At 72.9% G+C, this 56,001-nt stretch carries 49 protein-coding genes and 3 pseudogenes (2 of these 52 cut by a window edge); 26 read left to right on the top strand and 26 right to left on the bottom strand.

The annotated features are described in order from the left end of the window. Positions 1–1,099, top strand: partial view of a PAS domain-containing protein gene (locus AB0946_RS12385; RefSeq protein WP_366760512.1) — the 3' portion only. 314 nt of this gene lie to the left of the window's left edge; 1,099 of the gene's 1,413 nt are visible here — the last part of the coding sequence; its start codon lies off the left edge, out of view; it ends in the stop codon at positions 1,097–1,099. A gap of 16 nt (positions 1,100–1,115) precedes the next feature. On the opposite strand, the gene AB0946_RS12380 is transcribed toward AB0946_RS12385, so the two are convergent. Then, positions 1,116–1,871, bottom strand: coding sequence for an SIS domain-containing protein (locus AB0946_RS12380; protein WP_366760510.1), 756 nt, complete (start codon positions 1,869–1,871; stop codon positions 1,116–1,118). 251 nt (positions 1,872–2,122) lie between these two features. Here AB0946_RS12380 and AB0946_RS12375 point away from each other — a divergent pair, with 251 nt between their 5' ends. Both AB0946_RS12375 and AB0946_RS12370 read left to right on the top strand, forming a co-directional pair. Further along, entirely contained in the window at positions 2,123–2,815 is a 693-nt protein-coding gene (locus tag AB0946_RS12375; protein WP_014673345.1) for a metal-dependent transcriptional regulator, read from the top strand. 270 nt (positions 2,816–3,085) lie between these two features. Beyond that, the gene (locus tag AB0946_RS12370) at positions 3,086–3,976 is read left to right on the top strand and encodes an alpha/beta hydrolase (protein WP_366760509.1); all 891 of its coding nucleotides are present in this window, start codon (positions 3,086–3,088) and stop codon (positions 3,974–3,976) included. Positions 3,977–4,060: 84 nt separating this feature from the next. Here AB0946_RS12370 and AB0946_RS12365 read toward each other — a convergent pair whose 3' ends face one another. Next, complete coding sequence (locus tag AB0946_RS12365) at positions 4,061–4,726, bottom strand: bifunctional DNA primase/polymerase (protein WP_366760508.1); 666 nt, start codon at positions 4,724–4,726, stop codon at positions 4,061–4,063. Between the two features lie 283 nt (positions 4,727–5,009). Between AB0946_RS12365 and AB0946_RS12360 the strand changes: the two genes are divergently transcribed. Together AB0946_RS12360 and AB0946_RS12355 are read left to right on the top strand one after the other, a co-directional pair. Continuing rightward, positions 5,010–6,395, top strand: a complete 1,386-nt coding sequence (locus AB0946_RS12360) for a transcriptional regulator (RefSeq protein ID WP_366760507.1) — start codon at positions 5,010–5,012, stop codon at positions 6,393–6,395. 200 nt (positions 6,396–6,595) lie between these two features. Then, a complete protein-coding gene (locus AB0946_RS12355; protein WP_366760506.1) occupies positions 6,596–8,266 on the top strand; it encodes a hypothetical protein in 1,671 nt (556 codons plus the stop codon). 10 nt (positions 8,267–8,276) lie between these two features. On the opposite strand, the gene AB0946_RS12350 is transcribed toward AB0946_RS12355, so the two are convergent. Continuing rightward, a complete protein-coding gene (locus AB0946_RS12350; RefSeq protein ID WP_366760505.1) occupies positions 8,277–9,602 on the bottom strand; it encodes an ABC transporter substrate-binding protein in 1,326 nt (441 codons plus the stop codon). Positions 9,603–9,719: 117 nt separating this feature from the next. Here AB0946_RS12350 and AB0946_RS12345 point away from each other — a divergent pair, with 117 nt between their 5' ends. Next, entirely contained in the window at positions 9,720–10,217 is a 498-nt protein-coding gene (locus tag AB0946_RS12345) for a hypothetical protein (RefSeq protein WP_366760504.1), read from the top strand. A 61-nt stretch (positions 10,218–10,278) separates the two neighbouring features. Continuing rightward, complete coding sequence (purU, locus tag AB0946_RS12340) at positions 10,279–11,163, top strand: formyltetrahydrofolate deformylase (protein WP_366760503.1); 885 nt, start codon at positions 10,279–10,281, stop codon at positions 11,161–11,163. A 60-nt stretch (positions 11,164–11,223) separates the two neighbouring features. Here the strand turns inward: purU and AB0946_RS12335 are convergent. Together AB0946_RS12335 and AB0946_RS12330 are read right to left on the bottom strand one after the other, a co-directional pair. Then, positions 11,224–12,469: pseudogene (locus AB0946_RS12335) on the bottom strand (zf-HC2 domain-containing protein). 218 nt (positions 12,470–12,687) lie between these two features. Then, on the bottom strand, positions 12,688–13,245 hold the full coding sequence (locus tag AB0946_RS12330; protein ID WP_366760502.1) for a sigma-70 family RNA polymerase sigma factor: 558 nt from the start codon (positions 13,243–13,245) through the stop codon (positions 12,688–12,690). A 339-nt stretch (positions 13,246–13,584) separates the two neighbouring features. Here AB0946_RS12330 and AB0946_RS12325 point away from each other — a divergent pair, with 339 nt between their 5' ends. The 3 genes from AB0946_RS12325 (at position 13,585) to AB0946_RS12315 (ending at position 16,156) form a co-directional block, all read left to right on the top strand. Then, positions 13,585–13,959: an STAS domain-containing protein gene (locus tag AB0946_RS12325; RefSeq protein ID WP_366749819.1), complete on the top strand. Its 375-nt coding sequence runs from the start codon at positions 13,585–13,587 to the stop codon at positions 13,957–13,959. A 179-nt stretch (positions 13,960–14,138) separates the two neighbouring features. After that, a complete protein-coding gene (locus tag AB0946_RS12320; protein ID WP_366760501.1) occupies positions 14,139–14,651 on the top strand; it encodes an EF-hand domain-containing protein in 513 nt (170 codons plus the stop codon). A gap of 1,031 nt (positions 14,652–15,682) precedes the next feature. Beyond that, positions 15,683–16,156: an ATP-binding protein gene (locus AB0946_RS12315; RefSeq protein ID WP_366760701.1), complete on the top strand. Its 474-nt coding sequence runs from the start codon at positions 15,683–15,685 to the stop codon at positions 16,154–16,156. Positions 16,157–16,429: 273 nt separating this feature from the next. Here AB0946_RS12315 and AB0946_RS12310 read toward each other — a convergent pair. Continuing rightward, positions 16,430–16,555: pseudogene (locus AB0946_RS12310) on the bottom strand (cyclase family protein); the annotation flags it as partial. 179 nt (positions 16,556–16,734) lie between these two features. Between AB0946_RS12310 and AB0946_RS12305 the strand changes: the two are divergent. Beyond that, positions 16,735–18,015 carry an MFS transporter gene (locus tag AB0946_RS12305; RefSeq protein WP_366760500.1) on the top strand — a complete coding sequence of 427 codons (1,281 nt, stop codon included), beginning with the start codon at positions 16,735–16,737 and terminating at the stop codon, positions 18,013–18,015. On the opposite strand, the gene AB0946_RS12300 is transcribed toward AB0946_RS12305, so the two are convergent. Continuing rightward, the gene (locus AB0946_RS12300; protein WP_366760499.1) at positions 17,920–18,948 is read right to left on the bottom strand and encodes a helix-turn-helix domain-containing protein; all 1,029 of its coding nucleotides are present in this window, start codon (positions 18,946–18,948) and stop codon (positions 17,920–17,922) included. The genes AB0946_RS12305 and AB0946_RS12300 overlap by 96 nt on opposite strands. Positions 18,949–19,019: 71 nt before the next feature. Between AB0946_RS12300 and AB0946_RS12295 the strand changes: the two genes are divergently transcribed. Beyond that, positions 19,020–20,327, top strand: coding sequence for an MFS transporter (locus AB0946_RS12295; protein WP_366760498.1), 1,308 nt, complete (start codon positions 19,020–19,022; stop codon positions 20,325–20,327). Between the two features lie 108 nt (positions 20,328–20,435). Here AB0946_RS12295 and AB0946_RS12290 read toward each other — a convergent pair whose 3' ends face one another. The 3 genes from AB0946_RS12290 to AB0946_RS12280 form a co-directional block, all read right to left on the bottom strand. Then, complete coding sequence (locus AB0946_RS12290) at positions 20,436–21,614, bottom strand: NAD(P)/FAD-dependent oxidoreductase (protein WP_366760496.1); 1,179 nt, start codon at positions 21,612–21,614, stop codon at positions 20,436–20,438. A gap of 222 nt (positions 21,615–21,836) precedes the next feature. Further along, positions 21,837–22,505 carry a pyridoxal 5'-phosphate synthase gene (locus tag AB0946_RS12285; RefSeq protein ID WP_366760495.1) on the bottom strand — a complete coding sequence of 223 codons (669 nt, stop codon included), beginning with the start codon at positions 22,503–22,505 and terminating at the stop codon, positions 21,837–21,839. A gap of 241 nt (positions 22,506–22,746) precedes the next feature. Then, positions 22,747–23,364, bottom strand: a complete 618-nt coding sequence (locus AB0946_RS12280; RefSeq protein ID WP_366760494.1) for a LysE family translocator — start codon at positions 23,362–23,364, stop codon at positions 22,747–22,749. Positions 23,365–23,446: 82 nt separating this feature from the next. Here AB0946_RS12280 and AB0946_RS12275 point away from each other — a divergent pair, with 82 nt between their 5' ends. Beyond that, positions 23,447–23,899 (top strand): Lrp/AsnC family transcriptional regulator, encoded by a 453-nt coding sequence (locus AB0946_RS12275; RefSeq protein WP_132785335.1) that lies wholly within the window; start codon positions 23,447–23,449, stop codon positions 23,897–23,899. Between the two features lie 74 nt (positions 23,900–23,973). Here AB0946_RS12275 and AB0946_RS12270 read toward each other — a convergent pair whose 3' ends face one another. Further along, positions 23,974–24,609, bottom strand: a complete 636-nt coding sequence (locus AB0946_RS12270) for a TetR family transcriptional regulator (protein ID WP_366760700.1) — start codon at positions 24,607–24,609, stop codon at positions 23,974–23,976. Positions 24,610–24,743: 134 nt separating this feature from the next. Here AB0946_RS12270 and AB0946_RS12265 point away from each other — a divergent pair, with 134 nt between their 5' ends. The 3 genes from AB0946_RS12265 (at position 24,744) to AB0946_RS12255 (ending at position 28,726) form a co-directional block, all read left to right on the top strand. Continuing rightward, on the top strand, positions 24,744–25,478 hold the full coding sequence (locus AB0946_RS12265) for a VOC family protein (protein ID WP_366760493.1): 735 nt from the start codon (positions 24,744–24,746) through the stop codon (positions 25,476–25,478). A 178-nt stretch (positions 25,479–25,656) separates the two neighbouring features. Continuing rightward, complete coding sequence (locus tag AB0946_RS12260) at positions 25,657–28,020, top strand: PQQ-binding-like beta-propeller repeat protein (protein WP_366760492.1); 2,364 nt, start codon at positions 25,657–25,659, stop codon at positions 28,018–28,020. Positions 28,021–28,183: 163 nt separating this feature from the next. Then, the gene (locus AB0946_RS12255; protein WP_366760491.1) at positions 28,184–28,726 is read left to right on the top strand and encodes a hypothetical protein; all 543 of its coding nucleotides are present in this window, start codon (positions 28,184–28,186) and stop codon (positions 28,724–28,726) included. 576 nt (positions 28,727–29,302) lie between these two features. Here AB0946_RS12255 and AB0946_RS12250 read toward each other — a convergent pair. The 3 genes from AB0946_RS12250 to AB0946_RS12240 all read right to left on the bottom strand — a co-directional run bounded on the left by AB0946_RS12250 (position 29,303) and on the right by AB0946_RS12240 (position 31,332). Continuing rightward, complete coding sequence (locus AB0946_RS12250; protein WP_366760490.1) at positions 29,303–29,719, bottom strand: hypothetical protein; 417 nt, start codon at positions 29,717–29,719, stop codon at positions 29,303–29,305. 577 nt (positions 29,720–30,296) lie between these two features. Next, positions 30,297–30,500 (bottom strand): DUF397 domain-containing protein, encoded by a 204-nt coding sequence (locus AB0946_RS12245; protein WP_030642867.1) that lies wholly within the window; start codon positions 30,498–30,500, stop codon positions 30,297–30,299. After that, on the bottom strand, positions 30,481–31,332 hold the full coding sequence (locus AB0946_RS12240) for a helix-turn-helix transcriptional regulator (protein WP_366760489.1): 852 nt from the start codon (positions 31,330–31,332) through the stop codon (positions 30,481–30,483). The genes AB0946_RS12245 and AB0946_RS12240 overlap by 20 nt, the downstream gene beginning before the upstream one ends. A gap of 120 nt (positions 31,333–31,452) precedes the next feature. On the opposite strand from AB0946_RS12240, the gene AB0946_RS12235 reads away from it, so the two are divergent. Next, positions 31,453–32,067 carry an ATP-binding protein gene (locus AB0946_RS12235; RefSeq protein WP_366760488.1) on the top strand — a complete coding sequence of 205 codons (615 nt, stop codon included), beginning with the start codon at positions 31,453–31,455 and terminating at the stop codon, positions 32,065–32,067. A 70-nt stretch (positions 32,068–32,137) separates the two neighbouring features. Here the strand turns inward: AB0946_RS12235 and AB0946_RS12230 are convergent, their stop codons facing one another. The 5 genes from AB0946_RS12230 to AB0946_RS12210 form a co-directional block, all read right to left on the bottom strand. Then, entirely contained in the window at positions 32,138–32,293 is a 156-nt protein-coding gene (locus AB0946_RS12230; RefSeq protein WP_366760487.1) for a hypothetical protein, read from the bottom strand. A gap of 177 nt (positions 32,294–32,470) precedes the next feature. Continuing rightward, the gene (locus tag AB0946_RS12225) at positions 32,471–32,662 is read right to left on the bottom strand and encodes a hypothetical protein (protein ID WP_366760486.1); all 192 of its coding nucleotides are present in this window, start codon (positions 32,660–32,662) and stop codon (positions 32,471–32,473) included. Between the two features lie 213 nt (positions 32,663–32,875). Then, a complete protein-coding gene (locus tag AB0946_RS12220) occupies positions 32,876–35,839 on the bottom strand; it encodes a BTAD domain-containing putative transcriptional regulator (RefSeq protein WP_366760485.1) in 2,964 nt (987 codons plus the stop codon). 165 nt (positions 35,840–36,004) lie between these two features. Next, positions 36,005–36,400 (bottom strand): nitroreductase/quinone reductase family protein, encoded by a 396-nt coding sequence (locus tag AB0946_RS12215; protein WP_366760484.1) that lies wholly within the window; start codon positions 36,398–36,400, stop codon positions 36,005–36,007. Between the two features lie 89 nt (positions 36,401–36,489). Further along, entirely contained in the window at positions 36,490–37,878 is a 1,389-nt protein-coding gene (locus AB0946_RS12210; RefSeq protein WP_366760483.1) for a CehA/McbA family metallohydrolase, read from the bottom strand. 92 nt (positions 37,879–37,970) lie between these two features. Here AB0946_RS12210 and AB0946_RS12205 point away from each other — a divergent pair, with 92 nt between their 5' ends. The 3 genes from AB0946_RS12205 to AB0946_RS12195 all read left to right on the top strand — a co-directional run bounded on the left by AB0946_RS12205 (position 37,971) and on the right by AB0946_RS12195 (position 42,105). Continuing rightward, positions 37,971–38,837, top strand: a complete 867-nt coding sequence (locus AB0946_RS12205; protein WP_366760482.1) for an LLM class F420-dependent oxidoreductase — start codon at positions 37,971–37,973, stop codon at positions 38,835–38,837. Between the two features lie 25 nt (positions 38,838–38,862). Further along, on the top strand, positions 38,863–41,448 hold the full coding sequence (locus tag AB0946_RS12200; protein WP_366760481.1) for a bifunctional FO biosynthesis protein CofGH: 2,586 nt from the start codon (positions 38,863–38,865) through the stop codon (positions 41,446–41,448). Between the two features lie 84 nt (positions 41,449–41,532). Continuing rightward, positions 41,533–42,105, top strand: a complete 573-nt coding sequence (locus AB0946_RS12195; RefSeq protein ID WP_366760480.1) for a hypothetical protein — start codon at positions 41,533–41,535, stop codon at positions 42,103–42,105. On the opposite strand, the gene AB0946_RS12190 is transcribed toward AB0946_RS12195, so the two are convergent. After that, positions 42,098–42,604, bottom strand: coding sequence for a DUF2165 domain-containing protein (locus AB0946_RS12190; protein WP_030642847.1), 507 nt, complete (start codon positions 42,602–42,604; stop codon positions 42,098–42,100). The two genes, AB0946_RS12195 and AB0946_RS12190, sit on opposite strands and share 8 nt — an antisense overlap. 138 nt (positions 42,605–42,742) lie before the next feature. Here AB0946_RS12190 and AB0946_RS12185 point away from each other — a divergent pair, with 138 nt between their 5' ends. Beyond that, positions 42,743–43,858 carry an ADP-ribosylglycohydrolase family protein gene (locus tag AB0946_RS12185; RefSeq protein WP_132785321.1) on the top strand — a complete coding sequence of 372 codons (1,116 nt, stop codon included), beginning with the start codon at positions 42,743–42,745 and terminating at the stop codon, positions 43,856–43,858. A 22-nt stretch (positions 43,859–43,880) separates the two neighbouring features. Here the strand turns inward: AB0946_RS12185 and AB0946_RS12180 are convergent, their stop codons facing one another. The 4 genes and pseudogenes from AB0946_RS12180 to AB0946_RS12165 form a co-directional block, all read right to left on the bottom strand. Then, entirely contained in the window at positions 43,881–45,440 is a 1,560-nt protein-coding gene (locus AB0946_RS12180; RefSeq protein ID WP_366760479.1) for a sodium:solute symporter family protein, read from the bottom strand. A gap of 127 nt (positions 45,441–45,567) precedes the next feature. Next, positions 45,568–45,657 (bottom strand): annotated as a pseudogene (locus AB0946_RS12175) (short-chain dehydrogenase); the annotation flags it as partial. Positions 45,658–45,754: 97 nt separating this feature from the next. Next, a complete protein-coding gene (locus AB0946_RS12170; protein WP_366760478.1) occupies positions 45,755–47,575 on the bottom strand; it encodes an MFS transporter in 1,821 nt (606 codons plus the stop codon). Positions 47,576–47,820: 245 nt separating this feature from the next. After that, positions 47,821–50,316: a D-alanyl-D-alanine carboxypeptidase gene (locus AB0946_RS12165; RefSeq protein ID WP_366760477.1), complete on the bottom strand. Its 2,496-nt coding sequence runs from the start codon at positions 50,314–50,316 to the stop codon at positions 47,821–47,823. Positions 50,317–50,497: 181 nt separating this feature from the next. Between AB0946_RS12165 and AB0946_RS12160 the strand changes: the two genes are divergently transcribed. The 3 genes from AB0946_RS12160 (at position 50,498) to AB0946_RS12150 (ending at position 52,700) form a co-directional block, all read left to right on the top strand. Next, entirely contained in the window at positions 50,498–51,253 is a 756-nt protein-coding gene (locus AB0946_RS12160; protein WP_366760476.1) for a GPP34 family phosphoprotein, read from the top strand. A gap of 208 nt (positions 51,254–51,461) precedes the next feature. Further along, a complete protein-coding gene (locus AB0946_RS12155) occupies positions 51,462–52,319 on the top strand; it encodes a helix-turn-helix transcriptional regulator (RefSeq protein WP_030642838.1) in 858 nt (285 codons plus the stop codon). A gap of 189 nt (positions 52,320–52,508) precedes the next feature. Next, positions 52,509–52,700, top strand: coding sequence for a DUF397 domain-containing protein (locus tag AB0946_RS12150; protein ID WP_171155353.1), 192 nt, complete (start codon positions 52,509–52,511; stop codon positions 52,698–52,700). A gap of 132 nt (positions 52,701–52,832) precedes the next feature. Here the strand turns inward: AB0946_RS12150 and AB0946_RS12145 are convergent, their stop codons facing one another. Next, positions 52,833–53,339: a glutathione peroxidase gene (locus AB0946_RS12145; protein ID WP_366760475.1), complete on the bottom strand. Its 507-nt coding sequence runs from the start codon at positions 53,337–53,339 to the stop codon at positions 52,833–52,835. 89 nt (positions 53,340–53,428) lie between these two features. Further along, complete coding sequence (locus AB0946_RS12140) at positions 53,429–54,418, bottom strand: helix-turn-helix domain-containing protein (RefSeq protein ID WP_366760474.1); 990 nt, start codon at positions 54,416–54,418, stop codon at positions 53,429–53,431. 79 nt (positions 54,419–54,497) lie between these two features. On the opposite strand from AB0946_RS12140, the gene AB0946_RS12135 reads away from it, so the two are divergent. Together AB0946_RS12135 and AB0946_RS12130 are read left to right on the top strand one after the other, a co-directional pair. After that, complete coding sequence (locus AB0946_RS12135) at positions 54,498–55,700, top strand: MFS transporter (protein WP_366760473.1); 1,203 nt, start codon at positions 54,498–54,500, stop codon at positions 55,698–55,700. 202 nt (positions 55,701–55,902) lie between these two features. Further along, positions 55,903–56,001, top strand: the 5' end (the start) of a protein-coding gene (locus AB0946_RS12130) for an NADH:flavin oxidoreductase/NADH oxidase (RefSeq protein ID WP_366760471.1). Its footprint extends 972 nt past the window's final position; 99 of the gene's 1,071 nt are visible here — the first part of the coding sequence; the start codon lies at positions 55,903–55,905; its stop codon lies beyond the right edge, outside the window.

The following is a 56,001-nucleotide window of genomic DNA, read 5'->3' as shown; positions in this document are numbered from 1 at the left end:
CACCAAGGGCGGCGGGCGGGTGCTCGTGCGGACGCAGTCGGCCGCCGTCCGCGGACCCGACGGCAAGCCCGCGGGGGTGTACTGCGCGTTCAGCGAGGTGCACGCCCAGATCGACCTGGAGCGGTCGATCGCGCTGAGCGAGGCGCTGTTCGAGGACGCGTCCTGGGGGGTCGTCCTGGTCGACGCCGACCTGCGGCCCGCCGTGGTCAACGCGCACGCGGCGCGCGCGCTGGGAACGGGACGCACGTCCGTGCTGGGACGTCCGCTCGGCGAGCTGCTCGCACAGGGCGTGGAGGAGCTGGAGGCCGCGCTGACCCACGTCCTCGCCGAGGGCGCGCCGCCGGCCCCCGCCGAGATGTGGGTGACCGTCCGCGCCCCGGAGGGCGAGAAGCGGCGCTGCTGGCGCAGCGGGTTCCTGCGGCTGTCCTCGCCGCTCGCCGAGGAGCCGGTGCCGCTCGGCGTGGGATGGCTGTTCGAGGACGTCACCGAGGCCAAGCAGGGGGAGCAGGAGGCGGCCCTGCTGCGGTTCCGGACGAACCAGCTGCACCGGGCGGCCCGGGCGGCGGCCGAGTGCGAGGACCCGGCGGAGGCGGCCACCGTCCACCTGGACTTCGCCCTCGCCGGCTTCGCCGACCACGCCCTCGTCGACCGGGTGGCGGACCGCCCGCGCGCGCAGGACGCCGACGGCCCCGGCCCGGTCCGGCTGGTCCGGCTCGCGGCCACGCCCGCCGGGGCACCGGGCCCGAGCCTGCTCACGGGCGCGGCCGGGCTTCCGCTGCGCTACCCGGAGGACCACCCGGCGCTGAAGTGCGTGGAGCGCGGCGGCACCGTGCGCGCGGACGCCGGACCGGTCTCCGCGCAGCGGGCGCGGGAGTGGGCGTCGCAGCGCCAGTGGCCCGGCGACGCGGTGCACGCCCTGTGCGCGGTGCTGCGCAGCCGGGGCCGGACGCTGGGCGTCGTGACGTTCCTGCGCGGGTCCGGCCGCAGCCGCTTCGAGCGCTCCGACACGGCGTACGCCGAGGACGTGGCCGTCAGGATCGCGGCGGCCCTGGACCTGGCGGAAACACTGCGCGACCGGCCGGAGGAACGCACCCCCTGACGGCCGCGGGGCGCTGTCAGTTCCGGTAGAAGATCCGGTCGCCGTACTCCGTCATCACCCGGGCGTTCCACTCGTGTCCGCCGTCGACGTTGCCGGAGCGCAGCAGCGGGGGTTCGACGCCACGGTCGGCGAGGGTGGCGGCGGCGGTCGCCACGACGGCCTGCATCAGGGCGCTGGTGACGACCGTGGACGCGGGGGCGAAGGGCGCCGGGATGGTGTCCAGGGTGAGTTCCGCGTCCCCGACGGCGATCTTCGAGTCGAGGACGACGTCGCAGTGGTCCTTGAGGAAGGTGCCGGAGGAGTGCCGGGACGTCGTCTGCGAGGCGTACGCCACCGAGGTGACGCCGATGACCTTCACGCCGAGGGAGCGGGCGGTGAGGGCCATCTCCACGGGCAGCGCGTTGCGGCCGGACAGGGAGACGATCACGAGGGCGTCACCGGCGCGGAGCGGCGAGGTCCCGAGGACGGCGCTCGCCAGGCCGTCGACGCGTTCGAGGGCGGAGCCGAGGGTGGCCGGGGTGACGTCGACACCGACGACGCCGGGGACGGCGAGCAGGTTCATCAGGGCCAGGCCGCCCGCGCGGTAGACGACGTCCTGGGCGGCCAGGGAGGAGTGCCCGGCGCCGAAGGCGAACAGGCGGCCACCGGCGGCGACGGTGTCGGCGAGCAGGGTGCCGGCCGCGGTGATCGCCCCGGCCTCCTCGTCGCGGACCCGGTGCAGCAGGCCGATGGCGGCGTCGAAGAACAGGTCGGCAGGCGTGCCGTCGCTCATGCGGTGCCCCTTCGCAGCGTCTGTGTCGCGGATCACCGTGCGGTCTGGACCAGTGCGGTGTCAATACGGCCGGGCGGACCACCCCGAAGGCAGCGCGGACTGCGCCCGCACCCGGCCCCGGCAGCGCCCCGCACCCCCGACTCGGCCCCCCGTTTTCCCGGTGCGGCCCGCTTGTCAGTGGGATCCGGCAGAATTGGTGCCAGGGCCAGCGCACGCGGCCGGCCGCCGGCAGAGGTAATCGAGGGGCACGTATGTCCGGACTGATCGACACCACGGAGATGTATCTCCGCACCATCCTCGAACTCGAAGAGGAAGGCGTCGTCCCCATGCGCGCCCGCATCGCGGAGCGGCTGGACCAGAGCGGGCCGACGGTGAGCCAGACGGTCGCGCGGATGGAGCGCGACGGCCTGGTCTCCGTGGCCAGCGACCGGCACCTGGAGCTGACGGACGAGGGCCGCCGGCTGGCGACCCGTGTGATGCGCAAGCACCGTCTGGCCGAGTGTCTGCTCGTCGACGTGATCGGCCTGGAGTGGGAGCAGGTGCACGCGGAGGCGTGCCGCTGGGAGCACGTGATGAGCGAGGCCGTCGAGCGCCGTGTGCTGGAGCTGCTGCGGCACCCCACCGAGTCGCCGTACGGCAACCCCATCCCGGGCCTGGAGGAGCTGGGCGAGAAGGACGGCGCGGACCCGTTCCTGGACGAGAGCATGGTGTCGCTGGCCGACCTGGACCCGGGCTCGGACGGCAAGACGGTCGTCGTCCGCCGTATCGGCGAGCCGATCCAGACGGACGCGCAGCTGATGTACACGCTGCGGCGCGCGGGTGTGCAGCCCGGTTCCGTGGTGAGCGTGACGGAGTCGCCCGGCGGCGTGCTGGTGGGCAGCGGGGGCGAGGCGGCCGAGCTGGAGGCGGACACCGCCTCCCACGTGTTCGTCGCCAAGCGCTGAGACGGAGAGGGCCCCGGCGCTTGCGCGCCGGGGCCTGTCCTCCCCTGTGCTGACCCGGAGCCCCGAGCTCTCAGGGTCATCCCCTCGGACCGGCTTTTCCCCGAGCGGTCCGCCTCCCGCCAGAAACATCCCCTCGGCTGAGACGATCATTCCCTGAGAGGTGTCACTCAAATGAGGGGTGTTGTTCGCGGAGACGCAATTTTCGAATAGGTATTCGATAGCCTGAAACAGCTGGACGACGAGGACGGCGGAGCTGGGGGGCCAGGTCAGATGGCACGGCGTATCGATGTGACGGGAGCGGGCGGGGTGCGCCTGGCCGCCTGGGAGTTCGCCGACCCTCCGAAACAGGTGGCGGATCCGGACGCCGAGGGGGACGCGGACCCGGGCGCTCCGGGCGTGCTCTTACTCCACGGTCTGATGGGCCGCGCCTCCCACTGGGCGCCCACCGCCCGCTGGCTCGCCGGCCGCCACCGCGCCGTGGCGCTCGACCAGCGCGGCCACGGCCAGAGCGAGAAGCCCCCGCGGGCCGCGTACACCCGTGAGGCCTACGTCGAGGACGCGGAGGCCGCCGTGGAGCAGCTCGGCCTCGCCCCCGTCCTCCTCATCGGCCACGCCATGGGCGCGCTGACCGCCTGGCAGCTCGCCGCCAAGCGCCCCGATCTGGTGCGCGGCCTGATCATCTGTGACATGCGGGCCTCCGCCCTCGGCGGGGCCTCGCAGCGCGAGTGGGCCGACTGGTTCCGCTCCTGGCCCGTCCCCTTCGCCAGCCTGGCCGACGTCCGCAAGTGGTTCGGCGAGGACGACCCCTGGGTGGAGCGCCCGAACCCCGCGCGCGGGTCCTTCTACGCCGAGGTGATGCACGAGTGCGAGGACGGCTGGCGGCCCGTCTTCGACCCCGAACAGATGCTCAGCTCCCGCGAGACGTGGGTCCACGACGCCCACTGGGAGGAACTGGCCCAGGTGCGGTGCCCGACGCTGGTGGTGCGCGGCGTGGACGGCGAGCTGGGGCGGGCGGAGGCCCAGGAGATGGTGCGGGTGCTGCCGCGCGGGCAGTACGCGGAGGTCCCGGACGCGGGGCACCTGGCCCACTACGACCTGCCGGTGGCTTGGCGGGCCGCCGTGTCACCGTTCCTCGATGGCTTGCCCGGACTGAGCGCCTGAGCGTCTGCCGGGTCCGTGTGTCACCGGCCACGACGAACCGTTGGCCGCCATGCCACCGCACCCGGCAGACGAGTGGGCGAACCGCTAACGATCCCTCCCGCACGCATAGGCCAACGGCGAGATCAGCTCCTCCGCGTCCGGCAGCCACCGGTTCGCCGGCGTCGGCCGGCGGGCCCACTGCACGGCCCCCCGGGACCCGAACCGCGTGGGCGGCGCCGCCACGTACGCGCCCTCGCCCAGGGGCGTCAGGTCCAGTGACGCCGGCGACCAGCCGAGCTTCCGTACCAGCTCCGGCACCTTCGCGGTCGCACCGGGCAGGACGAAGAACTGCATGCGCCGGTCCGGCGTCAGCGTGACCGGTCCGAGCGTCAGCTCCATCCGCTCCATCCGGGCGAGCGCCAGGAACCCCGCGCTCTCCGGGACGGCCAGCGCGTCGAAGGTCCGTCCCGTCGGCAGCAGGATCGCCGCGGCCGGCTGCTTCTGCCACATCCGGCGCACGGCGGTCGCACTGCCGGTCGCGTGGGTCGCCCAGTCGGGGCGCGCGGGGTGCGCACCCGGCGCAGGGCAGGAGGTGTCGCCGCACGAGCAGCGCTGCCTGCCGTCGACGGCTTCCAGCCAGGTGCCCGGGAACACGTCCCAGTGCCGCTCCTCGGCGTAGCGTACGGCGGTCTCCAGCAGCGATTCCCCGCGCTGCTGCGGGATGTGACCGGCCATCTGAGTGTCTTGGGCGCCCGCGATCGTCTCTTCCACGTTCCACTCAACTCCCGTGCCCACCTGGAGTTACGGCTGTGCCGCGCGCGGGGGAGGAGCACCGGTCCGGCAGTCGGGGCGCATGGGTGCATGGCCGGGGGCGCGCGGGAGGGGGCGGGGCGTGAGATGGGTAGCCAGGGAGGGGGGCAACCGCTTTTACCCCGGCAAACCGCACATGTCACGCATTGACGGTATGTCAGCTGGGCAGTGATCTTCCGGCCGGAACTTTGTGCTCCGGAGGATCGCAACACGCTCCAGGGGATCGCGACACAGGGGGTAGCACATGGCCGCAAGGCCTCTCGTGGCCAGGCAGCCGAACGAACGGCTGCAGGCACTCATCCAGGAAGCGGGGTGCTCGAACGCCGGGCTGGCCCGGCGGGTCAACATGTGCGGCGCCGAGCACGGCCTCGACCTGCGCTACGACAAGACGTCCGTGGCCCGCTGGCTGCGCGGCCAGCAGCCGCGCGGCCGGGCCCCGGCGATCATCGCCGAGGCGCTCGGGCGCAAGCTCGGCCGTACGGTCACGATCGACGAGATCGGCATGGCCAACGGCAAGAACCTCGCCTCGGGGGTCGGCCTCCAGTTCTCGCCGACGGTACTGGGGGCCATCGAGCAGGTCTGCGAGCTGTGGCGCAGCGACGTGGGGCGCCGGGACTTCCTGTCGGGCTCCTCCGTCGCCGCCTCCGCGCTGGTCGAGCCGAGCCGCGACTGGCTGATCTCGGCGCCGGACCCGCAGGTGGCCCGGCAGGCGGGCCCGCGCGTGGGCCAGTCCGACGTGGCGGCCGTACGGTCCATGACCCGGGCGCTGGTGGACCTCGACCACCAGTACGGCAGCGGGCACGTGCGCCCGGTCGTCGTGCACTACCTCAACAGCGTCGTCTCCGGGCTGCTCGCGGGCTCCTACCGGGAGGCGGTCGGCCGGGAACTCTTCGCCGCCGTGGCCCGGTTGACGGAGCTGGCCGGGTACATGGCCGTCGACACCGGGCAACCGGGCCTCGCCCAGCGCTACTACATCCAGTCGCTGCGGCTCGCGCAGGCCGCCGGGGACCGCGGATACGGCGGCTACGTGCTCGCCGCGTCCATGAGCCACCTCGCCGCGCAGCTCGGGAACCCGCGCGAGATCGCCCAGTTGGCGCGGGCGGCGCAGGAGGGGGCGCGCGGGCAGGTCACCCCGCGCGTGGAGGCGATGTTCCACGCCGCCGAGGCGCGCGGGCACGCCCTGCTCGGAGACGCGCGCGCGGCACAGGCGGCCGGCGGGCGGGCGATCACGGCGATGGAAGGGGCGGACGGCGCCGCCGGGGACGACCCGGTGTGGATCGCGCACTTCGACGAGGCCTACCTGGCCGACGAGTTGGCCCACTGCCACCGCGACCTCGGGCAGGCCGACCAGGCCGCGCGGTACGCCGAGCAGTCGCTGGCCGGGCACCCGGAGTCCCGGGCCCGCCGGCGCGCCATCGGCTATGTGCTGCTCGCCACGGCCCAGGTGCAGCAGCGCGAGATCGAGCAGGCCTGCACCACGGGCATGAAGGCGGTGGAGCTGCTGGAGACGCTCCGCTCCAACCGGGGCGCCGAGTACCTGGAGGACCTCCAGCAGCGGCTGGAGCCCTTCCGGGAGGAAGCGGTGGTACGGGAGTTCGGGGCGCGGCTCGACCTCCAGCAGGCCGCGTGAACACCGGCCCCGCCGGCGCGTGAACGAACGGGAAACGGCACCCGGGTGTGCGCCGGGTGCCATGAACAGCGCCTCGCGGGGCGGGGGTGTTACCGCCGTCACAGGGAGCAGGTCGCGAACGGCGCTGCGTGGCACGGGGCTCGGGGGAGCCGGTAGCGTGAGCCGACGATTCACAAGGTCCCCCATTAGTAGGAGTCCCGGTGACGCAGAGTGGACAGGGCGAGGAGCCCTCGGCGCGGACCGCGCGCGAAGGCATCGTGCTGCCCTCCGACGGAGGAGAGCCCCTGCTGCCGGGGATGACCGGGACGCCCGCCCCCGCCCACCCGGCCGGCGGGCAGGCCTGGGGCGGTTCCTGGGGCCCCGGGCAGCAGCCGCCCCAGTCGGACCAGGGCTGGCCCCCGGCGGCCCCGCAGTGGGACGCCCCCGACGGCCCCGGCCGGCGGCCCCCGGCGGCCGCGAACCCCGGCCCGCTGCCCCCGGAAGGCGCCCCGGCCCCGTCGTACGGCGGCCAGGCTCCGGGCTACGGCGGCCCGACGGCTTCCTACGGCGGTCAGGAGCAGCAGTACGGCGGCGGTCACACCGGCGCCGGTGCCTACGGCGCGCCCCAGCAGCCCGCCTACGGCGCGCCCGACCCGTACCAGCAGCACGCGCAGCAGCAGCCGTACTCGGGGCAGGCACCCGCCGCGCAGCCGTCCCCGTACCCGGCCGCGGGTGCCCCGCTGCCCCCGAGCGCGGACGGCGCGACCCAGTACCTGCCGCCGGTCCCCGCCGGCCCCGCGCCCGGCGACGAGGGCGCCACCCAGTACATACCGCCCGTACAGGCCGACGGCGCCACCCAGTACATACCGCCGGTCCCCGCCGGGGGCGGCGTTCACGAGGCGGCCACCCAGTACATGCCGCCGGTCGCGCCCGGCGCGCTGCCGCCGGAGTCCGCCGGTGAGGAGACCCGCTACCTCGGCCAGACGCCCCGGCAGGCGGCACCCGCGCCCTCGGACGCGGAGGCCACGCAGTACATCCCGCCGTACGCCGCCCGGGCCCAGGCGCAGGGGGCGGACCGGCAGCCGCCCGCCGAGTTCGACAACCTCTTCCGCGGCCCCGGGGGCGGCGACAGCCCGGCCGGGTCCACGCAGCAGCTGCCGCGGGTGCAGCAGCCGGACGCCTATCCCGGCCCGGCGCAGTCCTCGTACCGCCCGGCGCAGCCGTCGTACGACGCGGGTCCGGACGACGGCGGCGGGCGGCGCCGGGGCCGGTCGCGGGTGCCGCTGATCGCCGCGGTCGGCGTCGGCATCGTCGTGCTCGGCGTCGGCGCCGGCGCGCTGCTCAGCGGCGGGGGCGACAAGGACCAGGGCGGGGACGGCAAGACGGTCGCCGCCACCTCCCCGGCCGCCCAGGACTCCGCCTCGCCCGCCCCCGATCCCGCCCGGCAGCAGGCCGTCGAGCTGGACAAGCTGCTCGCGGACAGCGGCAGCAGCCGGGCCTCGGTGATCCAGGCGGTGGCGGACGTCAAGCAGTGCGACAACCTCGACCAGGCCGCCTCAAGCCTGCGGGACGCGGCCCGGCAGCGCGGTCAGCTGGTCACGCGGCTCGGCAAGCTGTCCGTGGACAAGCTGCCCGGCAACGCCGATCTGACGGCCGCGCTGACCAAGGCGTGGCAGGCGTCCGCCGCGGCCGACAACCACTACGCAGCCTGGGCGGACCAGGCCAAGGGGCACAAGGTCTGCCGCAAGGGACACGCCCGCACCACCGGCGAGACGCAGGCCGGCAACCGGGAGAGCGGCACCGCCAGCGCGCAGAAGACGAAGGCGGCGGCGCTGTGGAACACGATCGCGGGCAAGTACGGCCTGACCCAGCGCCAGCCGACCCAGCTGTGACCGCGGGCCGTCACGGCACGTCGGCCTGCTCCAGGATCGCGGTCATGTCGGTGATCCCCTGGGCGCCGCCGATGCCCTTGCGGGCGGCGACCAGCTTGCCGCCCCGCACGACCTGGAGGGTGACGTCGGCGTTGACCAGCCGCGGCAAGCCGACCGCGGCCAGCTTGCTCTCGTAGGGCCAGTGCAGGGTCGGGGTGAGGCCGCCGGTGGAGACCCGCAGGCCGTCGTTGAGGGTGCGCCGCACGGTGTCGGCGCTCACCTCGCCCTCGCCGATCCTCTCCAGGACGGCCTTGAGGACGGTGTAGGCGATCCACGTGGTCTGCACACCGGCGTCCGCGGGGTCGATGCGGTTGTCGCCGAAGGCCTCCTCGTTGATCACCTTCTTCATCGGGTCCCAGCGGGGGTCGGAGGCGACCGGGTACCAGCCGGTGATGTACGCCCCCTCGTACGGACCCGACGCCCCGCCGGTCGAGTTGATCACGGTCTGGTCGACGCTGCCCAGCACGGTCGCCGTGCGTACGGCCGGGAAGTTCTCGCGGGTCCGCCGGAAGGAGTCCATGAAGGTGTCGGTGCGGTCCCCGAGCGCGGGCACCACACAGCCCTTCCGTGTGACGCCCCTGGTCGCGTGGCGCAGCGCCTGCTCGGCCTGGCCGCCGTACTCGGTGGCGTCGTCGGCGGCGAGCTGGTCGCCGGCCTCCGCGTGGCCGCCCGCCTTCAGGCCGGCGTCGAGCATCGCGGGCAGCTGGTCGCCGGCGATGCTGTCCGGGCGGACCAGGGCGACGTTGCCGCAGCTCTCCGCGAGCGCCCTGCCGAGGCCGGCCAGGAGTGCGGGCTGGCCGCCGTTGACCGGGTAGGACATGGCGCCGGTGAACTCGTCGTTGGTGACGCCGTAGCCGCCGATGTAGGGGATGCCGGCACCCTCCAGCGGGGCGAGGTAGGAGTCGCCGAACTGGCTGTAGGAGCCGACGACCGCGACCACGCCCTCGGTCGCCGCGCGCCGGGCGCACTTCGCGGCGCCCACGCCGTCGTTGTGGTCGTTGCAGGTCAGCACCTCGAGCCTGCGGCCGTTGATGCCGCCGTGGGAGTTGATCCACTTGGCGTAGGCGCGGGCCATCGCGGGCATGCCGGGCTTGTTGGTCGCGTCGGTGTCCTGCGGCGCCCAGGTCATCACCTTCACGGGGTCGTCCCCGGAGCCCCCCGTGGCACCGGGGACGACCCCGCACGCGGCGGTGAGCGACGCACAGAGGGCCACCGCGCCCGCCGCGAGGGCGGTGGCTCTGACGGGGCGGGGAAGGACGGGGAGAGGAGTACTGCGCGTGCGTCGCCTGCCGGTCATGCACCCGCACGATTCCCTCACAGTACTAACCCAGGAGTGACCCTCGGTCAACGAAGGGTGACAGGGAGGTGAATTACGGGGGCCGGTGAGGCTTTCGCGGCGGGGAACGTACGATCGATGACCGTGCAAGGTTCGGAGAACTCTTCCCGTCGCGGCCGTCGCTCCTCCACCATGGGCGGCATGCCCTTGAACGACATGCCGTGGTGGCGCTGGCGCAGCAATGTCCGTTCGGCGCTGCACATGCTCTCCGACCCGGTGTTCCAGCGGGACGTCTGGCTGGCCGGCGTGGACGGCTACGGTGACGTCACGGACGCCGTGTACCGGCTGGTGGAGGACACCTGGCTGGACAGCTGGTCGGCCGAGAAGTACGTCGGCACCATATTCCGGGACTCGCAGGAGGCGGCGCTCGTCGACACCGCCGTGCTGCGGGTGCTGCGGATCATGCATCAGGTCGGCCCGGACGCGCCGGTCGCCGCCTACCTGGACCACTCCGGCTGGCCGGACGCGGTGCGGGCGGCCCGGGACGCGCACGTGCGGATGTCGGTGAGCGACGGGGAGGACCCGGACACACCGCCGAAGAGCCTGGACGTGCTGCGCATCCTGACGAGGTCCTGACGGGGTCCGCGTGGCGGACGGCCGCCCCGTGGCGGGCGGCCGGTGTGGGACCCTGTGGTGCATGACCGATCAGTCCGCCCCTTCCGCCGCCGCACCGGCCGACCAGTACGTCCTCACGCTCTCCTGCCCGGACAAAAAGGGCATCGTGCACGCCGTGTCCAGTTACCTGTTCATGACCGGCTGCAACATCGAGGACAGCCAGCAGTTCGGCGACCACGACACGGGACTGTTCTTCATGCGGGTCCACTTCTCGGCCGAGGCGCCGGTGACGGTGGACAAGCTGCGGGCGAGCTTCGCCGCGATCGGTGACTCCTTCCACATGGACTGGCAGATCCACCGGGCCGACCAGAAGATGCGCATCCTGCTGATGGTCAGCAAGTTCGGGCACTGCCTGAACGACCTGCTGTTCCGGGCCCGGATCGGCGCGCTGCCGGTGGAGATCGTGGGTGTGGTGTCCAATCACACCGACTTCGAGGAGCTGGTGGGGTCCTACAGCATCCCGTTCCACCACATCCCGGTGACCAAGGACACCAAGGCGGAGGCCGAGGCGAGGCTGCTGGAGATCGTCCGCGAGGAGAAGGTCGAGCTGGTCGTCCTCGCCCGCTACATGCAGGTCCTCTCCGACGACCTGTGCAAGCAGCTCAGCGGCCGGATCATCAACATCCACCACTCCTTCCTGCCGAGCTTCAAGGGCGCGAAGCCGTATCACCAGGCGCACGCGCGGGGTGTGAAGCTGATCGGCGCGACGGCGCACTACGTCACCGCGGACCTGGACGAGGGGCCGATCATCGAGCAGGAGGTCGAGCGGGTCGGGCACGGCGTGACGCCGGACCAGCTGGTGGCCATCGGCCGGGACGTGGAGTGCCAGGCGCTGGCGCGGGCCGTGAAGTGGCACGCGGAGCGGAGGATCCTGCTCAACGGGCGCCGGACCGTGGTGTTCGCCTAGCCGCAGCCGCAGCCGCAGCCGCAGCCGCAGCCGCAGCCGCAGCCGCGCCCGGTCCCGTCCCTACATCCGGCTCAGCGACGCGACGGCGAACAGCACGTCCTTGATCGCCTCGCGGTCACCGACCTGACCCGCCGCCGCTTCCGCCGGAGGCACGTGTCCCGCGGCCAGCTTGCAGAACTCCACGCCGTCCAGGGCCACGTGGGCCACCTCGAGGTCGGCGGAGCCCACCGCCGCCGGTGAGTCGAGGGGGATCAGCCACTCGCCGCCGGCCGCGCCCTCGATCTCCAGGCGCAGGCTGCGGCCGGGCGCGCCGGCCGGGACCAGGTGCGGGGTGCGGCGGCCCGGAGCGGACAGTCCCGCCCGGCGGCGCGCGGCGAGCACCGCCGGCAGCAGACGGGCCGCGAGGTCGATCATCCGGTTGAGGTGGCGCGGCGCGGGCGGCGCGTACGGATAGTCCACCGCCTCGGCGATGTCCTCGGCGTGCACCCAGCACTCGAAGGCGCGGTCCAGCATCGCGTCGTGCAGCGGCAGCGCGAAGTCGCCGTACGGCACCGTGAGCCCGCCCGCGTGGCCGCCGGTGAACGAGACGGTCCGCACCAGGCTGTGGCTCTGCTCCCGCCACGGCCCGCGCACCGAGCGCGTCGGCGGGAAGTGCGAGGCCCGCCAGAACGCCTCCGTGCGGCCCGCCGGGCCCACGGCGTCCTTGTCGGCGTCGGCGATCTCGGCCAGCGGGTCCTCCAGGCCGAGCGCCGTCGCGATCAGCCCGTCCACCGACAGCAGGTGCGCGATCACCCCGGCGACGGTCGTGCGGCGGCTCGTCGGTGCGTCGGCCTCGAACCAGCGCAGCCGCACCGGCGCGTGCCACTCCGCGTCCCCGAAGTCCTGGAGCAGCGCGTCCAGCCGCGCGGTCTCGGCGTCGTACGGCGCCGGGCACCGGGATGCGCGGCGGCCGGCGGTTCAGGCAGGCGGCCAGGACGCGGGTGCGCAGCGCCGGGTTCAGGTCCAGGCTCTCCGGCTGGTGCAGCAGGCCGACGGCCTCGCGCAGCCGGCGGGCCTCGTCGGCGCAGGCACCGCAGTCGCCCAGGTGCTCCTCGACGGCCGCCGTCTCCGCGGCCGAGCAGGCGGCCAGCGCCCAGGCGCCGAGCAGCGACTTCAGGACGTCGTGCGACAGGTCGAGCGGCACGGGTTCGAGGTCTCCCGGATCGGCGAGGTCGGGCAGCGGGAGCCCGCTGTCCTCCACGGACGCGCGGGGCGTGGGTATCCGCGGCGCCCGGGCGGGCCCGGACCCGCCGGCACCGCGCGGCACGTCCCCCGCGCCGCCACCGCGCCCGCCGGAACCCCCGGTACCGGAACCTCCGGCACCGGTACCACGCCCGCCGTCCCCGGAGTCGCGCCCGCCCAAGTCGGTCTCCCCCCAGGGTTGTTGCGCGCGTGCGTCACCGCCGTGGTCCTCTTCTCCCCCGCGGCCGGCGTGCTCCCCGTACTCGCCGTACCCGTCGTGCGCCCCGGAGCCGCCCGTCCCCTTCACACCGCACCCCGGTATCCCGGCGGTGTGCCGGTGTCGTGGGCGGTGGACAGGAGCTGGAGGCCGAGGCGGAGCCGGCGGCGGGCCTCGTCCTCGGTGACGCCGAGGTCGGCCGCGGTCTGGCGGTAGTCGCGGCGCTGGAAGTAGGCCAGGTCGAGGGCGGCGCGCAGCGGGGCCGGCATGGAGTGCACGATGTAGTCGGCGCGGGCGGCGACCGAGGCGCGGCGGACCTCGCTCTCCAGTTCCTCGCGCCGGGGCTGCTCCGGTTCCTCCCGGTCGCGCAGCCGCTGCACGGCGACCCGGTGGGTGACGGCGGCGATCCAGGAGCGCAGGGGGCCCTGCTGGGGGTCGTAGGTCTCGGGGTGTTCCCAGACGTGGGCGAAGACCTCGCGGGTGACGGCGTCGGCGTCCTGCTCGTCGGCGAGGACACGGTGGGCGAGGCTGTGCACGAGGGAGGCGAAGCGGTCGTACACCTCGCCGAGGGCGGCCGCCTCACCGCGCGCGAGCCGCTGCTGCATCTTGCGGTCCCAGCGGGGCGGTACGTCCTTCCTGGCCATGCGGTCCCTCCCCTCGCCCTGTCCGGTCCGTCCAGCCTGTCGGTCCTGCCCTCTCGAATGTAGTCGGCACGCCTGACGGTGCACGCCCCGTTGTGTCAATGTGCGCCCCCGGAAGGGCCGCAGGTGATAGTGCCCCCTTCACACATCCTCCACACAAGATGCGTGCACCTCTGATCGAACAGGATCGATAGTGACCGAAACAAGCCCTTAGCCGATCGACTGCCGTTTGTCGCGTCACGTTTCAGGGAACGGCCGCTGGGCAGCTGCGCGACAAGAAACGTAGGAACTGCTTCCGTTTCCGGGCGGTTCCGGGGGATCCGGCGAGCGGAGGGCAGGGCCGTGGCATTCAGCGTGACCGGCGTCGAACAGGGCGAGTGGGCCGTCCTCCGGGTGTCCGGGGAACTGGACCTGATGACCTCGCCGGTGCTGCGCCAGCGGGTGCACGACATCGTCGCCGACGGACACCACAGCCTCGTCGTGGACCTCTCCGACGTGTTCTTCTGCGACTCCAGCGGGGTCGGCGTCCTCGTCGCCGCCCGCCGGCTGATCCGCTCCTGTCAGGGCCGGCTGCGGCTGATCCTGCCGGACCGCGGGGCCGAGGACGGCTCGCACGTCAACCGCGTGCTCGGCGCGCTCGGCGTGCGCCGCCTCTTCGACGTCCGCGCCGACCTCGACTCCGCGACCACGGACGAGGCGGGGCCGCTGTCCGCCTGAGCGGCCGTCACGGCATCGCGACAGGGCCGCACTGTTGTCGCGGAATTCCCCCGGTCTTGGCACAACCGCCGGTTTCCCGCCGTCCGCCGGCCGTCCGCGTCGTACGCTCCCTGCCAGGTCACCCCCGCCCACGGGCAGGACCACCCGTACGACCCTTACCTAAGGCGGCCCGAACAGACATGGTCAGCACCGAGTACGAGCGCAGGATCGCCGCCCGGTTCGCCACCTTCGACCAGGACGGCAACGGCTACATCGACCGGGAGGACTTCAACGCGGCGGCCAAGGCGCTGCTCGCCGAGTTCGCCGTACCCGCACGCTCCGACAAGGGGCAGGCGCTGTACGCCGGCGCGGAGGCGTTCTGGCAGGGCATGGCCGGCATCGCCGACCGCGACGGCGACCAGCGCATCAGCCGCGAGGAGTTCGTCAGCGGCGCGGTCAAGCGGCTGCGCGACAACCCCGACCGCTTCGCCGAGATCGCCCGCCCCTTCCTGCACGCGGCCCTCGCGGTGGCCGACACGGACGACGACGGCCGGATCGGCACCGCCGACACCGCGCGCGTGCTGCACGTGTTCCACGTCCCGCAGGAGTCCGCGCGCCAGGCCGTCGCCGCCCTCGACGCCGACGGCGACGGCAGGATCGGCGAGGCGGAGGTCGTCCCGGCGTTCGCACGCTACTTCACGGTCCCCGAGTAGCGGGGCCCACGGCGCGGTCCGGCCGCGGTCGACCGGACCGCCCTTCCGCGCGCGGGAAAGGGCACGCCCTTTGCCGGTGACGGTCGGGATGTGCCCGGCCGTCACCGGCACCGCGGCCTTGCGGGTGATCACGTCGGTGTGCGGGCCGGCCGTGCAACACGCCCGGACGCGAGGACGGTTCGGACGGCACGTCGGCGCCTTCCGATGCCGCCCGGCACCTGTGCGCGCACCTGCCGGTGCGGGCCGGCACCGCACGCGCCGCCGTCCACGCCGCCGCCGTCATGGCCGGCCCCGCCGCCCTCGCCGCCGCCCGGCTGCTCGCCGACGAGGCCGCCGCACGGGGGACCCGCGACCGCCTCCGGGCGCGCGGCGGCACGGTGTTCGCCTGGGGGCCGACCTGCACCTGCACCCGGAACGGGCCTGGGCGCGGGCGCGGCGCGCCTGGTGCGAGGAACTGCTCGCCGTCGAGCTGGAGCCCTGAGCCGCCGATGGCGTTCCGGACCGCCGCATCCGGAGAGTCGTGGCCAACGATGTCGCGGATCGTGGCCTGTCGAAGTCACGGAGCGTTGATATCCGGTTGTGTCCTTCGCAGGACTCGTCACGGCCCGGAGTCGGGTGTCCGCTCGGGTACCTTGTGTGGGATGCGAGTGGCTGCGCGGACGAGCCGGGCCGGTGGTGCCCCTGGGGCAGTGCCGGGTCGCGCGGTGCGCGCCGCAGCTCGCGGGGTGGTCAGGCCTGTTGTCCCCGTCTGTTCGACTCCCCGGCACGAGCGTCGCACAGTATGCCCCAGGCGTACTCCTTCGCGCGGGAATATGCCCGAAGCGCTTGTTGGGGTGACTGTACGTCAACCATGCTGTCTCGCAAGGGAGTCACGGTCCGTGACCCTTGCTCTGGCCGTTGTTCTGGCCATGCAGAAAATGGCTAGGATCGTGGCCCTCGTGATCGCCGCCGCGGCTGGGGCCGCGGAGCGTGGTCGGCGTGGGGTCATGGATCCGCCGGTTCGGATGGTGTGAGCGGTGCAGGTGCTTCAAGTGCAGCTGGAGATCCGGCCCGACCCCGCGGAGGTGGGGCGGGCGAGGAGGTGGACCCGCTCGCGGCTCGCGGGAGCGGGGATAACGGCCGACGAGCCGCTGGCCGAGACCCTGATCCTGCTCGTCTCCGAGCTGGTGACCAACGCCGTGGTGCACACCGGCCGGCCGGCCGTGCTGCGGCTGTGTCTGCCGGGTCCGGCGGACGAGAAGGGCGCGTCGGCCACGGTGCGGGTCGAGGTGACCGACCGCAGCTCGCGCGCGCCCGTGCCCCGCTGCGCCGACGACGACGCCACCGGCGGCCGGGGCCTGGCCCTCGTGGACTGTCTCGCCGACCGCTGGGGCTGGAGCCCCGAGGACGCCGGCAAGAGCATCTGGTGCGAACTGGACCGCTGTTCCCAGCCCCGGCGCAGTGCCGCGGTGGCGTGCGGGGGCGGACTGTCCGCGTACGAGGGTCTCGCCTTCGAGGCGGTGTAGCGGCCCGGAGCGGCGGTGCGCCGGGGTGGTGCACCCGTGCGCGGGGGCTGTGAGCGGGCTGCCGCAACACGGCCCCGTACCGGCGTTGACGTTCCCCGGGTGCCTGATCAGGCTGGGGTGCGTCGATCCGCCGCGAGGGGGCGGCGAGGGCCCGAGGCGCGGTCCTCGCCGAGAGCGGGTCACATCGGACGGCGGCGCGTGCGCGTGACGGTGGGGGAGGCGCGCGCCGCCGACCGCGGTCGCGCCGTCGCCGTCGTTCACAGGATCGCCCGCCGGGGCCACCGGTGTCCCCGTCGCGCCCGCGAACGGCTCGGGCATCGCCGACAGCGGGAACGTGTACCGAAAAGTTTCTCCACAGCCTGTGGACAACTTTTCGGGATTCCCGTTCCGGCCCTGGAGCGTCATGGCCCTCGGCTGCCGGTACGGCGCCTCGCGCCCCCGTGCGACATCGCGCTGTACGCCGAGCGGTGCCGACGCCCCGGCATCCCTGAGTATCCGTCAGGGGAGTCGGCCGAAGTTGTCCACAGGCTCGGGAAAAGGGGGCGGCGGTTGTCGGTGGCGGCCCCTACCGTCGAGGCATGAGCTACCGCGATGTCGTCTCCCGGCGGGTCCTGACCTGGGCCCTGGTGGCCGTCGGCGCCCGCATGCCGGTCGCCATGGCCCCGCTGGCCCTGGTCTTCCTGGTCCGCGAGCGCCCGGGCGGCTACTCCCTGGGCGCCGCCCTCGCCGCCGCCTACGTCATCGGCGAGATCACCGGCGCCCCCGTGCTCGGCATGCGCCTGGACCCCCGGCGGGCCCGCCCGCACCTGGCCGCCGGGCTCCTCGCGGGTGCCGCCGGATTCGCGGGCCTCGGCGCGTTCCCCGGCGCGCCCGCCGCGATACTCACGGCCTTCGCCTTCCTCGCCGGGGCCGGGCCCGCCGCCGCGCCCGGCGGGCTGCGCACCCTGCTGACCTCCCTGGTGCCGGCGCACGCGGCGGCCCAGGCGCTGTCCGCCGAGTCCGTGCTCACGTTCGGCGTCTGGGCCGTCTCCCCGGCCACCGTCACGGGGCTCGCCCTCGGCGCCGACCCCCGCCTCCCTCCGCTGCTCGCCGCCGCCCTGATGGCGTCGTCCGCCGCGGGCCTGTGGTCGCTCCCGGCCGGCTGGGCGGCGGACGGACCCGGCGGTCCCGCCGGGCGGGACGCACGGGACGGCGCGGGCACGTCGAAGCCGCGCCTGCTGGCCCGGGCCTGGCCGGTGTACGTCACGGGCGCGGCCAGCCTGTCCCTGCTGGCCCTCGCCGAACTCGTCCTGCCCGCCCTGCTCGAACAGCGCGGCATCGGCGTCGGCTGGGCGGGCCCGCTGCTCACGGTGATGGCGGTGGCCTCCGCCGTCGGCGCCTTCCTGTACGGCCTGCGGTCCTGGCCGGGCCTGCTGCGCACCCGCAGCGCGGTCCTGATGACCGGCATGTCGGCCGCGGTCGCCGTGGTCGCCCTGATACCCGGCACCCCGGGCATCGCGGTGGCGCTGGCCGTGGCCGGGCTGTTCCAGTCCGGTGCGATGCTCACCCGGAACCTGTCCCTGCGCGAGGTGCTCCCGCCGGAGGTCCTGGCCGCCGGCTACTCCGTCATGTACGCCGCCGTGGGCGCCGGTTACGCGGCGACGGGCTCGCTCGCGGGCGCCCTGCTGCCGCACACCGCGCCCTCCACGGCGATCCTGGCCGGGGTGGTCCTCACCCTGCTGCTGACGGCGGTCGGCTGGTGGGGGGAGAGACGGGCCGGCCGGTCAGCGCCGGGTGCCGGCGACGCCCTGCCGCTCGGCGCCGCCGGTGCGGAAGGCACGCCGGTAGGCGGTGGGCGTGACCCCGAGGGCGGCCTGTAGGTGCTGGCGCATCGACTGGGCCGTGTTGAAGCCCGACTCCCGGGCCACCTGGTCCATCGACAGGTCCGTGGACTCCAGCAGGTGCCGGGCGCGCTCCACGCGCTGCTGGGTGAGCCACTGGCCGGGGCTGATGCCGACCTCCTCGCGGAAGCGGCGGGTGAAGGTGCGTACCGACATGGCCTCCTGCTCGGCCAGGTCCCGCAGCTGGATCGGCTCGTGCAGCCGGCCCAGGGCCCAGGCGCGGGCCGCGGTCGTCGTGGCGACCTGCGGGTCGGGGACCGGGCGGTGGATGTACTGGGCCTGTCCGCCGTCGCGGTGGGGCGGTACGACCGTGCGGCGGGCCACGTCGTTGGCGACGGCCGTGCCGAAGTCCCGGCGGACCATGTGCAGGCACAGGTCGATCCCGGCGGCGACCCCGGCGGAGGTCAGCACGTCCCCGTCGTCGACGAACAGCACGTCCGCGTCCACCTTGACCTTCGGGAACATCCGCTGGAAGCGTTCGGCGTCGGCCCAGTGCGTGGTCGCCGGGCGTCCGTCGAGGTAGCCGGCGGCGGCGAGGACGTAGACGCCGGTGCAGATGGAGGCCAGCCGGGTGCCGGGGCGGATGCGGGCGAGGGCGGCGGCCAGTTCGCCGGTGAGCCGGCCCTCGTCGTAGAGCGGGCCGAGTTCGTAGGACGCCGGGACGATCACCGTGTCGGCCGTCGCCAGCGCCTCCGGGCCGTGCGCGACCTGCACGGCGAAGTCGGCGTCCGTCTCGACCGGGCCGGGCGGCCGGGCCGAGCAGGTCACGACCTCGTACAGGTGCCGCCCGTGGGCGTCCCGGGGGCGGCCGAAGATCCGGTGCGGGATGCCCAGTTCGAAGGGCAGCAGGCCGTCCAGGGCGAGGACGGCGACCCGGTGCGGCCGGAATTCCCCTGCGACTGCGCTCGTCATGGCCCGATCATAGCGAAGGCTGTCCATCGGGCCACTCGATGGACGCGCGCGCGCACGGGAGGGTGGGGGACGTGACTCAGACAACTCCAGCCGCCGCTCCCGTCCAGGTCCCGCCGGTCCGGCGTGGCCGCGTGCACCGTGCCTGGTTCGTCGCCGCCGTCACCTTCGTCACGATCACCGGCGCGGCGGCCTTCCGATCCCTGCCCGGCCTGCTCATCGACCCGCTGCACCAGGAGTTCGGCTGGTCGCGCGGCACGATCGGCGCCGCCGTCTCCGTCAACCTCGCGCTCTACGGCCTCACCGCGCCCTTCGCCGCCGCGCTGATGGACCGTTTCGGCATCCGCCGGGTGGTGGCCGCGGCGCTGACCGTGATCGCCCTCGGCTCCGGCCTGACCGTGTGGATGACGGCGGCCTGGCAGCTGCTGCTGTGCTGGGGCCTGCTGGTGGGGCTCGGCACCGGCTCCATGGCGCTGGCCTTCGCGGCGACGGTCACCAACCGCTGGTTCACCGAGCGGCGCGGTCTGGTCACCGGCATCCTCACCGCCGCCTCGGCCTCCGGCCAGCTGGTCTTCCTGCCGTTGCTGTCGTGGATAGTCGAGCGCCACGACTGGCGGCCCGCCGCGGTCACGGTCGCCCTGGCCGCGTTCGCCGTCGTCCCCTTCGTCTGGCTCCTGCTGCGCGACCACCCGGCCGACGTGGGCGTGGCGCCCTACGGGGCGCGGGAGTTCGTGCCCAAGCCGGCACCCGTCACCGGCGCCGCCCGCCGCACGATCGGCGTGCTGTCCTCCTCCGTCCGCACGGGCACCTTCTGGCTGCTCGCCGGCACCTTCGCGATCTGCGGAGCCTCCACCAACGGCCTGGTCCAGACGCACTTCGTGCCCGCCGAGCACGACCACGGCATGCCCGTGACGACGGCGGCCTCACTGCTCGCGGTGATCGGTGTGTTCGACGTCGCGGGCACGATCGCCTCCGGCTGGTTCACCGACCGCTTCGAACCGCGCCGCCTGCTCGCCGTCTACTACGCCCTGCGCGGCCTGTCCCTGCTCTTCCTGCCGATGCTGCTGGGCCCCGCCGTCCACCCGCCGATGCTCTTCTTCATCGTCTTCTACGGCCTCGACTGGGTCGCCACGGTCCCGCCCACCCTGGCCCTGTGCCGCGAGCAGTTCGGCGAGGACAGCGCCATCGTCTTCGGCTGGGTGCTCGCCTCCCACCAGGTCGGCGCCGCCGTCGTCGCCTACCTCGGCGGAGTCGCCCGGGACGTCTTCGGCTCCTACGACGTCGTCTGGTACGCCTCCGGCACGCTGTGCGCGGCGGCGGCCCTGATGGCGCTGGTCATCCGGCGCACCACACCGGCGGCCCGTACGCTCGCCCTGTCCTGACCCCGCCACCGGACGCACACCGCGCGGGAAGGACACCGACGGCCGGGCAGGGCTGCCCACGCGGCCGGGGTCTTCCGTCTGGACCCGGCCTGATCCATACCGAAGACCCTAGGACAGCCTCTTCGCGACCGCCTTCGCGATCCGCCCCGCGTCGATCGCCAGCTCACGGAGCATCCCGCTGAGGGGGTTGGTGAACCCGGTGAAGTACAGACCGGGCGCCTGCGCGGGCGTACGGCCGCCGTGCACCACCGGTCTGCCGCGCCCGTCCAGCACCCCGAGGTGCCCCACCAGCCCCTCCAGCGCCCGCACGTACCCGGTCGCCGCGATCACCGCGTCGGGCGAGATCCGGCTGCCGTCGGCGAGGACCACCTTGCCGTCCTCGAACGCCTCCACGGCCGCCACGATCTCCACCTTGCCCGTGCGCACGGCGTCGATCAGGCCGACGTCCTGCACCGGGATCGCGCCCTGCTTCACCCTGCTGTACAGGCCGGTGTCCGGGCGCGGCAGCCCGTGCGCGGTCAGGTCCGGGGTGCTGAGCCGCCCCACCGGTCCGGCGAGCCGGTCCACGAGCCACACCGGCAGTCGCCGGACCAGCACGCCCGAGTACTGGGAGGCCCAGCCGAGCGTGGAGCGGCGCAGGATGTGCGGCGCCGTGCGCACCGCCAGCCGCACCCGCGCGGCCCCGCCCTCCACCAGGTCCACGGCGATCTCCGCGCCCGTGTTGCCGATGCCGACGACGAGCACGTCACGGTCCCGGTACGGCCCGGCGTCCCGGTACTCGCCCGCGTGCAGGAACTCGCCGCCGTACGACTCCCGGCCCGGCCAGTCGGGGATGCGCGGGGTGTGGTTGAAGCCGGTGGCGACGACCACCGCGCTGCCGGTCAGCTCCCGGCCGCCGGAGGCGTGCAGCAGCCACCCGGTGCCGTCCCCGCTCCGCTCGACGCGGTGCACCTCCACGCCGGTGACGATCTCCAGGCGGTGGTGCTCGGCGTACTTCTCCAGGTAGCGGACCACGCCGTCGCGGGAGACCCAGCGGCCGAACTTCCGGGGGATGACCAGGCCGGGCAGCGAGGACAGCCGCCGGGTGGTGTGCAGGTGGAGCCGGTCGTAGTGGCGGCGCCAGGAGGCGCCCACGCGGTCGGACTTCTCCAGGACCACGGCCCGTACGCCCCGTTCCCGCAGCGCGTACGCGGCGGCGAGACCCCCGGGACCGGCGCCGATCACATAGACCGGGCGGTCGGCGGGGGTCGGCGACGGGGGGACGGGGGAGGGACGGGAGACGGCCATGAGCGGGAGCGTAATCACACACCCGGTTGATGGGTCTCGGTCAAGACCGGAATTGGTTGCGGATTGATCACGGGTGTCCGCTACCGCTGCGCGGCGCGGTGGCCCGTGATCCTGGGGATCCACGTGACGAGGCCGGGGACGCCCGCTACTCGGCGGACCGCGACGGCAGTTCCCTTCGGACGGCCTTCTCCACCACCTCGCCGGCCGGGCCGGCCGGTGACCCTACGGCCAGAGCAGCGCCCTGCTCCAGCCGAACCCGGTGCTGCGGTACTCCAGGCGCACGTGCCGCCGTTCCGCGTCCCCCTGGAAGAACTCCACCGTCTCCGGGCGCAGCCGGTACAGGGTCCAGGTCGGCGACGGCTCGGCGGGGTTCTCCCTGGCCCGCTGCCAGGCCGCGTCCGAGGCCCGCCGCAGCTCCTCCACGGAGGACAGCTCCTCGCTCTGCCGGCCGGTCAGCGCTGCGGCCAGCGCGCCCGTGGACCGCGCGTGCAGATCGGCCTGGCTCTCCTCGGCCGGCGCCGGCGTCACCGGCCCGCGCACCCGTACCTGGCGGCCGAGCGCCGGCCAGTAGAAGGCGAGGGCGGCGTACGGCCGGGCGTCCAGCGCGCGGCCCTTGCGGCTCGTGGCGTGGGTGGCGAAGGACCAGCCGTCCGCGTCGGCGCCGTGCAGCATCACGATCCGCACGTCCGGCCTGCCCTCCTCGTCCACGGTCGCCAGCGACATGGTGTGCGGCTCCGGCTGCCCCGCCGCGACGGCCTCCGCGAACCAGTTCGTGAACAGGGCCAGCGGGGTGGGCGGGGCGGTGTCCGGGTCGAAGGGCCGCAGCTCGGTCACCTGGGCGTCCCAGACCCGCAGCGACCGGAGCAGCTCGTGAAGATCGTGCTGTGCCATGGGGCGAGTATCACCCGGGCCGACCCGCGGCCCCGGACGGCGCGGGCCCGTGGCCTCACTCCCGTTACGGCACCACGGTCCCCGAGGAGCAGAACCACCCCGGTCCCGGAGGCCACACCCGGCCGGGGCCAAGCCCCCGTCCCGGTGCCGCACCTGCCGCTCCCCGGCCTCCCCGCGCAACCGCGGTACCGCCTCCACCACGCCTCGGTGAGCCGGACGGGCCGGGAGGTCCCTCGGTCGACTAGAGCGTCGCCAGCCGTTCCACCAGCAGCAGCGCGCCGATGCCCAGCATGGCCGCGCCCGACGTGCGGGTCACCGCCCGGGCCGCCGCCGGGCGGGCCCTGAGAAGAGTGCGGGCGAGGGCGCCGACGGTCAGATAGACGGCCGCGCAGCAGGCCATGTGGAGGACGCCGAGGGCCGCCGTCTGTGCGGGCACGGGGAGGTGGGCGCCCCGGAGCGTGAGGAACTGGGGGAGCACGGAGAGGTAGAGCAGCAGGCCCTTGGGATTCAGCCCGCTGATCGTCGCGCCGCGCAGGAAGAGGCGGCCGTCGGGCGTCGCCGTGGTGTCGGCGTCCGGGACCGCCGGGCGGCGCAGGACGCCCCAGCCCAGCCACAGCAGGTAGCCCGCGCCGGCCACCGTCAGGGCCGTCAGCAGCCGGGGCGAGCCCGCCACCAGCACCGCCAGGCCCGCCGCCGCCAGGGCGGTGTGCAGGGCGTAGCCGCAGACCAGGCCCGCCACCGCGCGCGGGACCGGGCCGCCGCGCAGGGCGGTCGCGATGACGTACGCCCAGTCGGCGCCCGGGACGCACACCAGCAGCAGGTCCACGACGAGGAAGGAGAAGAGCAGCCCTGAGTCCATACCGGGGACATTAGGCGCGAAAGTCCCGAAAGTGTTCCCGAAGTTTGCCCACCATGGCCCGCTCTGCGCAAATATCTTCTTCATGGACGACGTGGACCGGAAAATACTTGCCGAGCTGCAGCAGGACGGGCGGCTGACCGTGACCGAGCTGGCCGCCCGGGTGCGGCTCAGCGTCTCGCCCTGTCACCGGCGGCTGCGCGAGCTGGAGCGGTCCGGTGCCATCCAGGGCTACCGGGCGATGGTGGACCCGGCCTCGCTCGGCCTGAACTTCGAGGCGCTGGTCTTCGTCTCCATGCGCCAGGAGGACCGGGACACGGTCGCCGAGTTCGAGCGGGCGGTCGGTGAGCTGGAGCATGTGCTGGACGCCCAGCGGCTGTTCGGCGAGCCGGACTACCTGCTCCGGGTGGCCACCGCCGACCTGGCCGCCTTCCAGCGGCTCTACGACGAGCGGCTGGCGACGCTGCCGGGGGTGCAGCGGCTGACGTCGACGCTCGTGATGAAGCACGTGGTGCGGGACCGGCCACTGCCGGCGTAGACGGCAGGCGGTGGCTCACCGTGTGAACCACCGCCTGCCAGACAGGACTTGGACCCTGATAAGGGGTGCGTGACCTACTTCGAAGGCTTCCTGCCCGTCACGCCCAGGTGCACCAACAGCGCGACGTTGGGCTTGAGTTCGGCCGGCTTCACGCCCCAGGAGGAGAAGCCCTTCTGATGGGAGGCCACCGCCGCGAGCATCGCGACCAGCGAACCGGCCACCGCGGCCGGGTTCACGTCCTTGTCGACCCGGCCCTTGGACTGGAGCTCCGCGATGGAGTCGGCGAGGGAGTTGTTGACCGAGTTCAGGATCTTCATGCGGATCTTGTAGAACCGTTTGTCCCCCTCGGCCGCACCGAGGTCGACCACCCGCAGGATCGCATCGTGCTTGCGCCAGAACTCCAGGAACCCGTCCACGAGTTCCTGCGCCGTCTGCCAGCCCGACTTGCCGGTCCAGGTGCGCCCTTCGAGGAGTTCGGTCAGTCCCGCGCCCTCGGCCGCCATCTGCTCGGCGATCTCCAGGACGGCACCTTCGACGTCCGGGAAGTACTGGTAGAAGGTCGCGGGCGAGGTGCCCGCCTTCCGGGCGACATCGATGACCTTGACGTCCCGGTACGGGGAGGAGCTGAGCATCTCGCTGAGGCAGTCGAGCAGCTTCTGCCGGGTCGCCTGCCCACGCCGGCCGGCCACGCGGCCGTCGACGGTACGCACTTGTCCTGTCATGTCGTCAGCTTACCGAGGGGTGATGGGAGCGCGATTCGGCCGACTGCAAATGGGGTGCAGGGGGGAAACGGGGATGGTGTGCCTGGTCTGCGCGGTGCGCGCCGCCCGGTTACTTTGACGACATGGCCGAAAACAGGGCATCCGCGAACGAAGATACATACGGGGAGGGCGTCCCCTGCTGGGTCGACGCCCAGCTGCCCGACGTCGAGGCGGGCAAGCGGTTCTACGGTGATCTTTTCGGGTGGACCTTCGAGGAGGCGCACGGTTCCTCCGTGTGGGCCCTGCTGGACGGCGACCCCGTCGCCTCGCTGGCCCCCAAGACGGACGGCCGCATGCCCACGGTCTGGACCGTGTCCTTCGCCACCTCGGACGCCGGGGCCCTCGGCCGGCGGATCACGGCGGCCGGCGGGCAGGTGGTCATGGCCCCGTTCCCGGTGGGCGACCTGGGCGTCGCCGCCCTGGCCGCCGACCCCGAGGGCGCGGTCTTCGGCCTGTGGCAGCCCGGCACCCATCGCGGCTTCGGGCGGCGGCGCGAGCCGAACACCTTCGTCTGGGCCGAGCTGTACACCCGCGACACCGCGGCGGCCAACACCTTCTACGGCGGTCTCTTCCACGACGCCCTGTTCGGCACCGACGCCGAGCCCGACTTCGGCCGCGCGGAGGTCACCGACGTCTTCCCGGCCGAGATGCCCCCGCACTTCCTCGTCCATTTCCGGGTCGCGGAGCTGGCGGACGCCCTCGGGGCGGTGCGCCGGCTCGGCGGGCGGGTGCAGGCGCCACCCTTCGGAACGTCGTACGGAGTGGTGGCCGTCGTCACCGACAATCAAGGGGCGTCGTTCGCACTGCTCCAGCGCTGACGCATCCGCTTTGGGATGCTTCGGCGTGAGACACCCTGATTGTCACCGGGTTCGCAACCAGCCGCCCGGCCAGGAAGAATCAGGGTGCGTGCCGCCATGGCGGTGCGGTGGTGAGACGCTGCACTTCGGCCGCGTGCATATGGAGAGTGGCGCGGCTCGTACGGGGAGGTGGCAGGCAGTGGTGGATCAGCTGACACAGCACGATCCGCGGCGGATCGGGCCGTTCGAGGTGCTGGGCCGGCTGGGCGCCGGCGGCATGGGGCTGGTCTATCTCGCGCGCTCGGCGTCCGGCCGGCGCGTGGCGATCAAGACGGTGCGCACCGAGTTGGCCGAGGACCAGCTCTTCCGCGTCCGCTTCACCCGCGAGGTGGAGGCGGCCCGCGCGGTCTCCGGCTTCTACACCGCGGCCGTGGTCGACGCCGACCCGCGCGCCGCCGTGCCCTGGCTGGCCACCGCCTACGTCCCCGCGCCCTCGCTCGAAGAGATAGTGAACGAGTGCGGGCCGCTCCCGGCCCAGGCCGTGCGCTGGCTCGCGGCCGGCGTGGCGGAGGCCCTCCAGTCCATCCACGGCGCCGGGCTGGTCCACCGCGACCTCAAGCCGTCCAACGTGCTCGTGGTCGAGGACGGCCCCCGGGTGATCGACTTCGGTATCGCCTCCGGCGTCTCGAACACCCGTCTGACGATGACGAACGTCGCCGTCGGCACCCCCGCCTACATGTCCCCGGAGCAGGCCAAGGACTCCCGCAGCGTCACCGGCGCCAGCGACGTCTTCTCGCTCGGTTCCATGCTGGTCTTCGCGGCCACCGGCCACCCGCCCTTCCACGGCGCCAACCCGGTCGAGACCGTCTTCATGCTGCTCCGGGAGGGCCCGGACCTCACCGGCCTGCCCGACGAGCTGCGCCCGCTCATCGAGGTCTGCATGCAGATGGAGGCCACCGCCCGCCCCACCCCGGCCGACCTCCAGGCGCAGCTCGCCCCGCACCTCTTCGGCTCCGGCTCCGACGACAGCGGCACCGCCTCCGCCTGGCTGCCGGAGAAGGCGGTCGCCCTCATCGAGGCCCGCCGCGGCGGACGTCCCGCCGCCAAGCCCGCCCCGGCTCCGGCCGGCGGCCCGCGCAGCGGCGGCCGGCAGGCCGTGCCCCCGCCCCCGCCGTACGACCCGCCGGTCCCGGCGCCCGTGAGCGCCGCGGTCTCCGTCCCGGCCGGCGCCCCCGACACCGGCCCGGTCCGGCTGGCCGGCGCCCAGGTGTCCATCGGCCCCGGCCCCCGGGTCGCCGACGCCCGCGCCGCCGCCGTCAAGGCGCCCCCGCCCGAGGCCGGCCTGGTGGCCAGCTGGTCGCGGCCCCGCCCCGGCGTGGCCGGCGCGGACCCCGCCGTACCGCCCGTGCCGCCGCAGCCCCCGGAGACGGCGGCGGGCTGGCGCCCCTGGCGTTTCCGCATGTCCAACGACGTGTGGGGCACCCCCTCCGTCGACGGGGACCTCGTCTACGTCACCTCCTTCGAGGTGCACGCCCTGGACGTGGCCACCGGCCGCCGCCGCTTCAAGACCCGGGACGTCGCCTGGTCCATGGCGGTCGCGGACGGCCGTATCCACGCCTCCGACGGCCCCACCCTGTTCGCCCTGGACGCCCGCGAGGGCACCGACCTGTGGCGGCTGTCCACGGACGCCTGGGTGTACTCCCTCAAGGCCGACCGCGGCACCGTCGTCACCGGCACCCGTGGCGGCGGCGTCCAGGCGTGGGAGGCGACGAGCGGGCGGAAACTGTGGGAGATCACCGGCTGCCAGACCGACTTCGAGTCCCCGGAGGCGGGCGCGGTCGTGCACGACGGCACGGTCTACGTCTGGCAGGACGCCCGGCTGCGCGCCCTGGAGGCCCGCACCGGCGAGGAACGCTGGTCGTACCCCATCGGTGACGCGGCCTCCTGCGGTGGCGTGCCGGTGCGGCTGACCCCGGCCCCCGACGGCTGCGTCTACGTCTCCGCGGGCGCCCGTGTCCTCGCCGTCGAGGCGGTGAGCGGCATGGTCCGCTGGCACTTCGAGGCCCCGGCGGTCTTCCTCAGCCCGCCGGCCTTCGCCCCGGGCCCGGCCGTCACCGGCGGCGGCATCTACCTCGCCGACTACCTCGGCACGGTCTACGCCCTCGACGCCGCCGACGGCCGCGACCGCTGGCGCATCGCCACCGAGGCCCGCTCCTCCGTCGAGCCGGTCCTGGTGGCCGCCGGGCACGTGCACGTCGGCAGCGGCAAGGGCCTGTACACCCTGGACGCGGTCACCGGCACCCCCAAGTGGCGCTTCCAGGCGGGCGGCGACGTCGTGGGCGCGCCCGCGGTGGCGGAGGGCCGCATCCACTTCGGCTCCACCGACCACCTCCTCTACACCCTGAAGGCCGACGACGGACGCCTGCGCTGGAAGCTCGCGACCGGCGGCGAGATCACCGGCTCCCCGGTGGTCAAGGACGGCGTGGTGTACGCGTGCAGCAAGGACCGGTGCGTGTACGCGCTGGACGCGGAGAAGGGCACGGGCACCGCGCGGACCGCGTGAACGGGAGACGGCCGTCGTACCGGTTGCACGGAAGGGCTGGGACGGCGGCCGTCGTCGCGGGGGAGCGGCGTCCTTCCCGCTCTCAGGGCAGACGCTACGCCGGGTGCGCGACGGTTGCCACACAGTGACATGGTCGTGACAGGCATCGCCTAGAGTGCTCGGCATGCATCGACGGGGACACATGCTCAGACTGACGGCGGTATCGGTCCTGGTCGTCCTGGCGCTGACCGGATTCAAGAGTCGCGGCCACGGACACGGCGGCAGTCACGGCAGCGGCGGCGGGTGCAGCAGCTCCAGCCAGGACCACGACACCTCCTCGTCCACGTCGTCGGGCGGCGGCTACGGTTCGGGCACGCACCGCGACTACGACGATGACTACGACGACGACTCCTACGGCGACGGCACCTCCGGCGGCTCCAACCCCTCCGGCCACCAGGACGGCACGGCACGGCTGGTGAGCTGCGCGACCGTGAAGAAGCCCTACGCGACCATCGAGGTCACCAATCCGAACGCCATGAAGAGCAGCTTCGACGTCGAAATCAACTTCGAGGACGCCGACGACATGATGGTCGACGGCACCATCAAGGAGGTCGACGTGCCCGCGAGCGGCACGAAGACCATCCGGGTCCCGGTGACGAACGCGAAGGAGAACGCTGCCGAGGTCGACCACTGCGACCTGGAGCCGGTGGCCTCCTACAACTGGTGAATCTCACCGCGCCCTGAAGTCACCGGCGGGCCACCCTTGACCCGCCCCAGCCCAGCGCGGGTTAGGAGCGTGCGGGCGGCCCCGGGGAAAGTGGGCGCCTACCGGTGCGGGGTCCCTGGGCCGGCTGGGAGGCCAACCGGTGCCATGGGCACGCGCCTGCGCCTCGCCGGCACGCCGTGCGGGTTCGGCGGCTGGTGGCTTGGGGCGGGGGTGACTCTCGTCCGGATGACAAGGGGCCCCATCAGCCCCTCAGGTCACAGGAAACCGGTAACCGGCGAGCTTGGGCCACCCCGGCGATCCTTCCAGCACTCCACGACCGCCCCCGCGCCCGCCCCCCTCGGCACAACCCCGCCAGTCACGGGGCAAGGGCCCACCCGTGCCCCGGCGAAGCCGCCCCCCACCGTTCGCCGCCGACCGCACCCGGCGAGCAGGCGAGGCGCGACCGCGCAGCCCTTCCGACGGTGCGGACACAGTCGACCTCGAGGCCCTTACCACTGGGCCGATCGCTGCGACGCGCAGCGCCCTTGACCCGGCCGTGGAGGCACGACACTGGCCGGGAAACGAGCGGCCCGACAGTCACTCGGAATCGCCGGTGAGAGAAACCAGCGCGGCCCTGACCTCCGCGATCACGTACGCGGGCCGCCGGAAAACGTCCTCGGCGCTGAAGCGGAGGAGGCTGCGGATCTCGGGGCAGCGCAGGAGCTGGTTGTAGCGGGCGATGTCCTGACGGTGGGCTTCACGCGTGCCGTGGTAGGCGTAGCCCTCGATCTCCACCGCGAGTCCGGCCGCCCGGAAGAGGAAGTCGACGACGCGCCGACTGCCGTCCGGACTGCGCAGCTCGGCCTGGCTCTCGGGGTGTAGCCCTGCGTCGTACATGCGCAGGCGGGCGACCGTCTCGGCGGGAGAGCCGGCGAGCGGATCGGTCAGCCGGAGCCAGTCCAGGGCCCGGACCGACCCCCGCGAGCCCCTCCCCAGCGCGCGGGCGATCTCCACCTGGCGAACCAGGGGAGCGCGTCGGACTCGCCCGACCCTGCGGTACGCCAGGGCCGAGTCCACGGCGACGATCGCAGAGTCACGTGGGCCGCGGCGAAGGAGATCGGCACAGGTGCGGGTCGGGGTGGTGAGTCGTAGCCCCCGCCTTTCCACCACGTCGCCTCCGCCGAGTGGCATCCGGTGCACACGCACGCCTTTGCCCAGGCGGTGCACGCCGAGCTGCGGATCGATGAAGTCCAGCGGCGCCCTGCGGCCACCGCCGAGCAACTCGATCCTCCAGAGGGCAGCCGCGGAACCGTGGCTCACGACGAACCTCGGTACGCCGAGCTGGACGGCCCGGAGGTGGGTGAACAGGTCCGGCTCGCATCCCGGCTCGGCCCAGGCACCGTGTCGGAGCTGCGTCCAGCCCTCCGCCCGTAGCGCGCGCGACAGGCTACGCCTGGGCCAACCGGCCTTCACGGCACGGGAGGTGAGGAGGACGCCTCTGTCCGCCAGCGCCCTCAATTCCGTTCGTACCACACAAGCAAGATCGCAGAATCCGTTACCTGCCGCTTGCCCTGTGGATAACCGAGCGGGTTCAGCCCTTCAGGGAGTCCAGGAAGGCGCTCCAGGCGAGGGGACGGAAGAGGAGTACGGGTCCGTCCTGGGGCTTCTTGGAGTCGCGGACGGGGACGAGGCCGGGGTGTGCGTCGGCCACTTCGACGCACTCGCCGCCGCTGCCGTTGCTGTAGCTGCTCTTGCGCCACACGGCGGTGCTCAGGTCAGTCCCGGTGCTTGCCATCTCGATAGTCCTCCGCCGCTCGTTCGACCATGGCCAGGGACGCCTCTGGCGGTAGTGCCGCGGCCCTGAGCAGATCGTACGACCTGCGGTAGTCCTTCACGAGCGCCGGATAGTCGATGAGTTGGCCGTTGTGGAGCCCTTCGGTGTAGGCCACCGGTGGGGCGTCCGGGAAGGTCATCACCCTCATCATGCCCATCATGAACGGGTGGGCGTACGCGGTTTCCGGGAGGATCTGCAGAACGCCCTGCGTGGAGCGGATGACCTGAGCGATGTGCTCCAACTGCTCCGCCATCTCCGTCGAGGGCAGCAGGGGCTTGCGGACGAGGGACTCGTGCAGCACCGCCCAGAACGACGGCCGCTCCTCCCGGTCCCAGATCTTCGCGCGCTCCAGCCGGGCCCGGACCTGCTTGTCGACGGTCGCGGGCGGCAGCCAGGGCAGCGACGTGTGGACGACGGCTTCCGCGTAGGCCTGCGTCTGCAGCAGTCCCGGTACGAGCATGGGCGCCCATTCCTCGATCGTCTCCGCATGCTGCTCCATCTCCGCCACATCCGCGAAGTACTCCGCGTGCCCCGACTGCCGGGCCCGGCGGGCGTCTTCACATCGCCGCTCGAAAAAGCCGTCCGTCCCCAGCACCTTGTCGACGTGCCGGGCCAGATCCACCGGCATCCGCCGCTCTCCCCGCTCGATCTGGCTCAGGAACGGCACGCCTCGGAAGCTTCCCTCCGCCAACTGCTCCAAGGTGAGCCCCGCCAGCTCACGCTGATAACGCAACTCGGCGCCGTAGAAGGAGGGGACGTTCGCCGAGGCGTCCGGGTCTTTGCGTGGGGGCATGACTCGTCACCGCCGTTTGCCAGATGTGCTTGCGCAGCCGAAACCTCTTCAAAAGGTACCGGCGTGGGCATCAGTCTGTGACTGCTTCATCACAGTCCGCACAGGAAGGTCCGCGCAAACGTGTCGCCCTCGAATCCCCCCTCCGCCCGGCGCGTCGACTCCGTCTACGACACCACCCTCTGCGTGGACGACCTGCGCGAGGCGCTGTCCGCACGCGGCATCACCCTGCCCTCGCTGCGGGTGGACCTGCCGAGCTTCGCGGGCACGTACCAGCCCCCGGCCGGCCTGGTCGCGCTCGGCAACTGCAACGCGGCGACGGCACGCGAACTGGCGCGGGCGCTGCGGGGTGAGGAACGCGCGCCGAACCGGCCGCCGCTGGACGTCGAGGTGGTCGCCGTACCGAAGGCACTGCAAGGGCTGCGCCGTACCGTTCGCCGTTACCTGGACGCGCCCTGCGCCGACGTCCAGCTCTGCGTCACCGAACTCGTTGGGAACGTCATCCGGCATGTGGGGGAGGGGGCCTGTGTCCGCGTACGGGTGGCCCGGACGGGCGATGGACGCATCCGCATCGAGGTCACCGACCCGGAGCCGAAAGCCGTGCCGGTGCTCCTGCCTGCCGGAGACGACGACGAGGCGGGCCGCGGTCTCGCCCTGATCGACGCGGTGACCCTCCGGTGGGGTGTGGAGCAGGGGGTGGAGAAGACCGTGTGGTGCGAGCTGGCGGAGGGGGACTGACCGGCCCGCCCGGCGCACACGCCGAGGGGCCGAGCTTCCGCCCGGCCCCTCGGAGAGATGTGCTGCCGTGTTACGGCATTTGGTTGTCCTGCGGGGTGACGACCGTGGTCTGGCCGGTCTCCGGGCTCACGGGCGAGTGATTGTCCGCCAGCGCAGGGCTCGCAGCAGCGGCGGTGGCGCCGAGGATCAGGGCGGCGGTGGCCACGATCTTCTTGGTGAGCGTCATAGCGTCCTCCCGTTGGTGAACTGGCATCGGTGGGTCCGACGTTAACTCTGAGGCGGGTGTTGTTCGATTGATTCGAACAATTCCCGCCGCGGAACGGCTGGATCTTGCCCGGACACGCCTCGGCCGCGGCGGCTCCCCCTCCGCGCCGCCGCGGCCGGTCCCCGTCGGGGTGGTGGCTTACTTGTTGCCGTCCAGGTTCAGGGCCGGCGGGGCGGGCATGGCGTTGTTGAGAGTGGTGATCGTCTCGTCAGCGGCGGGCTCGCTGGGCATGGCGTTGTTGAGCGTGGTGATCGGCTCACCCGTGGCCGGCGGCGCGGGCATCGCGTTGTTCTGCGGAGTGGCGGTTGCGTCCTTGTTCTGCTCGCTCATGGGCCTGGTCCCTCTGCTTGATGACGACTGAGGAACGCCCGTCCGGAGGCTCCCCCGTTGGCTACCGGACGGGCGTTCGGAGCCGCACATTAGCTGGTTCGGCTCCTGGTCAAACCGTCTGCCCCCCGACGCGACGGTCTGATGGCTAAGACAATGCCGGGTAGCGATAAACAAACGCTGAACGCGCGCGTCCTTCGACGGCGGAAGTGCTGGTCACCTGTCGCACGGGGCAGTGAGGAGCGGGCGTACGTCCTCGGCCTCCGGCGCGCCGTGCTGCTCGTAGAGGTTGAGCGCCTCGTGCCAACAGGCTCTGGCCCGGTCCGCCTGTCCCAGCGCGCCGAGCGCCCGCCCGAGGAGCGTCAGCACGTTCCCTCGCATCCGGTCACCGCCGATGCAGCCCAGACTCAGGGCTACTTCAGCGTGTTGGGCTGCCTGTGTGGGGTTGTGCGTGGCGAGGTGCACCTGAGCGATCCGGAAGTTGGTCACCCCCTCCCACAGCCGTTGCCGGTGATCATTGAAGATGCGCTGGGCCTCGGAGAACTCCTGGAGCGCTTCGGCATGGCGGTCGGCCTGGTTCAGGGCGACCCCCAGGGCGAAGTGGCTGTTGGCCAGGCGCACGGACCGGCCGATCTCGCTGTGTGCCGCGAGGCCGCGCTGCGCGATTTCCACGGCTTTGGCGGTGTCGCCCATGCCCAGGTAGGCACGCGAGAGGTTGCCGAGAACGGTGGCTTCGAAGGGCCGGTTTCCCGCGGCTCTCAGGCCTTCGAGGGCCTGGTCGAAGAAGACCTTGCCATCTGCGAATCGTCCCTGGTGCAGGCAGATGAGTCCCCGATTGTTCGCCACCCAGCTGACGGTGGTGGCGTCCGCTACGCCGGCCGCGAGCTCCATGGCGATGCGAGCCTCTTCGTCCGACTGCTGGATACGGCCGGAGACCAGGAGCACATCGCTGAGGACCGTACGCGCCCTGCCTTCTGCACGGGCGTCACCCATGAGGCGGGTAGCCTCGCAGGTGGCCCTCGCCGTCATCTCGTACTGGTAGGAGCTGGCTCCCGATTCGGTCAGGTCCTTGGCCGCCCACAGCAGATCGACCGCGCGTCGCAATCTCTGCGTTCCCGCGGCCTGGCGTACGCAGGCCAGCAGCGATCCTGCCTCCGTGTACAGCCAGTCGAGGGCCGCCTCCCCTTCGGTGAAGTGCAGCCCCGGGTACCGCGTGGGTTCCAGGTTGTCGATGAGTTGGTCCCCGGGCTGCTCCATCGCATACACCCGAGCCGCCGTGGCCAGATAAAAGTCCAGCACCCGCGACATGGCCGCCTCCCGCTCCCGCGGCGGCAACTCGTCCCTCTCCGCGCAGGCTCGCGCGTACAGGCGGACCAGGTCGTGGAAGCGGTAGCGCCCGGGTGCCGCCGATTCCAGCAACGACGTGTCCACCAGGGACTCCAGGAGGTCCTCCGTGTCCTCCGGGGGGAGGTCCAGGACCGCTGCCGCCGCGGCGAGGGAGATGTCCGGGCCGTCGGCCAGGCCCAGCAGGCGGAAGGCCCTCGCCTGGGCCGGTTCCAGTTGGCCGTAGCCGAGTTCGAAGGTCGCCTTGACCGCGAGGTCGCCGGCCTGGAGTTCGTCCAGGCGGCGGCGTTCGTCCGCCAGCTTGGCCGCCAGGACGGAGACCGTCCAGGTGCGGCGGGCCGCCAGGCGGGACGCCGCGATGCGGATCGCCAGCGGGAGGAAGCCGCACGCCGCGACCACGTCCAGCGCGGCCTCGCGTTCCGCCGCCACCCGTTCCTCGCCCACGATCTTCGTGAAGAGGGCCAGCGCCTCGTCGGGGGACATGACGTCCAGGTCGACGAGGTGGGCGCCGGCGAGGTCGAGCATGCGGACGCGGGACGTGACCAACGCCGCGCAGCCTTCCGTCCCCGGCAGCAGCGGCCTCACCTGCGCCGCGTCCTTCGCGTTGTCCAGCAGCACCAGGACCCGGCGGCCGTCCAGGACGGAGCGGTACAGCGCCGAGCGTTCCTCCAGGGAGTCGGGGATCGCGGTGTCGGGCGTGCCCAGGGCCCGCAGGAAGGAGCCCAGCACCGTCTCCGGTTCCGCCGAGCGGGGGCCCGCGCCCTGGAGGTCCACGTACAGCTGGCCGTCGGGGAAGGCCGGGCGGGCCCGGTGGGCCACGTGGACCGCGAGGGTCGTCTTGCCCACGCCGCCGATGCCGGCCAGGGCCGAGACCGCCATCACCCGGCCCTCCGCCTCCGATGCGGAGGACAGGACGTCCGTCAGTTCCGACACGAAGGAGGAGCGGCCGGTGAAGTCGGGGACGGAGGCGGGCAGCTGGGCCGGGCGGACCGGGGCCGCCGTCGGCTCGGTCACGGGGGCGGACGGCTCCGCGAGGGCCGGGTCCGCCTGGAGGATGCGCTGCTGGAGTTCGCTGAGGCCCGGGCGGGGGTCGACGCCGAGTTCCTCGGAGAGCAGGCGGCGGGTGTCGGCGTAGACCGCGAGGGCCTCCGCCTGGCGGCCGCTGCGGTACAGCGCCAGCATCAGCAGTTCGCGCAGACGCTCCCGGAGCGGGTGGGCCGCCGTCAGCGCCGTCAGTTCCGAGACCGCCTCCGCGTGGCAGCCCTGTTCCAGGTCGAGGTCCAGGCGGGTCTCCAGCAGGCCGAGCCGCCACTCCTCCAGGCGGGCCCGCTGGGCCTCGGCGTACGGGCCGGGGACGCCGGCCAGGACTTCGCCGTCCCAGAGAGACAGGGCCTGGTTCAGCAGTGACCGGGCCCGGCCGAGGTCGCCCGTGCCCCGCGCCTTCTCCGCCTCCGCCGCCAGGTCCTGTGCGACCGCGAGGTCCAGGGCGCCCTCGCGCAGGCCCCGGATCGCGTACCCGCCGGACTCGCTGATCAGGACGCCGGGGCTCAGCACCTTGCGCAGCCGGGAGGCGTACGTGCGGACCGCCGCCAGCGCCTGGGACGGCGGTTCGGCCCCCCACAGCGCGTCGATCAGCTCCGCCGCCGTGGCCGTACGGCCCTCGCGCAGCAGCAGGGCGGCCAGCAGGGCGCGTTGCTGGGGGGAGCCCGTGCTGAGCGCCTCCTCGCCGTGCCAGGCCCGCACCGGACCGAGCACGCCGAAGCGCAGCGGGCCGGGCTCCGCGACGGGCGCGGAGCCGGCACGCCGCTGCTCGGGTACTCGCGGCCCACCGTCCATGCGTTCGTCCCCCTCGGCATCACGAACAACCCCGTCAGTTTGCCTTGTTCCGGGCGGTTGCGTCAGCCGTGGGAGACGCCGATCACAGCGGGCCGCACCTGGGTGCACAGAGCCCTCACAACCTCTCCGCATGCCGACGGGCCGGCACCGGGAGCCAACGGACGGTCAGTCGGCCAGGTCCACCCGTACGGTCAGCAGGTCCGTGCCGAACGCCCGTACGGCCGTGCTGTTGAGACGGGGCAGGGTGCGCAGCCGGGCCACCGGGTCGTCGTCGGGGAGCAGGTGGGCGGTGCCGTGGTGCCAGCGGCCGGCGATACGGACCCGGACCCGGGGGTCGGCCTGGATGTTGCGCACGTACTGCGACTTCAGGCCGAACTCGGAGACCAGCCAGAAGGAGTCGCCGACCCGGCGCCCGCCGACCGGGGTCCGCCGGGGCAGGCCGGACGTCCGGCCGGTGGTCTCCAGCAGGGTCTGGAACGGCAGGCGCCGGTTGAGCGGGTTGGCGACGTACCGCTGGAGGCGGGTCACGACGCGGTGCTTGCGGTCTGCGCGGCCTGACACGGTTCCGGCTCCCCTGCTCTCTTACGGCGCGAGGGTGCCAGCCTCCACCGGGCCACCGCTGATCGCAACGGGGCAGGGACCGGCACGCCTCAGTGTCCCAGGAAGACCGGGTTGGTGAGCGCGGCCATCGCTCCCGGTACCGGGCCGAACGCCGTCTCATGGCGCAGCTCGGCCCGCACGTAGGCCGCGCGGTCCGGGGTCGTGCGCCACTCCAGGGTGCCCGTGCCGGACACCGGCAGCGGCCCGCCGGTGCACAGCACGCCCTGGTCGGTGACGAACCGCACCGAGCAGCGCGGCGCCCCGGACACCTCCAGTCGCACGGTCACCGGTGTGTCGTGCCCGACCGCCAGCCGCTCCCCGGTCCCGGCCCGTTCACCTCCCTCGGCCGTCACGGAGAACGCCAGCGAGACGTGCCGCGACTCGGCCACGTACGACCGCCCCGCCCGCAGCCCCTCCTGGATCGCCTGCCGGGTCAGGCCGTCGGCGAGGACGACCGTCTGGGGCAGTCCGACGACGTCCGGGGCGCGGTGGGCGTCGCTGTTGCCCATCGCCGGCAGCCACGCCCGCCCGCCCCGTGCCGACGCCACCAGCCCCGCGTCCCAGGCCGCCAGCGCCAGTTCGTCGTCGGGTGTCCAGGGCCCGTTCCACACCTCGACGGCGTCCGCGTGGGCGAACCCGAACTTCCAGCCGCAGCCCACGCAGTCGGCGTACGGATGGGCCGGGACGACGAGACCGCCGGCCCGCCGGATCTCCCGTGCGAAGTGCGCCCAGTGGCCGTCCCGGGCCCGGTAGCGCCAGTCGACGAAGGTGCCCGGCTCGGTGCCGATCGCCAGCACGTGCCCGTTCCGGGTGGTGACCTCCTCGCCGAGCAGCACCAGAAGGTCGTCGCCGGCCGCGTCGGCCCAGTGGGCGTGCGAGGCGTGCGTGTTGTGGTCGGAGCTGTTGACGAAGTCCAGCCCGGCCGCGCGGGCCAGGTCCGCGATCCCGGCCGGGGTGCGGCGCCCGTCGGAGTGCCAGGAGTGCAGGTGGCAGTCGCCCCGGTACCAGTCCCGGCCCCGCCCCCGGACCCGGTCCGGCGGGTACACCGCCTCGGGCGCCTCCCCGGCCGCCCCTTCCGTCAGCGTGACGGTCACCTCGTACGACAGCCCCTGCGGCGCCACGGTGTACGGCCCGAGCGCGAGGTACCAGGTCCCGGGTGTCAGCGGTCCCGGGAGATACCCCGGCGTGGCCTCGTCGGCCCGTACGAAGAACTCGCTCCGCGCACCCCCCGACCACCCCCGGAACCCCCGCCCGCCCAGCTCGGTTCCGCGCGTGTCGAACAGCCCGATGTCGAGGGCGTTGCCGGGGGTGCCGGGCGGGACGGGAGGTGTGCCGTAGGTGTAGGAGACCGTCAACTCGCGGGTTCCGGGCGGCACGTCGAACGGCAGGTACACATAGTCCGGCGAACCCGGTGCCAAGGTGCCGCGCAAGGTCGTCACGAGACCCACGGTAACGACGAACGGCCCACGGTGACCACGAACGGCCCGCGCGCGCCCCATGACGAGCGACCGACCAGTCGGTACGATGCCCCATGCGCATCTCCGTCACGATCTTCCTCACCGACGAGACCATCACCCCCGTCCGGCTGGCGCAGGAGCTGGAAGCGCGCGGCTTCTCCGGCCTCTACCTCCCGGAACACACCCACATCCCGGTCGACCGCACCACCCCGTACCCCGCCGGCGGCGACCTCCCCCGCGAGTACGGCCGCACCCTCGACCCCTTCGTCGCCCTGGCCCAGGCCGCTGCCGTGACCCGGCGGCTGGCGCTCGGTACCGGCATCACGCTCGTCGCCCAGCACGACCCCATCGACCTCGCCAAGCAGATCGCCTCGCTCGACCACCTGTCCGGCGGCCGTTTCACCCTCGGCCTCGGCTACGGCTGGAACGTGGAGGAGGCCGCCGACCACGGCGTGACCTGGCGGACCCGCCGGGAACTCGTCCGGGACCGGATGGCGCTGATGCGCGCGCTGTGGAGCGAGGAGCCGACCGCGTACGAGGGGGAGTTCGGCGCCGTCCGGGCCAGCTTCGCCCACCCCAAGCCCGTGCAGAAGCCGCGCGGCCCGGTCGTCGGCCCCCGCACGCTCGTCGGCGGGGCCGCCGGACCCAGGCTGTTCGCGCACATCGCCGAGTACGCCGACGGCTGGCTGCCGATCGGCGGGCGCGGGCTCTCCGAGTCGCTGCCTGTGCTGCGCTCGGTGTGGGCGGACGCGGGCCGCGACCCGGACGCCCTCCAGGTCGTCCCGTACGCCGTCCGGCCCACCCCCGGCAAACTCGCCCACTACGCCGAACTGGGCATCGAGGAGGTCGTGGTGCAGTTGCCGCCGGCCCGGGAGGCGGAGGTGCTGCGGGCGCTCGACGCGTACGGCTCCCTCCTACCGGACAGTGCCCCGCAACAGTGATCAAACGCGAACGTATGCTCAAGGAATGACGACTTCCGCGACCTCCGGAACCGGCCCCACCGAGAACTCCATGCGTCGCGCCCTCAAACGCGCCCGGGACGGCGTCGCCCTCGACGTCGCCGAGGCGGCGGTGCTGCTCCAGGCGCGGGGCGAGGACCTCACCGCCCTCGCCGCCTCCGCCGCCCGGGTGCGGGACGCGGGCCTGGAGGCGGCGGGCAGGCCCGGCGTCATCACGTACTCGAAGAGCGTCTTCATCCCCCTCACCCGGCTGTGCCGGGACAAGTGCCACTACTGCACGTTCGTCACCGTGCCCGGCAAGCTCCGCCGCGCCGGGCACGGCATGTTCATGTCCCCCGACGAGGTGCTGGACATCGCCCGCAAGGGTGCCGCGCTCGGCTGCAAGGAAGCCCTGATCACCCTCGGCGACAAGCCGGAGGACCGCTGGCCCGAAGCGCGCGAGTGGCTCGACGCGCACGGCTACGACGACACCATCGCCTACGTCCGCGCCATCTCCATCCGCATCCTGGAGGAGACGGGACTGCTTCCCCACCTCAACCCGGGCGTGCTGACGTGGACCGACTTCCAGCGGCTGAAGCCCGTCGCGCCCAGCATGGGCATGATGCTGGAGACCACCGCGACCCGCCTGTGGTCCGAGCCGGGCGGCCCGCACCACGGCTCACCGGACAAGGAACCGGCCGTCCGCCTCCGTGTCCTGGAGGACGCCGGCCGCTCCTCCGTCCCCTTCACCTCCGGCCTGCTCATCGGCATCGGCGAGACCTACGAGGAGCGCGCGGAGTCCCTGTTCGCGCTCCGGAAGGTCTCCCGCGCCTACCACGGCATCCAGGAACTGATCATCCAGAACTTCCGCGCCAAGCCGGACACGGCCATGCGCGGCATGCCGGACGCCGAACTGGACGACCTGGTCGCCACGGTGGCCGTCGCCCGGCACATCATGGGCCCGTCGGCCTGCCTCCAGGCCCCGCCGAACCTGGTCGACGCCGAGTACGAGCGGCTGATCGGCGCCGGCATCGACGACTGGGGCGGGGTCTCCCCGCTGACCATCGACCACGTCAACCCCGAACGCCCCTGGCCGCAGATCGAGGAACTCACCGAGCGCTCCCGCGCCGCCGGCTTCGAACTGCGCGAACGCCTCTGCGTCTACCCGGAGTTCGTCCGCCGCGGCGAACCCTGGCTGGACCCGCGGCTGCGCCCGCACGTGTCCGCCCTCGCCGACCCCGAGACGGGCCTCGCCCTGCCGGACGCGCCGGTCACGGGCCGGCCCTGGCAGGAGCCGGAGGAGGTCTTCACCGCCACCGGCCGCACCGACCTGCACTCCTCCATCGACACCGAGGGGCGTACCGGCGACCGGCGCGCCGACTTCGACGAGGTGTACGGCGACTGGGAGGCCCTGCGGGAGGCGGCCGCCCCCGGCATGGCCCCGGAACGCATCGACGCCGACGTCCGCGAGGCGCTGCGCACGGCGGCCGACGACCCCACCCGGCTGACCGACGCCGAGGCCCTCGCCCTGCTGCACGCGGACGGACCGGCACTGGACGCGCTGTGCCGGATCGCGGACGACGTGCGCAGGTCGGCGGTCGGTGACGACGTCACCTACATCGTCACCCGCAACATCAACTTCACCAACGTCTGCTACACCGGCTGCCGGTTCTGCGCCTTCGCGCAGCGCCGCACGGACGCGGACGCGTACACGCTGTCGCTGGAGCAGGTCGCCGACCGCGCCCAGCAGGCGTGGGAGGTGGGCGCGGTCGAGGTGTGCATGCAGGGTGGCATCCACCCGGACCTTCCGGGCACCGCGTACTTCGACATCGCGAAGGCGGTGAAGGAGCGCGTCCCGGGCATGCACGTGCACGCCTTCTCCCCGATGGAGGTGGTCAACGGCGCGACCCGGACGGGCCTGTCCATCCGCGAATGGCTCTCGGCCGCCAAGGAGGCGGGCCTGGACTCCATCCCGGGCACGGCGGCGGAGATCCTGGACGACGAGGTCCGCTGGGTGCTGACCAAGGGCAAGCTGCCCACGGCCACCTGGATCGAGGTGGTCCGCACCGCGCACGAGCTGGGCATCCGCTCGTCGTCCACGATGATGTACGGGCACGTGGACCAGCCCCGGCACTGGCTCGGCCACCTGCGCACGCTGGCCGGGATCCAGCGCGAGACCGGCGGCTTCACGGAGTTCGTCACGCTCCCGTTCATCCACACCAACGCGCCGGTGTACCTGGCCGGCATCGCCCGCCCCGGCCCGACGCTGCGGGACAACCGGGCGGTGACGGCGATGGCCCGTCTCCTGTTGCACCCCTGGATCCCCAACATCCAGACAAGCTGGGTCAAACTGGGCACCGAGGGGGCGGCGGAGATGCTCCGCTCCGGCGCGAACGACCTCGGCGGGACGCTGATGGAGGAGACGATCTCCCGCATGGCGGGCTCCTCCTACGGCTCGTACAAGTCCGTCCGCGACCTGGTCGCGGTGGCGGAGGCGGCCGGCCGGCCGGCGAAGCCGCGCACCACCCTCTACGGCGAGGTGCCGGAGGAGCGCCGGCGGGCGGCCGAGGCGTCCGACGGCCACCTGCCGGAGCTGCTCCCGGTCCTGGACTGAGCGGCCTCCCGGCCGATCCCCCTCCGCGGACTGAGTACGATGATCGGACCCCTGTGCTGAGAAGGGGGACCCGTAGCGGAGGAGATGCGTCCCGTGGCTGCCCGACTGCCCTCGTGGGCCTGGGTCACCGGTCTGACGGCGGGGGCGACCGCGGCCGTCGTCGCCCTCGCCGTGCAGGCGGACCACGGGCCGCATCCCACGGCCGCCGTGACCAGGCCCAGCGCGTCGGCGACGGCGAGCCCCCACGCGACGCTGACACCGAGGGAGCCGTCGGCCCCCGCCCTGCCGGACGAGTCGGGCGAGGGCCGCCGGATCGTGTACTCGCTCGGTGAGAAGCGGGTCTGGCTGGTCGACGCGACCGGCAAGGCGTCCCGCACGTTCACGGTGTGGCCGGGCACGGTGAGCCCGCAGCCCGGCCGCTACTCGATCACCCTGCGCACCCAGTCCATCAAGGGCTCGGACGGCGTGCAGATCGAGCACATCATGTACTTCACCAAGGTCTCCGGCGTGAACATCGCCTTCTCCAACGCCCTCGACGGCTCCTCGCCGCCGCCCGCGAACGGCCAGAAGCTGGGCGGCATCCGCCTCCACAAGGAGGACGGGGCCGCCCTGTGGGCCTTCGGCGACCAGGGCACCCGGGTCGCGGTGGTCAAGTAGCGTCCCGGCCGCCCGAGGGCAGCTGGTTGACGATCAGCGCGACGCCGCTGAGCAGGAACACGCGGGTCGCCGCGTCCAGGCCGTTCCACGTCTTCGACTGCCACATCGCGAACCACTCACCGCCGATCGCGATGAACCCGGCGCCGAACAGCAGCAGGAGCATCAGCAGACCGTAGGTGGACCAGCGCCGGGCGAGGGCGTCCCTGCGCCGCGCCCACAGGTACGTCCCCCAGACCAGCAGCAGGGCCGCCACGGTCTCCCACACGATGACGAGGACGTACGCGGTGTCCTGAAGTGCCGTACTGGTGACGGCCCGCCACATCAGATCGTCGTCCTTGAACGTCGTGTCCATCGCCAGTACGTGCCGCACGAACTGCTGGTTGGTCCCGAAGTCGGTGATGTTCCCGAGCGCGACCAGGGCGATGTAGAGGGCGAGTATGCCGGTGAGCACACCGGCGGCGAGTCTGAGGCCGGTGTGGTGGGTGGGGGTGGTGGTCATGGCTGGATTCTTCCCGGTGGCCGCCCCGGTCCGCCGTACGCATTGCGCCAGAATCCGGCCGGGCGGCACTCAACGGACCGTTCCCGGTCGATTACAGTGCTGGGCGTCGTACAGGCGGACGGTGCCAGGGGAGGTCTGGTGGGGGCGACAGCCGGTGCCGTCTGGGGGCGTGCCGAACAGCAGGACTTCCGGAGCCGGGTGCGGGGCACGCTGCTCGGGGCCGCGGTGGGCGACGCGCTGGGCGGGCCCGCCGACCCCCTGTCCCTCGCGGAGATCCGGGCGGCCTACGGCGGTGAGGGGCTGCTGGACCTGGCCTTCGGGCACGGGCGGCGCGGCACGGTCACCCACCACACCCAGCTCACCCTGTTCACCGTGGACGGGCTGATACGCGCCCAGGTGCGCCGCGACACCGGCGCCTGGCACCCGCCGACCGATCTGCACCGGGCCTATCTGCGCTGGGCGGCCACCCAGCGGGACTGGGGGCCCGACGAGCGCCGCAAGGACGACGGCTGGCTGGCCCGCGAGGAGTGGCTGTACGCCCGCCGGGACCCCACCCGCGCGCTGCTGATCGGGTTCGGCGACGACACCATGGGCACGCTGGAGTCCCCGAAGAACCCGGGGGAGCTGGGCCCGGAGGCGGTCGCCCGCTCGGCGCCCTTCGGCCTGCTCGTCGGCTGGGAACCCCAACTGGTCGTCCAGCTGGCCGTGGAGTGCGCGGCCCAGACCCACGGCCACCCCATCGCCTACCTGTCGGCGGGCGCGTACGCCGTGATCGTGCACGCGCTCGCCCGTGGCGACAGCCTGGACGGTGCCGTGCAGCGGGCCCTCGCCCTGCTCGCCGTCCGCCCCGGTCACCAGCCGGTCTCCGACGCCCTCCAGCACGCCCTCGGGGCGGTGCGGCAGGGCATGCCGACCCCGGCCCGGGTCGAGGAACTGGCCGGCGACGGCACGGCGGACGGGCTGCTGGCCGCCTCCGTGTACTGCGCGCTGGTGGGGGAGGACGTACGGCACGGGCTGTGCCTGGCGGTGAACCAGAGCGGCCCCTCCGCCGCCGCGGGCGCCCTCACCGGCGGCCTCCTCGGCGCCCTGCACGGCGAGACGGCCCTCCCGCCGGCCTGGCTGGCCGAGCTGGAGGGCCGCCCCACGATCCTGGAACTGGCCGACGACTTCGCGATGGAGATGACCCAGGGCCCGGCGCTGCACGGTCCGGCCGGTTCGTCTCCGGGGTGGCTGGCCCGGTACCCGCGGGCGTGAGCGCGGTTTCGGACGGCGGACCCTACGGCGCTCCGACCACGTCGTCGCCCGCCGTGGCCGGCACCGGTACCGCCGCCACCGCGTCGCCGTCCGTGTTGATCTTCTCGATGACGGCCAGCCGGGCCGGGGTGTCCTCCGGCTTGAGGTAGCCGATGAGGATGTAGAGGACCAGGGAGACCGCGAGCGGGATCGAGACCTGGTACTGGAGCGGGACGCCGCCGTCGACGTTCCAGTTGATGGGGTAGTTGACCAGCCAGAAGGCCAGCAGGCCCGTCGCCCAGCTGGTGAGCGCCGCCGTCGGGCCGGAGCGGCGGAACGCGCGGAGCAGGCCGAGCATCATCGGGATCGCGATCGGGCCCATCAGACCGGCCACCCACTTGATGACGACGGTGATGATGTCCTTGAGGGTGGGGGAGTTGACCTGGGTCGCGACCGCCATGGACAGGCCGAGGAAGACGACCGTCGTGACGCGGGCCGCGATCAGTCCCGACCGCTCGCCCCAGCCCCGTGCCCTGGCCGACAGCACCGGCGCCACGTCCCGGGTGAAGACGGCGGCGATGGCGTTGGCGTCGGAGGAGCACATCGCCATGGTGTGGGAGAAGAACCCGACGATGACGAGGCCCAGCAGACCGTGCGGCAGCAGTTGTTCGGTCATCAGGGCGTAGGAGTCGGAGCCGTCCGGCTTCTGCGCGTGGACCAGCAGCGGGGACATCCACATCGGGAAGAAGAGCACCACCGGCCAGACCAGCCACAGCACCGCCGACAGCCGGGCCGAGCGCTCGGCCTCGTGGGCGCTGCCGGTGGCCATGTAGCGCTGGGCCTGGTTGAGCATGCCGCCGTTGTACTCGAAGAGCTTGATGAAGAGGAACGCCAGGAGGAACACCGTGCCGTAGGGGCCGACCAGGGGCTTGCCGTGGCCGTGCAGGGCCGGCTCGTCCCAGGCGCCGAAGAAGCCGATGTGCTTGTCGTTCAGCTTCAGCACGACCGCCACGAACATCGCGATACCGGCGAGCAACTGGATGACGAACTGGCCGAGTTCGGTCAGCGCGTCCGCCCACAGGCCGCCGATCGTGCAGTACACCGCGGTGATCGCGCCGGTGATGAGGATGCCCTGGTTCAGCGAGATGCCGGTGAAGACGGACAGCAGGGTGGCGATGGCCGCCCACTTGGCGCCCACGTCCACGATCTTCAGCAGCATGCCGGACCAGGCGAGTGCCTGCTGCGTGTGCAGGTTGTAGCGGTTCTTCAGGTACTCCAGCGGGGAGGCCACATGGAGCCGGGAACGCAGTCGGTTGATGCGGGGCGCGAACAGCTTCGACCCGATGGCGATGCCGAGCGCGATGGGGAAGGACCAGGTGATGAAGGAGGTGACGCCGTAGGTGTAGGCGATGCCCGCGTATCCGGTGAACATCACGGCGCTGTAGCCCGACATGTGGTGCGAGATGCCGGAGAGCCACCAGGGCATCTTGCCCCCGGCCGTGAAGAAGTCGGAAACGTTGTCCACGCGCTTGTGCGACCAGACGCCGATCGCGACCATCACACCGAAGTAGCCGATGAGCACGGCCCAGTCGAGACTGTTCATGTGCCCGATCGTGGGTCCGCTCACATGAACACGACAAGCAAGCGTAAGGTCAAGTGAGAGTAAAATTGTTCGTCTTGCTGATCTAAGTTCATCAGTGTGAACGCCCCAGGGTCTGCCGGGAGTTGGGTCACCGCGTCGGTTCGCCCGCGTTGACCAGCGATGACTGTCCCGTGATCACCCGCACCCGGCAGGAGGCGAGGAAGATCGCCCCGTCCGCCGCCGGGGTTCCCGGCCCGGGCCGGGCGGAGCTGGTGACGGCGTTCATCCCGACGGTGCCGGGCACGGACACGTACGCCGGCCGGCTCCGCCGACCGTCAGGGCTTCCTGAGTTCGTCCGGGCACGGCGTGCCGCGGGGCAGCTGGTACGGCGCGGCCAGCCGGTACGTGCCCGGCCTGGGCGCGACCAGCGTGGTCCACTTGTCCCCGTCGACGTCCTCCGGCGTGGCCATCAGGCACGCCTTGGCCTTCTCGTAGGGCTGGCTCTTGCCGTGCTCGTCGACGATGCTCAGCCACGGCGAGTACGGGATCCGGATCAGGATCCGCCCGGCCTTGCCGACCCGCAGGGTCATCTCGCCCTGCTCGGCCCGGTCCACCACCGCGTTCGGCTCGGCCAGCGGCGCCGGGTCGGTCACCTTGAACAGCTGCCAGTTGGCGTCGCCCCAGACCTGCTTCAGGTACGGCATCCCGCGCCGCAGCAGCTGCCGCTCGCGTTCGCCGCCGTCACCGTCGGGGTTGTCCTTGGGCAGCACCACGTAGTGCACGGCCCACCGCTGGAGCCACTCGTGGTAGTTCGCCGAGTTGAGCGTGTCGTCGTAGAAGAGCGGGTTGCGCTCCATGTCGGCCTGCCGGTTCCAGCCGCGGGCCAGGTTGACGTACGGCGCGAGCGCGGAGGCCTCGCGGTGCGAGCGGGCCGGGACCACCTCGACCCGGCCCTTCTCGGCGCCGGCCTTCTGCAGCTCGTTGACCAGGGGGGCGAGTTCCCGCGCCCAGGAGGCGGCCGGGGTGGTGTGGAGGATGTCGTCCACCGACTTGAAGCCGATCCAGCCGGCGAAGCCGAGGAAGGCCAGTACGGTCACGTACCACTTGCGGGACTTCGGTACGGTGTACGGCAGGGCCGCGATCAGCGTCGCGCCCGCGAACAGCATCGGCAGCCGCGAGATGTTGGACCCGATCTGCGAGCTGATCAGCCACACCAGGACGACGGCGACGCTGTAGACGGCGGCCGTCAGCCGGACCGTCACCCACTCCTTGGGCACCAGGAACAGGCACAGCAGGCCGTACGACAGCGGCATGATCACCGAGCCGAACCCCATCGGCTGGGTGCCGGAGAACGGGAACAGCCAGGCAGACACCGCGACCACCGCCGCCGGCGCGATCCCCAGCGCCCACGCGCCCGGCCGCCGCTTCTGCAGGAACAGGGCGACCGCGACCAGGCCCACGAACAGCCCCGCGACCGGCGAGGCCATCGTGGCGAGCGCCGCCAGCGGGGCGGCGACCAGGGCCTTCGCCCAGCGTTTGAACCGCCACCGGTACGGCCAGCAGAACACCGCCGCGACCGAGCCGAGCGCGAACACCGTGCCGAGCCCGAAGGTGACCCGGCCGGAGATCGCGTTGCACAGGAACGCGAAGACCCCGGCGAGCGAGGCCCACAGCGGGTTCCTCACCGCCCGGCTGCGGATCAGCACCATCGTCAGCAGACCGGCCGAGAGGGTCCCGGCGATCATCATCGTCGTCCGCACGCCGAGGACCGACATCAGATACGGCGACACCACGCTGTACGACACCGGGTGCATACCGCCGTACCAGGCGAGGTTGTACGCCGAGTCCGGGTGCCGGCCGACGAACTCCGCCCACGCGTCCTGCGCGGCGAGATCGCCGCCGCTGTTCGCGAACGTGAAGAACCAGATGATGTGCAGCACGCCCGAGAGCGCCGTCATCGACAGCGCGGGGTGCCGGAGCAGCCGCTGCCGCAGCGGTTCCAGGGCGGCGAGCAGACGGGCGCGCGCGCCGGGGCGCACCCCGGCGCCGGGCTCGGCCGCGCGCCGGTCCGGTTCAGTCGCGGACCGGCGTATTCGCGGGCCGGATCCCGGGCCCGGATCCGCGTCGTCGGCGTGTGTCGGCTCCGCTGTGGCCACCTGAAGGCACTCCCCGTGTCCCGTCTTCCGTTCTCGGCCGCTTCCCTCGGAGTACCCGGCCGCGTTCCGTCCAGTTCGCGGCCCTGTCCCGGGACCGGCGACCTGCCCCGTTTCGTGACGCTAGCACGCACCCCGCCACGGGGCTCCCGGGTGGGGGCTCCATGACGGGGTGCGCGGGGGACGGGGACGGGGCGCGCGGGGGTCCGGGCGCGGGACGGGCCGGGGCCGTACGGCCCGTCCGCCGGTCAGCCCAGCCGGGTCAGTCTGGCGCCGATGCCGGGCTCGGCCAGGTCCTTCCGCAGGGCCACCGGGACCTTCACCGCACCGGCCGAACCGTCACCCACGGTGAGCGTCCCGACCCGGGTGCCGGCCTTCGCGGTGTGCGGGACGGTGCCGGACGCGAAGGACAGCTTCACCTTCATCCCGGCCCAGCCGGCCGCCGTGACGTCCTTCGTCACCACGACCGGGGTACGGCCGCCGAGCCGGTCGTCCACGTACCCGACGACGTCCCCCTTCTTCACGATCTTCGCCGAGGTCAGCGCGGACTGGGCGGCGAGCAGCGCCGTCTTGCTGACCGCATTGACCGTCTGGAGGATCTCCCGCTTGTGCTGGCCGAGTATCGCGCCGACGATCGTCACCGTCTGTCCGCCGACCTGCTTGCGGGAGGCGAACAGCAGGTTGCCGCCGGCCGCGGTGGTGCTGCCGGTCTTGATGCCGATCGCGCCGATGCGGTACGGCAGCTCGTTGTAGTTGGGCCAGAACTTCCCGGACGGGTCCGTCCAGCTGGCCGCGCTGCTGATCGCGACCAGCGCCGGGACCTTCACGAACGCGCGGCCCAGCTTCACCTGGTCCTCGGCCGTGGAGACGGTGGTCTCCTTCAGCCCCGAGGGGTCGGTGTACGTCGTGCGGGTCATCCCCAGTTCCTTCGCGGTGGCGTTCATCTTCTTCACGAACGCCGCCTCCGAACCCGCGTCCCAGCGCGCGAGCAGCCGGGCGATGTTGTTGGCGGAGGGGATCAGGACGGCCGACAGGGCCTGCTTCTCGGTGAGGGTCTCACCGGCCTTGACGGTGTCGAGCGTCGACTCGCCGGCCTTGTTGTAGCCGCCCTCCTTCTCCGCCCTCGGGTCGACCTTGATCTTCGGGCCCTCCTGGCCCGGCTTCAGCGGGTGGTCCTTGAGGATGATGTACGCCGTCATGGTCTTGGCGACCGAGCCGATGGCCACGGGGGTCTGCTTGCCGAAGTGCCCCATCGTGCCGACGCCGTCCACGTCCATCCAGCCCTGGCCCTCGCCGGGCCAGGGCAGCTGCGTGCGGTCGCCGGCGAAGGTGTAGCTGTCCTTGCCGGTGAGCGCGAGGGTGGGCGCCGGCAGCGGGCGCACGGCCTGTACGACCGCGAAGATGATCGCCAGGAGCAGGACCAGGGGGGTCCAGATCTTGATCCGGCGCACGAGCGTGCGGACCGGGGTCTCCGGGGGCGGGGGCGTGTTCGTCAGCTCCGCCAGCAGGTCCAGCGGGGGCTTGGGCGGGAGCGGCTGCTGGGTGGTGCGCTCGGGACCGACCTGGGGGACGGGGGTGGTGGCGTCCGGCGCCTTGGCCTGGGTGGCCGGCTTGCGCAGGTCGTCCTTCAGCGCGACGAACTTGCTGGTGCGTTCGGGGTCGGACTCGGGGGTCCTGGGCTTGGCTTCCGGCTTGTCCTCGGGCTTGGCTTCCGGCTTGCCCTGCGGCTTGCCGCCGAGCTTGAGCATGGTCGTCGGCTGGTCGACGGGGGGAGTCCCGGGGCGGACGGCCTTGAAGACGGTGGTGGGCTGGTCGACACCGGTGTCCTTGGCGGCGGGGTCCGTGCGGGGCCCGTCGTCGTCCGCCGCCTCGGCTTCGCCTTCGGCGTCCTCGTTCCCACCCGCACCACTCGTGCGGCTCTCGTCGGCTGCGGGTGGCCCCTGCGGGGCGTCCTCGCCGTCGGCGGCCTCCGGCCCGTCCCCGTCCGCAGCCGCCTCGGCCACGCCTTCGCCGCTCGCCTTGTCCTCCGCGCCGGTTGCGGCCGCCGCCTCGTCCTCGGTGGCCGTCTTGGCGTCCGCCGCGGTGTCCGCGTCCGCGTCAGCGACCACGTCGGTGTTCACGTCCGCGTCAGCGACCACGTCGGTGTTCACGTCCGCGTCCGCCTCGCCCTTCGCGTCCGCGTCAGTTGCGGCCTTCGCGTCCGCGCCAGTCTCGGCCTTCGCGTCAGTCGCGCCCTCCGCGTCCGCGTCCGCGTCCGCGTCGGTGTCGGCGTCCTCGTCCCCGGCCGGCTCGGTGTCGGCGGTGTCCTTCGTCTCCGGCTTCGTGCGGGTGTCGGACGGGGTGTCAGCCCCGGCCTTCGAGGCGGTCTCCGCGTCCGCGTCCGCGTCCCCGTCCGCGCCGGACGGCCCCCCGGGCCCGGCCTCCGTCTTCGGGGCCTTCTCGGCGGTGTCGTCGGCGTTCGCGGGTGTCTCCTGGCTCGGCTCCCGTACCCAGGACGACACCGCCGCCTGGAGGGCGGGGTCCTCGGGGTCGGCCGACTGCTCCCGCGCGGCCGGGGTTTCGGGTCGTACCGTCAGGACTTTCGTCGCCGTGTCGCCGCCCGAGGACTTCCGTTCGCGGGACACCGCGAGACGCGGATCACGCGCCTCGGGAACCGAACCCGCACTCCCCGACGTCGGTTCCGCCGACGACTCGCGCTGCTTCGACCTGTCGGGGGACTCGCCCGCCACCGATGCCTCCTCCATGCGCCGCACGCCTGGGCGTGCGCCCTGTCCGAACCATGTACCAGTGTCCTGTGTGAGGGCTTGGCCCCTGCGGTAGACGAGAACGACATACCTACCGGTTCCCTCACGAACCGGCCACGCGCTCTCGACAGACCAATGTGAGAGGGGTCACCCTGTCATTCATCCACGCGGGGAGGCATGGATGGGCAGGAGCCGCAGAACACTTCCGGAGGAGCTTCTGTTGCTCGCACTGGACCCGGCCACGGGTACCACTGCGCAGCCGCAGTCGCTCGACCTCGGTCTGGCCGGTGCACAGCTAGTGGAGCTGGCGCTGGCCGGACGGATAGCCCCAGACGGGGATCGTATCGCCGTGGTGGTGCCACGGCCGACAGGAGATCCGACTCTGGACTGCGCGTTGGAGTTGCTGCGAAGGCGTGGCGCTCCCGTGCGTGCCGTCCACTGGATCGGAGGGCCCCGGCTGGGGCTCAGGCAGATCTACCTCTCGCATCTGGAGCGGTGCGGCATGGTCGCCGCCGTGCCGGGTCAGATGTGCGGGGTGCTGCCGACGACGCGTTACCAGGCGACGGACACCGCCATCAGCCGGGAGATCCGTTCCCGGCTGGATTCCGCGATCCGCACCGGCGTGCCGCCGGACCCGCGGACCGCGGCGCTCGCCGCCCTGGCGCACGCCGTCGGGCTCGGCAAGCACCTCTACCCGGGGAACGAGGGCCGCTCGTCCCGGTCACGGTTGCGGGATCTGATCCGGCACGACCCCATGGGCGGGCTCGTCGCCCACGCCGTCATGGACGTGCAGAACGGCGCGGTCGCACAGCCGCGCCGCGGTCAGGCCCCGGCCGGCCGGCAGCCCGCGCCCGGCGCCAGGTCCGCGCCGGAACCCGCGCGCGGGGTACCGATGCAGCCGCGTCGCGGGTCCATGGCGCGCGCCGTGGCCCACTGAGCCCTAACCCCGGTCCCCACAGACCCGGTTCGGGAGCCGCAGGTCCGAGCGGGGCGGTGAGATCTCTGGTCTCGCCGCCCCGCTCGACCGCGTCCCCGGCCGCATATCCACGGTTTCCCAGCGGTAGAAAGCACCGTGGTGGCAGTCTGCTCAACAGCAGATACGCAAAGTGTTAAGCAACAGGCAGGCAGCCGGAGGTGCGCGTCCCGTGGCGTCCAATGTCAATCCCACCGTCAGGCGGCGCCGGCTGGGCCAGGAGCTGCGCAGGCTCCGTGAGCTCAAGGGCATGACGGCCGAAGAGGTGGCGGAGCGGCTGCTGGTGTCGCAGTCGAAGATCAGCCGTCTGGAGAACGGCCGGAGAAGCATCAGCCAGCGCGATGTCCGCGATCTGTGCGGGGTGTACGAGGTCGAGGACCAGCGGATCGTCGACTCGCTGATGGAGATGGCCCGGGACTCCAGACAGCAGGGCTGGTGGCACACCTTCGGTGACATCCCGTACAGCGTGTACATCGGTCTGGAGACGGACGCCGAGTCGCTGCGGGTTTACGAACCCCAGCTGGTGACCGGGCTGTTGCAGACCCGGGCCTACGCCGAGGCGCTGGTGCAGGGCGCGTTGCCGGAGACGTCGACCGCGGAGATCGAGAAGCGTGTCCAGGTGCGGATGCGCCGACAGGAACGTATCACCGCCCAGGCCAACCCCCTCCGGCTGTGGGTGGTGCTGGACGAGGCCGCGCTGAAACGGGTCGTGGGCAGCCGCCTGGTGATGCGGGAACAGCTGGAGCACCTGATCGAGATGTCGCAGCTGCCGCACGTCACCGTGCAGGTGCTGCCGTTCGACGTGGGCGCACACCCGGGGCTCAACGGCCAGTACGCGATCCTGGAGTTCGCCGACGCGGCCGACTCCAGCGTGGTGTACCTGGAGGGCGTGACCAGCGACCTGTACCTGGAGAAGGCGCAGGACGTGCAGAAGTACGCCGTGATGTACGAGCATCTGCGGGCGCAGTCCCTCAATGTGGAGGCGTCCCGGAAATTCATCGCGGACGTGGCGAAAGAGTACGCCGACTGACGCGGGACCACTCGGGGCGCGGGATCGTACACCGCCGGTCCACTCCAATGGAAGGCTCACCTGGAATATGCCATCCGGTCGAGTGAACGGCTCCTCCGCAGCGCGCAGTTGCCCGGTAGCGTCGATCACGCCAGTCAGACGACATGGTTGGCGTGAACCGCACTACCGCAACTCGCAACAGGAGTGGACATGGCACTGATTCAGGGCGCTTCGGAGACGTGGATGAAGTCCTCCTATTCCGCGGGCAACGGCGCCTGCGTCGAGGTCAAGTCGCCCACCGCCGCCGAACTCGCCGTACGCGACTCCAAGACGCCCGAGGGGCCGGTCCTGGCCTTCCCCGCCGACGCCTGGAACGCCTTCGTGTCCTCGGTCAAGGCGTGAGGGGTTCTCCCTGACCCTGGTCCGGACGACAACTGCACACGCACCACCAGGAGAGCCCTCTCGACCAGTCGCCGTCCTTGCCGAGAGGGCTCACCGCGTTCCACCGGGCCACCCGGGAGGCCCGGACCGTGCTCAGCCGAGCTGCGCCTCGATCGCGGAGACGACCTCGGCCGACTCCGGCTCCGTCTGCGGCGAGAACCGCGCGACGACCCGACCGTCCCGGCCGATCAGGAACTTCTCGAAGTTCCAGCGGATGTCCCCGCTGTGCCCCTCCGCGTCGGCGAAGTCCACCAGCCGCTCGTACAGCGGGTGCCGGCCCGCACCGTTCACCTCCACCTTCTCCGTCAGCGGGAAGGTCACGCCGTAGGTCGCCGAGCAGAACTCCGCGATCTCCTCGGCGGTGCCGGGCTCCTGCCCGAGGAACTGGTTGCAGGGCACGCCCAGCACGGTGAAGCCCTGCCCGGCGTACCGCTCCTGGAGCTTCTCCAGCCCGGTGTACTGCGGGGTCAGCCCGCACTTCGAGGCCACGTTCACGATGAGGACGGCCTTGCCCGCGAACCGTGACAGATCGGCGGAGCCGCCCTGGAGGGCCCCGATCTCGACGTCCAGCGGGGAGCCGCTGTGCTCAGTAGTCGTCATGCCCGGATGCTAGCCCCGCCGGATCACACGGCCCCGCCCGGCCTCGCCCAGGACGCGACCGGTTTCCTCGCCCGGCCTCGCCCAGGACGTCACCGGCCCCCCGTGTCACCGGCCTCCTCCCCCGCCTCGACCAGGACGTCGCCCGCCGTCGTCCGTACGTACAGCACCGACCGCCCGGCCCGGCGCCGGGTCACCAGCCCCGCCTCCCGGAGCACCTTCAGGTGCCGGCCCACCGACCCCAGCCCCTGCCCGGTCACGGCGGTCAGCTGGGTGGTGCTCAGGGGGGAGCCCAGCAGCACCAGCACCGCGGCCCGGCCCGCACCGAGCAGCGCGTTCAGCCCGGCGGGCACCACCCGGTCGGCGTCGCCGGCCAGGACACCGGCACAGGGGTAGACCACGGCGTACCGCTCGTCGTCCTCCCAGGCGACCCAGCCCGTGTGCTGCGCCGTCACCGGCACGAACAGCAGCTCGGCGCCGGAGATCTCGCGCGGCGGATACTCGTGCAGATTGATCTGGAACCGGTTGTCCCCGAGCCACCGCGTGCCGCCCGGCCGCAGGGAGTCCAGCACGCCGGCCCAGCCGCCCCGGCTCGCCTGCGCGGTCCGTGCCACCACATCCGCCTCCAGCACCCGCCGGCGCCGCCCCCAGTACGGTCGTACCGTCTCCTCCCACACCCACTCCAGCAGGACGGCCGCCCGCTCGGGCAGGTCGTCCCGGTCCAGCCCGGCGGGCAGCGGCCCTGCCAGCGAGAGCCGCAGGTGCGCGCGGGCGTCCGCCGGCCGGGTGGCGCGCACCCGGGCGATCCCGTCCCGGATGCTCTCGCCGTCGCGGGGCGTGGGCGTGAGGAAGTCGGCGATCCACTCCCGCCCCAGCCCCGCCCGCACCAGCCGGGCCGTCACCGGGTCGGCCGCGAGCCTGTCCCGGTAGGCGGGCAGGTGCGTGCCCAGCCAGGCGTGCTCGCCGGGATGCGCCCCCTGCCCGGCGTGCAGCAGCTTCAGCCCGGCGAAGGTCTCGGCGAGCGGCGAGATGACGAAGCGGCTCCGCGCCAGGGTGTCCGCGTTGAGCTGCCACCACCCCACGAGCGCCTCCTCGCACGGACCTTTCGCACGACGGCGAAACAATAACGACTCCGCCGCGGCCCGCCCGAGACTCCGCACCATGCCCAGCTACCGATCCCTGTTCCGCACCCCCGAGTTCACCCCGCTCTTCCTCGGCGCCGCCGCCCAGACCGCGGCCGGGACCGCCGGCGGCCTCGCCCTCGGCACGCTCGTGTACCGGACGACCGGCTCGCCCCTGCTGTCGTCGCTGAGCATGTTCGGCCCGTCCCTCGCCCAGGTGCTCGGCGCGACCCTCCTGCTCTCCGGCGCCGACCGACTGCCCCCGCGTACGACCCTCGCCGCCATCTCGCTGGCCTTCGCCGCGGGTACGGCGGTACAGGCGCTGCCCGGTCTGCCGCTCGGCGCGCTGTTCACCGTCGTCCTGGTCCTGGGTCTGGTCGCCTCCCTCGGCGGCGGGGTCCGCTGGGGCCTGCTCAACGAGATCCTCGCCGAGGACGGCTATCTGCCCGGGCGTTCGCTGTTCAACATGATGAGCGGGCTCATGCAGATCGCCGGTTTCGCCACCGGCGGCGCCCTGCTCGCCGCCCTCTCCCCGCGGGCCTGTCTGCTGCTGGCCGTGGCCCTGTACCTGACGGCCGCGCTCGTCCTGCGCCTCGGCCTCACCGCCCGCCCGCCCCGGGCCACGGGCCGCCCCTCGCCGTCGGCGACCTGGCGCGCCAACGCCGAGCTGTGGTCGTCCCGCCCGCGCCGCCTCACCTACCTGGGCCTGTGGCTGCCCAACGGCCTGGTCGTCGGCTGCGAGTCCCTCTACGTCTCGTACGCCCCGCACGCGGCCGGCACCCTGTTCGCGTGTGCCGCGCTCGGCATGTTCGCCGGGGACGCGACGGTGGGCCGTCTGCTGCGGCCCGCGACCCGGCGCCGGCTGGCCACTCCGCTCCTGATCCTGCTGGCGGCGCCGTACCTGGTCTTCTCCACGCACCCGCCGGTGCCGGTGGCGGTGGCCTGCGTGACCGTGGCCTCCGCCGGTTTCGGCGCGAGCCTGGTCCAGCAGGAGCGGCTGATGAGCCTGACCCCCGGCGACCTGGCCGGCCAGGCGCTGGGACTGCACTCGGCCGGCATGCTGACCTTCCAGGGCGTGAGCGCGGCACTGGCCGGCGCGGTGGCCCAGTTCACGTCGCCGGCGACGGCGATGACCGTGATGGCGACGGCCTCGCTCTGCACGACGCTGGCACTGGCCGCGGCCGCCCACCGAACCCCGTCCCGCCGCACCGCCGAGCCGGCGCGGGAGGGGTCACCGTCCTGACGCCGACGCGGCCGACCGGACCTCACGCCCGGTCGGCCGACCCCGGCATGATCCAAACGAGAGGCCCTAGGTGGCGTTGGCTAAGGCGGCCGGGGTACTCGGGGCTGCACCCACCGTGCGGGGCGCCCCGCAGGAACCCAGGCCGTCACGGCTCGACGGCTGCGGGGCACCCGGCCTCCCACATCTCCTTGCGAGGCCCCCGATGAGCCGTCTCTTCTCGCCGCTCACCCTCCGCGGCACGACCTTCCCGAACCGGGCCTGGGTGGCCCCCATGTGCCAGTACAGCTCGGTCGACGGCTAT

This window comes from Streptomyces sp. NPDC046870 (assembly GCF_040704595.1).
Taxonomy (GTDB): domain Bacteria; phylum Actinomycetota; class Actinomycetes; order Streptomycetales; family Streptomycetaceae; genus Streptomyces; species Streptomyces argyrophylli.
Note: the sequence above shows the minus strand (reverse complement) of the source record. Positions and strands in the feature narration are given on the sequence as shown.

Bases quoted from the DNA above. Each gene is read 5' to 3' on its own strand.
- AB0946_RS12380 (WP_366760510.1), bottom strand. From the start codon at position 1,871: ATGAGCGACGGCACGCCTGCCGACCTGTTCTTCGACGCCGCCATCGGC.
- AB0946_RS12375 (WP_014673345.1), top strand. From the start codon at position 2,123: ATGTCCGGACTGATCGACACCACGGAGATGTATCTCCGCACCATCCTC.
- AB0946_RS12370 (WP_366760509.1), top strand. From the start codon at position 3,086: ATGGCACGGCGTATCGATGTGACGGGAGCGGGCGGGGTGCGCCTGGCC.
- AB0946_RS12360 (WP_366760507.1), top strand. From the start codon at position 5,010: ATGGCCGCAAGGCCTCTCGTGGCCAGGCAGCCGAACGAACGGCTGCAG.
- AB0946_RS12350 (WP_366760505.1), bottom strand. From the start codon at position 9,602: ATGACCGGCAGGCGACGCACGCGCAGTACTCCTCTCCCCGTCCTTCCC.
- AB0946_RS12345 (WP_366760504.1), top strand. From the start codon at position 9,720: ATGACCGTGCAAGGTTCGGAGAACTCTTCCCGTCGCGGCCGTCGCTCC.
- purU (WP_366760503.1), top strand. From the start codon at position 10,279: ATGACCGATCAGTCCGCCCCTTCCGCCGCCGCACCGGCCGACCAGTAC.
- AB0946_RS12330 (WP_366760502.1), bottom strand. From the start codon at position 13,245: ATGGCCAGGAAGGACGTACCGCCCCGCTGGGACCGCAAGATGCAGCAG.
- AB0946_RS12320 (WP_366760501.1), top strand. From the start codon at position 14,139: ATGGTCAGCACCGAGTACGAGCGCAGGATCGCCGCCCGGTTCGCCACC.
- AB0946_RS12305 (WP_366760500.1), top strand. From the start codon at position 16,735: ATGAGCTACCGCGATGTCGTCTCCCGGCGGGTCCTGACCTGGGCCCTG.
- AB0946_RS12300 (WP_366760499.1), bottom strand. From the start codon at position 18,948: ATGACGAGCGCAGTCGCAGGGGAATTCCGGCCGCACCGGGTCGCCGTC.
- AB0946_RS12290 (WP_366760496.1), bottom strand. From the start codon at position 21,614: ATGGCCGTCTCCCGTCCCTCCCCCGTCCCCCCGTCGCCGACCCCCGCC.
- AB0946_RS12285 (WP_366760495.1), bottom strand. From the start codon at position 22,505: ATGGCACAGCACGATCTTCACGAGCTGCTCCGGTCGCTGCGGGTCTGG.
- AB0946_RS12280 (WP_366760494.1), bottom strand. From the start codon at position 23,364: ATGGACTCAGGGCTGCTCTTCTCCTTCCTCGTCGTGGACCTGCTGCTG.
- AB0946_RS12275 (WP_132785335.1), top strand. From the start codon at position 23,447: ATGGACGACGTGGACCGGAAAATACTTGCCGAGCTGCAGCAGGACGGG.
- AB0946_RS12265 (WP_366760493.1), top strand. From the start codon at position 24,744: ATGGCCGAAAACAGGGCATCCGCGAACGAAGATACATACGGGGAGGGC.
- AB0946_RS12255 (WP_366760491.1), top strand. From the start codon at position 28,184: ATGCATCGACGGGGACACATGCTCAGACTGACGGCGGTATCGGTCCTG.
- AB0946_RS12245 (WP_030642867.1), bottom strand. From the start codon at position 30,500: ATGGCAAGCACCGGGACTGACCTGAGCACCGCCGTGTGGCGCAAGAGC.
- AB0946_RS12240 (WP_366760489.1), bottom strand. From the start codon at position 31,332: ATGCCCCCACGCAAAGACCCGGACGCCTCGGCGAACGTCCCCTCCTTC.
- AB0946_RS12230 (WP_366760487.1), bottom strand. From the start codon at position 32,293: ATGACGCTCACCAAGAAGATCGTGGCCACCGCCGCCCTGATCCTCGGC.
- AB0946_RS12225 (WP_366760486.1), bottom strand. From the start codon at position 32,662: ATGAGCGAGCAGAACAAGGACGCAACCGCCACTCCGCAGAACAACGCG.
- AB0946_RS12220 (WP_366760485.1), bottom strand. From the start codon at position 35,839: ATGGACGGTGGGCCGCGAGTACCCGAGCAGCGGCGTGCCGGCTCCGCG.
- AB0946_RS12205 (WP_366760482.1), top strand. From the start codon at position 37,971: ATGCGCATCTCCGTCACGATCTTCCTCACCGACGAGACCATCACCCCC.
- AB0946_RS12200 (WP_366760481.1), top strand. From the start codon at position 38,863: ATGACGACTTCCGCGACCTCCGGAACCGGCCCCACCGAGAACTCCATG.
- AB0946_RS12195 (WP_366760480.1), top strand. From the start codon at position 41,533: ATGCGTCCCGTGGCTGCCCGACTGCCCTCGTGGGCCTGGGTCACCGGT.
- AB0946_RS12190 (WP_030642847.1), bottom strand. From the start codon at position 42,604: ATGACCACCACCCCCACCCACCACACCGGCCTCAGACTCGCCGCCGGT.
- AB0946_RS12180 (WP_366760479.1), bottom strand. From the start codon at position 45,440: ATGAACAGTCTCGACTGGGCCGTGCTCATCGGCTACTTCGGTGTGATG.
- AB0946_RS12165 (WP_366760477.1), bottom strand. From the start codon at position 50,316: ATGGAGGAGGCATCGGTGGCGGGCGAGTCCCCCGACAGGTCGAAGCAG.
- AB0946_RS12160 (WP_366760476.1), top strand. From the start codon at position 50,498: ATGGGCAGGAGCCGCAGAACACTTCCGGAGGAGCTTCTGTTGCTCGCA.
- AB0946_RS12150 (WP_171155353.1), top strand. From the start codon at position 52,509: ATGGCACTGATTCAGGGCGCTTCGGAGACGTGGATGAAGTCCTCCTAT.
- AB0946_RS12145 (WP_366760475.1), bottom strand. From the start codon at position 53,339: ATGACGACTACTGAGCACAGCGGCTCCCCGCTGGACGTCGAGATCGGG.
- AB0946_RS12135 (WP_366760473.1), top strand. From the start codon at position 54,498: ATGCCCAGCTACCGATCCCTGTTCCGCACCCCCGAGTTCACCCCGCTC.